Below are 55,383 nucleotides of genomic sequence, written 5' to 3' on the forward strand. Positions count from 1 at the left end.
CCGAACAGATCGTACTTGCCGGTGAAACTGCGCAGCCGGTGCGGCCCGAGGTGATCCTGCGCGGTCATCGCCGAGCCTTCGCGGCCGCGAAACGACAGCACAGCGATGTCCTGCTTGCGAAAGCCGAGTGACAGCGCCTGCGTGATCGCGCGCTTGGTGGCGTCGATGCTGCCTTCGGCGGCGTTCGCTTCGTCATAGACGGACAGCGAAATATCCGAGCCGTCGAACGGACTGCCCGACGCGAGACCCGCCGCGACCGGCACCGATGCGCCGACCACGTCGCGCACGTAGTCGAGAATGTCGCGCGGACTGCGATAGTTGGTGGTCTCTTGCAGCGTGGTCCAGCCGGGCAAGGCGACCGGCTCGCGCATATACAGATTCTGCAACGGGTCTTCCAGCCACCACCACGCGCCGCCGAGCCGCAACAGACGCTCGAGCGCGGCCACCCAGGGCTGCTGGAAATCCTGCCCTTCGTCGACGATCAGCACGTCGAACTGCCAGCGCGCGTCGATCGGCGTTTCGGCAAAAATCGTTTCAAGCTGATTGAACACGTCGCCGGACTGGAAATCCGGCTCGCGGCCCGCGCTGCGAGCGATCCAGTCGCACAGTTGGTGATAGTTCGCCACCTTCGCCTCGGGCGGCGCGACCCGCGCGATGTGATCCGCCAGCGGCCGGTTGAAGCACACGTAGAGCGGCCGCTGCCCGCGCGCCACCGCGTCCTTCATGACCTGCACCGCCAGTTGGGTCTTGCCGGAACCGGCCGTGCCGATCACGCGCAACCGGAACGGCGCGAACTCGAGCCGCCGCGCCCAGGTCGCGAGACCGCCGGCCAGCCGCGTGACGAGCGTGCCGGCCTGCCCGACCAGTGCGCTGGTGTCGGGCGTGAGGGCGAGTTCGTCGGCGAGAAAATGGTGGATCTTCGGCGCGCAGGCGAGGCGCGGCTCGTCCGCTGGCAACGCGTCCCGAATGATCGCCGCGAGCCGGTCGCGGCGCGGCGCGTCGACGATGCGCGCGGGGTTCACGCCGGCAATCGCCGCATCCTTGACGATGTGGTCCGGGCAATACAGCAACTCTTCGATGAAATAGGTCCCCGCGCCGAACGCCGCGGTAAAGCGCCGGTGCATCCCCTCGACGGTGTGCGCGAGCGCGATCGCCACGTTGCGTTCCGTCTGCAGGTAGACCTTGACGAGCCCCTTCGGCGTTTCGCGCAGGAAGCCGGTTTTCTGCTCGACGATCATCACGCGCCCCGACGGGCTGACGATCACGAAGTCGGCCTCGCCGAACACCGAGAAGTTCTGGTTCAGCCGGGTCCAGTGCACGCCGTGATAGACGGTGTAATCGTACGGTAAGGCTTCTTCCAGCAATGCGAGGGTTTCGCGTTCGCGTGCCGCCGCGCCGGTGGCGGCGAGGCTCTTCCAGTCGTCGGGGACAATGCGGGCCATGCGGTGCCTCGTCAGATTCAGGTGGGCTCATTGTACGCAACGCGCGCGCCTTGCCGGCACAGCGAATTACACCGGGCCCAGCAGGGCGGATTGCGGCCCGACGCGGCCCTAAGCGCCCCTAAGCGGCGCAAAGCCGTCCGCATCGTGTATCGTTACCGGTTGAACGCCGCGCGCCGTGCGTGGCTTGCGAACTGTAAGAAAAAAGGATTTACCGGATGATTACGATCTGGGGCCGCGCCAATTCGGTCAACGTTCAAAAAGTCTTGTGGTGTTGCGACGAACTGGTGCTGTCGTACGAGCGCATCGACGCAGGCCTGCAGTTCGGCCGCAACAACGAACCCGAGTATCTCGCGATGAACCCTACGGCCAAGATACCGACACTGGTCGACGACGACTTCGTGCTGTGGGAATCGAACTCGATTTTGCGTTATCTGGTGCAGCAATATGGGGAATCGAGCCCCCTGTACCCGTCCGAGCCGAAGCTGCGCGCGAGCATCGACCGCTGGCTCGACTGGTCGCTGACCACGCTGCAACCCGCCGAGCGCCCGGTGTTCTGGACCCTCGTGCGCACGCCGGCCGCCGAACGCGATGCCGTCAAACTCGCGGCCGATGCCGACGCGGTCGCCTTGCTTTGGCGACTGCTCGACACGCATCTGCAAGGCCGTTTCTTCCTCGAAGGCGAGAGGTTCACGCTGGCCGACATCGTGATCGGTGCGTACGCGAAACGCTGGTTCGGGCTGGACGGTATCGAACGCCCCGCGCTGCCGAATCTGGAGCGCTGGTATTCGCGGCTTGCAACGCGCCCGGGATTCAAGAAATACATCGACTTCCCGTTGACCTGAACCTAGCTGAGCCCGCGTGCGGGCGGCCGCCATCGCCATACTGCCGTGCTGTCACAGCCAGGCGCGATGGCCTTTATAATCGACGCATGAAGACCGCCAAGCCCGCCGCGACCGCCGACAAAGTCACACCCGCCACCGCCGCTCATCATGAGCATGGGCACACGCACGGCGATTCGCAGGAGGCCGCTCTGGTGCTGGCTGAAGAATATTGCCGCGAGCGCGGCGAGAAGCTCACGCCGATCCGCCGCAAGGTGCTGGAATTGCTGCTGAATTCCGGGCGCGCCACCAAGGCTTACTCGCTGCTCGACGACATGCGGCAGATTCATCCCGGCTCGGCGCCGCCCACGGTTTATCGGGCGCTCGATTTTCTGCTGTCGGCGGGGCTCGTGCATCGGATCGAATCGATCAACGCGTTCACCGTCTGCCACGATCTGACGCAATGCCAGCACGGCATTCTGGTGGTTTGCCAGCAATGCGGCAACGTCACTGAATTGCACCAGCCCAAGCTGCGTCAGGCGCTCGTCGCGCAAATCGAAGACGCCGGCTACCGCCTTGCCAGCGATGAAATCGAATTGAAGGGATTGTGTTCCGCCTGTCAGGCAGCGGAAGCCGCAGCCGCAGCGGCTGGTTCGGCGACGCCGGTGGCCGCCGCCAAATAAGCGGCGGTATTTCCGGCCGCGGTTTCCAGCGTCAGGGCACTGGAATTGGCCGCGAAGCTGATCAGCCCGCCGCGCGGGCGTCGATCGCGTCGTGCAGCAGCGTCACGAGGGCTTCCGGCAAAGCCGGTTTGGTCATGAAATGCTGGAACCCTTCGCCGATGCTGCGCAGACGGTAAGCGTCGTCAGTGTGGCCAGTGAGCGCCACGGCGACCGAGGGCGCGAGATCGCCGCGAATCTCGTGATCGCGCAGCCGCTGGATCAGATAGAACCCGTCCATGGCCGGCAATTCGAGGTCGCACACCACGGCGTCGGGCAACACCCGCAGCGCCGCTTCCACGCCCTCTTCCGCATCCGCCACCGCGACGACATGCGCGCCCTCTCCTTCGAGTAACAGCGTCAGCGATTCCCGGCTATCCGGGTCGTCTTCGACGAGCACGATCGTGGCCTGATCGAGTCTCAATGCTCCGTTCATTTTCCGTTGTTGCTCAAAAAAACCGGTTAGGCCGTCAGACGCGGCCAGGGTATTGCTCTGCTGTTGCTGCTTACCGCCGCATTGGGCGGCTGCCGTATTGCCGTTCATGATTCCGACTCGCTTTCACGCAGCGAGTTGCACGCAGTGGCCGCTATTGTAAAACATGGCCTGAGCGCAACACGGTGCGCACACTAACGCGCCAAAAAGGCACGTCGATGAAATCCACATTCACTCGTCAGCCAGCACATTGCGTGCCTCGCCGGTTTCACACCGGCGGCAGCTTGCCTATATGCCTGCAGGAAGCCGGTAACGCCACCTGCTAACTGCGGCGCTATCATCGCGTCTGCAAACCCGCATCGGCCGCGTCCAGCCGCTGCGGTGCAGCACGCAATGCAATTGCCACCTTTCCGCTCTCCCAGCCAAGGCCGCCCGACACCATGTCCGATCTCGATTCCGCGACGCTCGAAGCGCTCCGCCATGTCAGCACCGCCACATTGACCACCCAGCTATTCAAACGCGGCTTGCGCAATACCTTCATGCAAGGCGTCGCGCCACTCGCCGCGCATAACGGCGCGAATCTGGTGGGACCTGCGTTCACGTTGCGCAATATTCCGTCGCGTGAAGACATCGACGTGCTCGAACTGTTTGCCAATCCCGAGTACGCGCAGCGCAAATGCGTCGAGACGATTCCGGCCGGCCATGTGCTCGTGCAGGATTGCCGCGGCGAGCGCGGCAGCGCGTCGTTCGGCTCGATACTCACGCAACGATTGCAGGTACGCGGCGTGGCCGGCATGGTGTCCGACGGCCCGGTGCGCGACAGCACGACGATCGCCGCGCTCGGCATCCCTGTGTTCTGCGCGGGCGCCAGCGCGCCGCCGAATCTGATTCGCCACCATGCGGTCGATATCAATGTGCCGATCGGTTGCGGCGGCGTAGCCGTGTTTCCCGGCGATGTGATCGTCGGCGACGCGGACGGCGTGGTGGTGATCCCGCGTGAGATGGCCGCCGAAGTCGCGCAAGCCGCTGTCGAGCAGGAGCAACTCGAAGTATTTCTTACCGAACGTATTCGCGAAGGCGCGGCACTGCCCGGCACGTATCCGCCGAACGACACGACGAAAGCGGCTTACGAGGTGTGGAAAAAAAGTCGCGGCGCCTGAGTGCTACGGTTCACTTCTGCGGCGCCGCGCGCCGTGTGAATTGGCACGGCATGTAAAAAGTAAAAAAACCCCCCCGGCATTTACCGGGGTTCGCTGAGGCTCGCACACCCCGCTCCGAGCGCAAACGACTATCGCTGCGGCCTGATGCCGTACGTCAGCAATGCCACCGCATGCCGCGCGATTTCTTCGCCGCCGATATTGCGCCGCACCGGATCATCGCGCCACAGCTTGGAAGTGGCCAACGGCAAAATCGTCAGGCCGAGCAAGCTGACAAACACCAGCGACGGCTCCAGCCCAGCATTCAGCAGCCCTTCCTTTTGCCAGCGCGCGATAGATGACAACGCCGCCTTCTGATGCGCGTCGCCGAACCGTTCGTGCATGCGCTGCCGCAACAAGCCGCCGTCGCTGATCACTTCGCGCACCCACAGCGACGGAAACCACGGATGGTCGGCCGCCACCTGCACGAGCCGCTGCGCAAGCTGCGTGATTGCCGCTACCGGATCGTCGGGATTTTCCTGGAATGGAACGCCCAGTGCCGCGCGCAGCGGGACGAAACGCTCGTCGATCAGCACGTCGAGCAGTTGATCGCGCGTCTTGAAGTAGTAATGCACCATCGCCGGCGTGAAACCTGCCTCGCGGGCGATCGCCCCGAGCGTGGTGTCGACAATGCCCTGCCTCGCGAACAGCGCCAGCGCGGCGTCCAGCAAGCGGCTACGCTGCTCCGGACCGCGCGCCGCGCCTGAAGGCCGGCCGGGCCGGCGCGCGGGCGCGCTTTTCAACCCAAGCTCGTTGGACAGGTCTTCGGACGGCTCATTGTGCGGATTACTGGCCATTACTTTCGATTTGACGACTGAAGAGATGTCGCATATATTAATTTCCAAATTAATTAATTTCAACGCAGTGGTGCCCATGGATCAATCTACAACGACTCAACCTGCCGAACTGACGAGCGCGAGCGATCATCCGCCGATCCGTCTGCTGTTTCCGGCACTGCTGCTCGTCATGCTGCTCGCCGCGCTCGATCAGACCATCGTCTCGACCGCGCTGCCGACCATCGTCGGCGAGTTGGGCGGCCTGAACAATCTGTCATGGGTGGTGACCGCCTACCTGCTCAGCTCGACCATCGTCGTGCCGCTGTACGGCAAATTCGGCGATCTGTTCGGCCGCAAGATCGTGTTGCAAACGGCGATCGTGTTGTTCCTCGCCGGCTCGGCGCTGTGCGGCATCGCGCAGGACATGACCCAGCTGATCATACTGCGCGCGCTGCAAGGACTCGGCGGCGGCGGTCTGCTCGTGGTGACCATGGCCGCCATCGCCGACGTGATTCCGCCGGCCGAACGCGGCCGCTTTCAAGGCGTGTTCGGCGGCGTGTTCGGCCTCGCGACGGTGGTCGGACCGCTGCTCGGCGGCTTCCTCGTCGAGCATCTGAACTGGCGCTGGATTTTCTACATCAACCTGCCGCTCGGCGTGATCTCGCTGGTAGTGATCGGCGCGGTCTTCAAACCGCACGTCCGGCATGTGAAGCACACCATCGACTACATGGGTGCCGCCTTTCTCGCCGGCGCGCTGACCTGCATCATCCTGTTCACGAGCCAGGGCGGCACGATCTTGCCGTGGTCATCGCCGCAATTGTGGCTCATGCTCGGCATGGGACTGGTGGCGATCTGGGGCTTCATCCACGAAGAGCGAACCGCCGTCGAACCGATCATGCCGCTTGAACTCTTCAAACAGCGCACGTTTTTGCTGAGCAGCCTGATCGGCTTCATCGTCGGCGTGTCGATGTTCGGCGCGGTGACGTTCCTGCCGCTGTATTTGCAGGTGGTCAAAGGATCGACGCCGTCGCAAGCCGGCATGCAGATGCTGCCGATGATGGGCGGTTTGTTCGTGATGTCGATGGTGACCGGCCGCGTAATCAGCAAGATCGGCAGGTACCGCATGTTTCCGATCGCGGGCACGTTCCTCGTGGCAGTCGCGATGTTGCTGCTCGCCCGCTTGCAGATCGGCACGCCGATCCATGTGATGTATATCGACATGGGCATTCTCGGTTGCGGGCTCGGCATGGTGATGCAGGTGCTGATTCTCGCCGTGCAGAATAGTGTCGAGTTCAAGCATATGGGCGTGGCCACTTCGGGCGCCACGCTGTTCCGTTCGATCGGCGGCTCGATCGGTGTGGCCGGCTTTGGCGCGGTGTTTTCGAACGGCCTCGCCGCGCGCCTCGAAAAGCTGATTCCGCCCGACACCGAATTGCCGCACGCGCTTGGGCCAACTGCGATCCATCAACTGCCGCAAGCATTGCGCGACGATTATCTGCAGGCGTTTGCCGGCTCGTTGCACACGGTCTATCTGTCGGCGGCGTGCGTGGTGTTGCTCGCTTTCGCACTCGCGTGGTTCCTGAAGGATCATCCGTTGCGCAAGCACTGATCCGTTATCGCGCTATGCCGCCTGGCGCCTGAATCACGAGGTCGAACGCTCCCCGCGTCGACCTCGTTTCGTTTCATCGTCACGATTTCGTCCTACCAATCGCGCCGCCACACCGTCACGCCGCGACTTCACCAGCGCTGTGAAAAAAACCACCTGCCCATTCGTTCTGCCGACATATGCAGTGTTTCGTCGTACCGACAAATGTGTTTTTTCGTATAAAAGGTAGGTGAGAACGTCGATTGACGTTCTCACGGAAACGCCACATATTTAAAGCAGCGGCACCGCATAGCGAGCGCATGCGGCCCAACGCTCTCCAGCGCATGTAGATCGTGATTTACGCGGACATTGCTCCGGCCTCAGCACGATCTGGAACATGCCGTATGGGCATTGTTTCCCACAGGTGGGTCCACAGCATGTCCACCCAGACACTAATCGGCCATAGTTTTCCGACGCCTTGCAAACGCTGTGGCGGCGCGCTGTACCGGCAGGTCGATTACTGCCCATATTGCGGCGCGGCACATCCGCTCGAAGGGGGGCCGCACAAGCGCGTCGAGATTCCCGACAGCCGTGCCGGCGCGATGAACACATCGCCGCAAACGAGCGGCTTCGAATCCACACCGCCGACCGAAACCGGCCACGACGCAGACATCGGCGAGGCCGTTCGTGCCGAGGCCGCGATGCAAGCCCCCATCCTCACCTCGCCTGATGCGCCCATTCCGCCGCTCGCCAACCCGCCGCATTGGGGCAGCGGGCGCAGACCATCGGCGCGGATGATGCTTGTGGGAGGCGCGGCGATCGTCGTAATCGGACTAGCGTATGTCGGCTTTGCACTATTCAGCGACAACCACGAATGGCAGAACAGCACGAGCGACCAGGCCGCCGATACCAATCGGGACGCCACGACGGCGACCGGAACGATCGCGCTATATACACCGGCCACACCGGGTCAGCCGCCTAACCAGGCTAACCAGGCTAACCAGGCCAAGCAAATCAAGCCGGCCAATCCGCCAACGGCCGCTCCGCCGACTGCGGCAATTCCGGCAGCCCCTGTCGTCACTGTAAAACCGCCGGCAGCACCGCAGTTCCGCGATGCCGCGCAAGCCGTGCAAGCGGCGCGTACAGCCCTACGCGCCAACGATCTCTCCACGGCACAAGCGGCGTTGGGCGCGGCGCAAACGCTGCAACCGGACAACGCCGACGCGCAGAGCCTGTTGGGCGAATTGAAGCCATTGGCCGTGCGCCGCGATACCGCGTTGCAGACGGCAAAAGTGTGCGCCGCGCAGCAACTGTGGACGTGCGTGCGTCAACACGCAAACGATGCACTCACGATCGACACCGGCAACCCCACCGCGAAAAACCTTCTCGAGCGCGCGATTCGCGAAACCGGTTGGGCGCCGCTCACCCCGCACGCCTCGATAGGCAGCCCCACGCAAGCGAGGCATCAGCAGGCACAACAGCAAACCCAGCTGCAGTCGCAGCAAGTTCAATTACAAGTGCCGTTGCCCAAGGGCATGCCGGCGGACAGCAGCGCATTGGCGGCCGCGCCAGCTCGATGAAAAATCATACGGATAACGAATTGCATAGCTGTTTGCATGCCCGATTAAACGACTAATCGCACGGCCACTGAGCGGAAACAGACGGACTTTGCATGCGCAACGCACTGAACATGACCTGGCAAAGCGGCTCACCGACGCGTCACTCGCGACGACGCGCAAGCCTGTTCAAACCTGACCGATAGGTAGATAGACCATGCTAAAGAGACTTCTGGCGGGATGGCTGGGGCTGGTGCTGACGGTCATGTTTTCGTTTTCTTTCGCCGAGCCTACGCACTACAAGATCGTCACCGGTCCGGAGCGAGGCACCTATATCCAGATCGGCCAGGATCTGTCGAAATGGGTTGCCGGGCCCGCGGGCATCGATCTCGAAGTAATGGCCTCCAAGGGCTCGGCGGAAAACGTGCAGCGCATGCGCTTCGAGCAAGGTGTGAAACTCGCGCTGGTTCAATCCGACGTGTATCAGGCCTACATCGATATGGCCAACGCGGGCAACGCCGATGCGGGCACTGCAATCCGCCCGTTGCGGCTCATCATGCCGCTGTACGACGAGGAAATTAACGTCGTGGTGCGCGTGGATTCGCCATTGAAAACCTTCGCCGACATCAAGGACAAGTCCATCAGTATCGGCCTGATCGGCAGCGGCACCGCCCAAACAGCGACCACCTTGTATCACCTGATGTTCGGCCAGGCGATTCCGGAACAGAACGTTCAGCATATGAGTAACGAAGACGCGCTGGCAGCCTTGATCGCCAGGAAGGTGGACGTCGCGATCATCGTCGTCGGGCAGCCGGCCAAACTGTTCAACGACATGAACGCCGACCTGCTGCAACAGATCCGCCTTCTCAAGGTCGATCCCGCAGCGCCCGAAACCACCCGTGCAAAGCAGACGTATTTCCCAGCGACGATCCGCGCGAGCAGCTATCCGAACTGGCTGAAAGAAGACGTACCCACGCTCACCGTCAAGGCCTTTCTCGTCACCTATGACTACGGCCTGCGCGATACCGTCGGCAAGCTGAGTCGCTTCGCCGATTCGTTGTGCGCCAACTTCGACAATCTGCAGGAGCACGGGCATCCCAAGTGGAAGCAGGTGAAAATCGAATTGCCGACCCTCGTGCGCGGATGGAAATACTACGGACCGGTCGAAAAGCATTTGCGCGCGTGTCTCGCGAACAAGAGCGCGGTGATCAGCGCGACGGCGCGGGCCACGCAAGCCGCGCAGAAACCGCGCTCCCTCTGCACGGAACAGGAACGCCTGCTTCTGCTGTGCAAATGAGCGCTTCTGCGAGGGCGAGCGTTTTCGGACAACAGCCATTCTTCGCAGCGAACGGTGGCGGCGAAGACGAATCGACGATGATTCGTTTTGCGAAACGTCGATCTCCACCTGCTTCAGCCTGACGCAGCACCGGCGTTCAGATAGACCTCGAGGTCGCCGGATACCGTGGAAAAGCGCTCGACCAGGAAGTCGAGAAGCGCCCGCACACGCGGCGCCATGTAGCGGCTACGTTGATACAGCGCATGCACGGGAACATCCGGCGACCGCCACTCCGGCATCAGGATAGTCAATCGCCCCGCACGCAGATCCGCTCCGATGTCCCAGATCGATTTCATCGCGATGCCGTAACCCGTCACCGCCCACTCGCGCGCGAGCGCACCGTCGTTTGTCTCGCGAGCATTGGTCAGGGGCACGGTATAAGTCTCGACCTCGCCGCCGCGCGTGAAGCGCCATTCGTTCGCAAGCCCGGACGCCGACCCGAGGACGATGCAATCGAAACGCTCCAGATCCTGCGGGCGCTCGGGCACGCCGTGCGTCGCGACATAGTCGGGCGACGCACACAGCACGCGTCGATTGAGCGCGAGGCGTCGCGCGACGAACGAACTGTCCGGGGGCACGCCAAATCGGATGGCAAGGTCAATGTCGTCGTGCAACAGATTCAATAACGAGTCCGACAGCACCACCGCGAAAGTGACCTCCGGATATTGCGCATTGAACTCGTCGAGCCAGTCCTTGAGGACGTGGCGGCCGAAATCCGACGTCGCCGAAATCCGGATCTTTCCGCGCACCACGCTCCGGCCGGCCTGCAGTGCCGCATGAGCGTCGTCAAGGGACTGAAGCGCCTGCTGACAATGCAGCAGATACATCCTGCCCTCGTCCGTGAGCCGCAACTGGCGCGTCGTGCGCTCGAAGAGCCGCGTATGCAAGACCGCCTCCAGTTTGACCAGACGCGCACTCGCGGCCGCAGGTGAAAGTCCGAGCTTGCGCCCCGCCGCCGACAGTCCACCAAGGTTTGCCGCTTCAACAAAAAGCCGGATGTCGCCGAGGTTGTCCACGATACTTCCGCTTTTTTTGAAAATGATTCAAATGGTATCCCAATTATCAAATGGCACCGGGCTGCGCACAATACGTCACATCAGCCTTTTCCCGAAGTCAGATGTCGTGCGCAACACCAATGCAGGTTCATCCCGCAGCAAGGAGCAGAAAATGTTTGTTTATCGCGGCTCGACCGCTTTGATTACCGGAGCATCCAAAGGACTTGGAAAAGTCTTCGCGGAGACCCTTGCCGAACGCGGTATGAACCTGGTGTTAGTCGCCCGGTCAGGCGACGTCTTGCAGGCTCTGGCTGAAGACCTCACTGCCCGGTACGGCGTGCAATCCGTCGCGCTCAACGCCGATCTCGGCAATCCCGATGCAGCCATTCATATCGGTGACGAACTAGAGCGCCGCGGCATTCAGGTGGACCTGCTGGTGAACAATGCGGGGCTGGGTCTGACCGGCAGCTTCCTCTCGCACGATTTCAAGAAAAAACAATCGGAGATCCAGGTCAATGTTCAGGCAGTCGCCGCGCTTAGCCACGTGTTCGGCAGCGGCATGGCAAAACGCGGCAAGGGCGGCATCATCAACCTCGCGTCCAACGCGAGCTTTCAGCCGATCCCTTATATGGCCACCTACGCCGCGACCAAGGCTTTCGTTCTTCACTTCAGCGAGGCGCTGCAATTCGAACTTGCGGGTACCGGCGTTCATGTGATGGCAGCTTGCCCAGGGCCTACGGCAACGAGCTTCTTCGATGGCGTGTCGACCAATGTGTCACCCACAGATATGGACAGCTCGGAATCAGTGGTTCAAAAAACACTCGAGGCCTTCGACGGAAGGAAAGCGGTCGTCTACCCGGGGCGCACAAGCGTGCGAGTCGCTACCTGGTTGTCGCGCCTGCTTCCCAGGGCACTCGTTGTTCGCATCGCCGCGATGGCCAGCGGCAAAATGGGGCTTCACAGCTGAACGCATTGGCTTGCCTCCGAACGGACCTGCACATTTGCCGACAGCGGCCTTTCTGCGAACGCGGCGTGGGTAGCAGAGTACCTCAGCGTCGCTCGTCGTGGCCGGATGTTACGAGCCTCCGTCTGACGTGTTTCGCGAGCATTCGATTATCATTTGACAATCGCATCGCTTGAACGACCCATTAGTTAGATATGACGAATATAGGCAAGACGTTGATAACTGGGGTGCTCCTGGTCGAGTTGGGATTCGCCTCTTACTTACTGTTCCCTAAAGGCGATCAATCGACGACGGACGCCGACGCCGGGATAAGCAACTCCGCAGTCACTGCTGGGGTCGACTCCCGCTTCGCCACCGCTCACGTCACTGCGGGAAGTGTGATTAGCGCAGCGCCGCCTGCCAGAGGCACGGACCGCATCGCAGCGGCACCGCAGTCGCCTCCGGCGAGGAAGGTGGTGCCTGACCCCGTTCCCGGCGCAGCGCCGCCTGCCAAAGGCGCGGACGTAATCGCAGCGGCACCGCAGCCGTCTCCAGCCAGGAAGGTGGAGCCTGACCCCGTTCCGGCCACCAGCACCGTTGTGCAACGGCCGACTTCAGAAACACAGTCGCATCAACAACCGCCCCATACACTCGCATCGGCCGGCGCCAAGGCGTCCGTCAACCCGCAGGCAAACCCGGCGCCGCGAATCGAGCGTGGCCGCGATGGCCTGTATCGCCACGGCTTGAACCCGGTTGCATCGGCGATGACGGACCAACTGGTCAAGGAGTCGGCGAAACTCGATCCGGCGCTGCCACCACCGCCGAACCAACCCGCCAGTAACGACCTGCATCGCCGTGGCTCGAACCCGGTCGCGGCGGCGATGACGCAACAACTGGTCAGGGAGTCCGCCAAACTCGATCCGGCGCTGCCGCCGCCGAACCGGCCCGGCACGCAGTAAGCAAGTGACCTGCGAAGCGCCGGCTGTTGTGCACGGACTTTATGTAACGCCCGCCCCTGTTCCTGAGGCAAGGCGAGCGGCCAGAAAGTCAATCAGCGCGCGCACGCGACGCGGAACAGGACGGCCCTCCGCCCACAACAGATGCACCGGTACGGGCTCGGGCTCGAACGCGTCGAGCACCGTGACCACCTGACCCGCGTCGAGAAGTTTTTGCACCTGGAAGATCGGTGCCCGACCTATCCCCGCTCCAGCCGCAGCCGCCGTATTGCAGGCTAGCGCGCTCGCGGACCGGAAGCGCCCGGCGACCTCGACTGCACCGCCCGCCCGGTTGAATTTCCATGTTTCATGCACAGCGTGCTGGCGCAGGATGCAGTCGTGCGCGGCAAGCTCGGACGGATGGACCGGGTAGCCGTGCGAGACGAAATAGGCCGGCGAGCCGAACACAACACGCCGCAAGGTACCCACCTGCCTCGCCCGCAGATTCGAGTCCGGCAGATGACCAAGGCGGACCACAAGATCGATGTTGGCTTTGGCGAGGTCGAGATGCTGCTCGGCGAGCACCAACTCAGCCCTGACGTTTTCGTGAATCGCCAGAAACTGCGCGACCAGCGGCGAAACGAATTCAGCGCCGAATGCCGTCGGCGCGCCGACGCGAATACCGCCGCGCAACTGGGTGGCGTGCTCGACGATCTCATCCCGTGCTGCCTCGATTTCTCCGAGTGCGGGCCGCAGCCGCGCGGCGAACTTCAGGCATGCCGCGGTTGGCTGCACACGTCGCGTCGTTCGATGGAATAAGGTCGTGTTCAGATCGCGCTCGAGCGCTGCAATGGCGCGGCTCACCGACTGCAGCGTTCGTCCCAGCGATCGCGCCGCTGCTGTCAGACTCCCTTCGTCGATGATAGCCAACAGCACTTCATATTCGTCTCTGTTCATGCGCGTCATTCTCTCGTTTACTGGAAGAATGTGTGACGGCTCGCGCAGCTATGCACGATCAGGCCGCCGCCGTACATTCTAGCCATGTCGACAGCCGACCAGATCCGAAGGAGGCGATGAATGACTCAAGCAAACGAGAAGGAAATGCCCATGAGCTACAGCAACCGGTTCAACCTGGCCGATGCACGCCGCGTCGTGGATGCGGCCGAAGAGGAAGCAACGCGTTACGGTTGGCCCATGGTAATCGCTGTCGTGGACAGCGGCGGGTACCTGGTACTTCAGCAACGCCTTGATGGAGCACAACTCGGCAGTATCGACGTTGCAAGACAAAAAGCCGAAACAGCCGTGCTGTTCCGGCGCCCCACGCGCGTTTTCGAAGACGCGCTCGCGCAGGGAGGACTCCACCTACGCCTGCTCGGTATGAATAACCTGGTGCCGCTCGATGGGGGCATTCCATTGATACGCGACGGTGCCGTGGTCGGCGCCATCGGCGTGTCGGGCATGCGTTCCGACCAGGACGCGCAGGTTGCCCAAGCAGGCGCAGACGCGCTGCCAGGAGCGAAGCCATGAGGAAGGCACCGGCCTCAGGGGTGGATCGCGACACGCCCGATGTCAGCCGTTCTTGGCGCGTTTTGGAAAAGGCGTTTGCAAACACCATCAAGGCCATCGAATTGCGGAACGGCGCGGCGAGACAGGCAGGCGCATCACGAGCCAGCTAATCCTCACAGCGGTAGGCGGCAATCTCGACAGTACCGTCTCACTAGATCTCGGGCCTGAGCGCGCGTGTCTTAAGTATTGATAGCTGCGTGCCTGGTCGCTCAAGCGCCCTAAAGATGGGCGCTCGAGAACTTCAAATAACGAAGAAACGCCCCGTGGACACGGCCGGTCATCTGTCAGCGGGGCGAGGTCGAATTCGCTACCGCCCCTGCTGCTGAAGATACTGTCGGACGTCGCTCATTGTCACACTCCCCTTATGGGCCGTATCGATCTGATCGAAGTGCCTGGCGACATAGCCAAGCCCCTCGGTTTGGGCCTGCGCCTTCGTGACCGCTGCGCCATTGCTAAGCGCCGAGTTCGCGCCCAACCTCGCCTCGAGCCGCTGTTGGGCCTGCTGCTGCAGCGTCGTGCCAGTCGACGGCGCGATCGGCGCAGCACGATTCTGAGGGAAAAACGGGCCGTCGACGCCCCGGGCCCCGTTGGGCGGCGTCGCGGGTGCCACCGCTTGAGGTGGCAGCGCATACGCACTGCCGATCAGGCTGCCAAAGACGATCAACGGGGAGATACGCCGCAACATATCGATAAGAGACATGATTACTCGCATTTGTTGAGTGAACGGAGTTCCACGAACGAGGCATATCCATCAGAACAGTCAGGGCGCGGTTACCTGCGCCGTGGTGGTCGGCTGACTGGCTGGGCTTTCGTCGCGCCACGGCGGCGGCAGAGTCCACAGCGCGAGCGCGTCCGGAAGCGGCGTTCCCCGGTAGAAGCGCACCAGATCCCTTTTCATCAGCGGGCGCGCAACGTCATCCAGGTAAATCATATGTCCGCCCTGGAAGAAGTTGACCTGCAAGTCCGGATTCAACCAGCGTACCGTCTGAAGCCGTGCCAATTGTTTCTCGGTATTGAAGAACGGCGTGGCCAGATCATGGAAGCCGTTTTCCGCGAGCACCTTGAGTTGCGGATTCAGTGTCAGCGCGCCCAGCAGATCCGGAATCGTATCGGGCAGAGGCTGTCCGTCGTGCGAGAAGTCCCACACCTGAATGATATTGCCGTTCAACGGCAGATAGGTTGCGTTCGGCGCCGTATACCCGAGGTAGTCAGGCATCTGCGTAGCAAGCGCTGTCGTGAACGGCTGGGAGATCAGGATATCTGACGGATCGCCGTCGTTTTGCAGGCGCGGATCCGAATTCGGCAACGACACGCGCCCGTCGTACCGGCCTATCGTCGTGCCCGGCAAGAGAGTTGTCGAGAAAGGATTGGCGTTGAAATAGCCTTGCAGTGCCTGCACGGTCAGACCGGATGGCAATGTCCACGCCTGAAGCGTTCCGAAACTCGGGAACACCGGCGTACCCAGGGCGTCGGGTATGCCGAGCTGACTGAGCACCCACGACTGCGAGTACCGCCTGAACCGGCTGTACTCCGCCGTGACGAACAGGCTGGCCTGCAGCGCGAAAAGGTCCTGACTGATCGGCGCCGGCGATGCCTGGTTATAGTAGGCCGCGACTAGCGCGTAGCCGGGGAAATAACCGGCCAGGGTATCCGTATCCAATGCAAGCGCGCTCGTCGAGTTCGTAATGGCAACCGCCTCGATCGCATCCGCAAAATAGTTAAGGATTGCAGACTGCAGAACGATCCCCGTCAGGTGCACGCCGGCAGATTCCAGCGCCAATGCCAGCATATCGGTGCGAGGCGTGCCGTAAGACTCTCCATACAGATAGATCGGAGAACTGCTGCGATTATTGACCGTCAGATAGCGCTGGATGAAATCGCGCATGATGTTGACGTCCGCGTCGGTCGTCCAGAACTTCTGGTTCGTATTAGGCAGAATCGCCTCGGAAAGCCCCGTTCCGGGTGGGTCGATGAAGACCATGTCCGTGGTGTCGATCAGGCTCTCCTTATTGTCGACGAGCGGATAATTCGGCCAGTTGCTCCCGAACAGCGGGTCTGGCGTCGCGACCCGCGTCGGCGCAAACGATCCGAGCCGCAACCAGATCGAGGAGGAACCCGGACCGCCGTTGTAGACGAAGGTGACAGGGCGCGGCGCACCGTTCGTACCCGGCGCGGTATACGCGACGTAGGACATCGAGGCTTCGGGGTTGCCGCTCGAGTCAGCGGCCGTCAAATGCCCGGTGGTCGTTGTGTAATTGACCGGCGTCCGGCCTAACGTCCATTGGTAATGCATGACTGCCGCCTTCTCCGCAACCTGGGACGGCGCGAGACCGTCTGTAGCGTTGCCCGAGTAGGCGACCGGATCGATATAGGTTTGATTACCCGTCTGCGCTTGCGATTGTCCGGCAGCCTGCTGCGCGCCAGGCTGCTGGACCGCAGCAGTCTGCTGCATGCTGACAGCCGAACCTGAGGACGAACCGCCGCCCCCTCCGCCGCATCCTCCGAGAAGCATGATCGCGACCGCCAAAGTCCCTAAGGCCGGCAACCTGCGTGGACGACGATGGTTATTGCCGGTAAAACGCTCGTCTCGTTTCATCTCTATCCTTGGTGGTGGGTTGAGATACCGTTTCACAAAGGCCGCTACCGCCGATTAAAATGAATCGGAGTTCGAAATATCTGATACGCATCGTCGGCATGCAGCGGTGAAGAGCCAACTTACTTCAAAGAGCATGGCCGTGGTTTGTCCATGCAATACGATTAGAAAGCCTAAATATTTAGTTTGGATATTCAGACTCTTTTCAGGATATTTGTCCGCAAGCGAATTCGTATATTGGCGGCAGATAAAAAATAGGTGACGCTACGGGAGTTTGTCAAGGATGTGACGAATTCCCGTAATTCCAATGACAACGGGTTATCCGTGAACCCGCCATGAGTCGAGGAGTCTGGCGCGAGGTCGCCGGGCATTCATTACAAGCTAAAATATTTTCGCCTGCAAAACGTAATAACCAATCGGCGCCCTACGCGCTCGCTATTTATTTCAGCTGCGCGCCTTCACGGAACTCGAGACATCCATTGCCCGTTGCAGCGCCTCGTACACCTTCGGCCGGTTGCATTGCGATACGTTAAAGCGCAGGAAACCGGCCGCCGACTGCGACGCACTGAACACATTGCCCGGCGCGAACACCACGTTGTCAGCTAGCGCGTGACGCGCGACGTCCGCGGCGTCGAGCGCATCCGGCAGACGCGCCCACAAGAACATGCCGGCGCGTGGCCGCGTCCATATTTCGAGGCCCGCATATCCCAACCGTCTGACCGTCTCGCCCATTGCATCCGCGAGCTTGGCGCGCATCGCTTCCAGATGACGCCGGTAGGTACCGTCCATCAGCATCCGATGCACCACGCTCGCCGCGAGCTGGCCGTTGCCGAACGACGTCGCCAGCTTCAGGTCGATCAGCGGCTCGACCCATGCGGCACGCGCCGCGATATAACCGCAACGCACCGCCGCGGACAAGGTCTTCGAAAAACTGCCAATCGACACCACGCGCGCGAGGCCGTCGAAAGCGGCAAGACGTGGCGCGGGTTCGTCTTCGAAGTCGGCGAAGATATCGTCCTCGACGATCAGCAGATCGTGCTCGCCCGCCAGCTTCAACAGGCGATGCGCGATGGCCGGCGCAAGCGTGGCGCCGGTCGGATTGTGGATCGCCGAATTGGTCACATACAACCGCGGACGGTGTTCGATCAACGCCCGTTCGAATGCCACCAGATCAGGACCGGACGGCGTGTAAGGCACGCCGACAATGCGGGCGCGATGCGCGCGCAGCAGCGCCTGGAAGTTGAAGTAGCACGGATCGTCGATCAGAACGGTGTCGCCGGGTTCGAGCAGAAAGCGGCACACGAGATCAAGCGCGTGCGTGCCGCCGTCGGTCAGCACGATCTGCTCGGGTGGCGCCTCCACGCCGTGCTGCGCGAGCCGCCATGCCAGTTGCTGACGCAGCGCGGGCAGACCGCGCGGGATCGCGTATTCGGCGAGCGGCGACTGCGGATCGCGCGCCACCGCTCGCAACGCGCGGCGCACGCCGTCTTCCGGCAGCCATGAAGCCGGCATCCAGCCGCAGCCCGGCTTGAAAACCTTCGCGCCGGCCTCAAGCGACTGCCGCGCCAGCCACAGCGGATCGACCTCGCGATCCAGCCGCGGCCCAAGGTCGGCGAGCGCCAGCGGCGGCGCATGACCCGACACGAAAAACCCGGAACCGCGCCGCGCGACGATCGCGCCTTCCGCCACCAGCCGATCGTACGCTTCCACCACCGTCGACTTCGACACGCCCAGCGCCTCGGTCATCGCGCGGATCGACGGCACGCGCGCGCCCGGCATCAGCGAACGGCTGGCGATGCGCTCGCGCAAGCTATCCATCACCGCGCCGACGCGCGTGCCAGAAGCCGCCCGATTGGAATCACTGTCCACCATCTGTACTGCTCCATGTTCGGTACAGTTTGTACGAATCGTACTGATCCGTAGCTTACCCTTTATGGGTGCAAAGCGGATGCTATGAGTTCTCTCTGAATGGGCTCTCCCGATGGACAAGACAACCAATGGCTGGCTCAGCGGCCTCGCGGGCGTGCTGATTTTCAGCGGCTCGCTGCCGGCCACGCGTATCGCCGTGCAGGGCCTCGACCCGGTGTTTCTGACCGTCGCCCGAGCGACGATCGCGGGCATCCTCGGCCTTGTACTACTGCTCGCCTTTCGCGAGGCTCGCCCGGCGCGGCGCGACCTGCTGCCGCTGGTGGTCGTCGCGCTCGGTGTGGTGGTCGGCTTTCCGCTATTGACGGCGTTCGCGCTGCGACACGTGACGTCGGCTCATGCGGTGGTGTTTATCGGGCTATTGCCGCTCGCCACCGCGATCTTCGGCGTGCTGCGCGGCGGCGAGCGCCCGCAGCCGGCGTTCTGGCTGTTCTCGACGCTCGGCAGCGGCGCGGTGGTCGCCTTCGCATTGCGCCACGGCCTCGACGCGTCGCCGATCGGCGACGCGCTGATGCTGGCCGCGATCATCGTCTGCGGCCTGGGCTATGCCGAAGGCGCGCGGCTCTCGCGTCACCTCGGCGGCTGGCAGGTGATCTCGTGGGCGCTGGTGCTGTCGCTGCCGGTAATGCTGCCGCTCGCGTGGTGGGCGCGGCCCGCATCGCTTGAAGGCATCAGCCACGCGGCGCTGTGGGGCCTCGCCTACGTGTCGCTGTTCAGCATGCTGATCGGCTTCGTGTTCTGGTATCGCGGACTGGCGCTCGGCGGCATCGCGGGCGTCGGGCAATTGCAACTGCTGCAACCGTTCTTCGGCCTGCTGCTGGCCGCGCTGCTGCTGCACGAACAGGTGCCGCCCGTGATGATTCTGGTCACCATCGTGGTGGTGGCATGCGTGGCGGGGGCACGGCGCTTTTCCCGAAGTGCGCCGGCGCGACCGGCCTAGGGTCTGCCAGCCAAAACCTATCAAGCCTCGAGTTCCGATTGTTTTTTTAAGTTGGCGTTGAGCTTATTGGCCTTGTTATATACGTGTCATTACTATGATAAATGACAATAAACTAACCAAAACTCAGCGCCACGATGCCGACCGCCTTTGCCCAAACCGTCGAAGCCCGCTTCGCCGAACTCACGCCCACTGCCAAGCGGATCGCCAGCTATCTGCTCGCGAATCTCGACCGGCTGGGCCTCGAGACCGCCGATCAGATCGCGCAGCAAGCGGGCACCAGCGGCATTTCTGTCGGCCGGTTTTTGCGCAGCGTCGGCTACCGCAACCTCGACGATCTGAAGCGGGAACTGCGCGGCACGCAGGAACGCCCGTGGATGATCACAGACCGGCTCGACGCGTTTCGCCGCGCATCCGGCGAACTCGGCGAACTGGGCGTTGCCGCCCAGGCCGATAGCGCCACCGCACCCAACCCGGCCCTCGCCCGCTCGCTCGAACTCGAAATCGGCGCGATCCAGCACGTTTATCAACTCGCGCAATCGCCGATGTTCGCACGCGTGGCCGAGCGCATTTCAAACGCCGATGCCGTCTACATTCTTGGCATTCAGTCGACACGCGGCATCAGTAACGCGTTCTACAGCTACCTCGAATATATCCGCCCGCGGGTGTTTTATTCCGACGGCATGTCAGGCTCGTACGTCGATTCGCTGAACTCCGAGTTCGCGTCGCCGTACCTGATCGTCACCGACACCCGCGCCTACTCGATGATCGCCCGCCGCTACTGCGAGGCCGCCACACGCCGCGGCCTGCCCTTCGCGCTCGTCACCGATATCTATTGCCCATGGGCGCGGGATTTCTCGGGCGACCTTCTGCAGGTCAAAACCGACGTCGGCCAGTTCTGGGATTCGCTTAGCCCCCTCACGTGCCTGTTCAATCTGCTGATCACCGCCATCGTCGAACGGCTCGGACCGACGCTGGACGAACGCGTCGCCCGCAATCGCGAACTGCAAGGCGAACTCAACCAGTTCGATCTCTGAACCTTCTTCCACCTGTCATGGCCGACCACCGACTCATCGAGATCACACCCACGACCCACGGCGTCGAGATCGACCTCGTCTACGCGACGCCACGCAATCTCACCGGCAAGCCGATCTACAAGGCCGCGCACTGCCTGCTGCTGGAACCGGCCGAAGCGGCGCTGCGCCGCGCAGTGGCGCTCGCACGCAACGTCGGCACGACGCTGCGCATTTTCGACGCCTACCGTCCACCCCAGGCGCAGCAGGTGCTCTGGGACTTTCTGCCTGATCCGACCTACATCGCGGATCTCAGCCGCGGCTCGAACCATAGCCGCGGCACCGCGCTCGATGTGACGCTCGTCGATGCCAACGGCGACGAACTCGACATGGGCACTGGCTTCGACGCCATGACGATCGAATCCGAGCACTTCCATCCCGGCTTGCCCGAGCACGTGCAACGCAACCGCATGCTGCTGCTCGGCGTGATGCACGTCGCGGGCTTTACGCACATCAAGAGCGAATGGTGGCACTACGAGCTGCCTGGCTCGCACGCGTTGCCGCTGATCGACAACAGCGAAAGCGGCCCGTTGCGCTTGATGTAATCCATTGCATTGTGTTTGCAGGTCCGATCGTCCTCTCTGGCTTTTCACCAACGCAAGGCTGTCGAAGCGATCGGCGTGGATGCGGCGTTGTAGCACGCCCAGTGAACCGGCATTTCCGCAAGCGAACGCTTGAGCGCGTCGAAGCAGCCGCGCGCCACATTGCGGTATTCTCACCGGCTCGTTCAGAAGGAGGATTCATGAAGCTTTCGATTTGCCTGGCGGTTGCCGCCCTCGCGCTGTCCGCAACCGCGTACGCGCAAACCTCGCAGACCTATCGTTTCGGCGAAGGCCAAACCACGCTGCCCTCAGGCAATGCGCATCCAGCACCCGCGCCGGGCGCGCAGCCGCCCCAGCAGCAGCCGCAGCCCGCCGGACAGGCGCCGGCCAAGGCCAAGCCGAAGCACAAGGCAACACATCACCGGCATCATCGCGGGCATGTGACGCAGCCGGATAGGTACTCGCATAGCTGATCGGCGAAACGCCTGCCTCGTGCATGCGTTTGCCTTAACTGTTGACGAGCCCGGCAAAGCTGCACGGCCGGGCTCGCCGCGGGCCGAGTTGCTCCCGCCACTCACATAGGCATACGCTGATACCGCCTCTTCGTCGCGGCGATTTTTGACTTGCTTCAAATCCGCGCGCGCTGCGGGCATAGTGAAACGTATCCGCAGAGACACCGGCCACTACAGGAACACGTATGAGTACTGCCCGCCACGCGCCTTCTTCGACCGATCCGGTCCACACCCCGTCCGCCGCGCCGCTGATTCGCGACGCCACCGAAGCCGATCTGCCCGCGATTCATGCGATTTACGCGCACCACGTGCTGACCGGCGTCGCCTCGTTCGAAGAAACGCCGCCTTCCGTCGACGACCTGCGCGCGCGGCTCGCGTCGGTCCGCAGTCACGGGTTGCCGTACATGGTGGCCGAAATCGACGGCGAAGTTGCCGGCTATTGCTACGCGACGCTCTACCGGCCGCGCGCCGCGTATCGCAACACCATTGAAGATTCGATCTACGTCGGCGATGCGTATCGCGGCCGGGGCCTGGGGCGCGTGTTATTGCAGGCGTTGATCGAACGATGCGAAACCGGACCGTGGCGCCAGATGGTCGCCGTGATCGCCGACGGCGGCAGCGGTGGCTCGCTCTCGCTGCACGGGCAACTGGGCTTCGAGCTGATCGGCACGTTGAAGGCAGTCGGCTTCAAGCATGGCCGGTGGCTGGACACCACGTTGATGCAGCGAACGTTGGGCGCGGGCGACGCAACGGTACCGGACGATATTGCGTCGTCACGCCGTTGAAGCGCTTCAAGTCGCCACATGCGGCAAGGCGGACCACGTATTGCAAAGCGGCATCTAGCTGTCTCCCGCTACCGCGCTGGTGGCCGCACTTGCAGCCGCGTTAAAATCCCCCCATGCCCAATACGCCGCCCCCTGCTCCCCCCTTGTCCGCCACCCCGAACGAAGTCCCCGGTAGCGACACGCCGCGCAACGAATACACCGTCGACGAACTCGCGCGCGTCACGGATACCACCGTGCGCAACGTGCGCGCCTATCAGGACCGCGGTCTGCTCGCGCCGCCGGAAAAGCGCGGCCGGGTGGGCGTATACGACGACACGCATGTGTCGCGTCTGAAGCTGATCAATCATCTGCTCACGCGCGGCTACACCCTCGCGAACATCCAGGACCTGATCAAGGCGGTCGACGAAGGCCACGATCTGCGTTCGATCCTCGGCCTGGAAACCGCGATCGGCAGCCGCTGGTCGCGCGAGCGGCCGAAAAAATACTCGCTGATCGAACTGCTGCAAATGTTCGGCGACAAAGCCTCGCCGAGCGCGCTCGGCAAAGCTGTCGATCTGGGTTTGCTGGAACGCAATGGCCTCTCGTTCGTGTCGGGCAGCCCCACGGCGCTCGCCGCCGGCGCGACCATGGCGAAGGAAGGCATTCCACTGCCCGACCTGCTCGACGCCATCGGCATCGCCCGGCCGCATTTCAATGCGGTCGCCAAGGCGCTGGTCGATCTGGTGGTGCGTCAGCTCGACCGCTACGACCCGGACGCGCTGCCGCCGCCCGCCGACGTGCCCGCGCTGGTAGACGCGATCTGGCGTGTGCGGCCGTTGGCGATGGTGCTGGTGGAAAGCGAAATGAATCGCGCGCTCGAGGAAGCGTCCGGCGACTATCTCGGCGACCGCGTCGCGGCAATCATGGAAAAGAAGCTGGGCCATGCGCCTGAGGGCGCCACCGCGGAGCACGGCGCAATCAAAAAAACCAAACCCAAAAAGTAGCCGCGCACGCCGATACGCCTCGGCATTCAGGCGCGTCATATTCAAATCTCCATTGCTTCGTTTGATCGGCGGGACGTCCATGCGACGATCCTCCGATGTCGCCGCAACGCCTTTATAGCAGTGCCCACATGCACCGCGTCGCACCCCACCGCGGGACGTCGCGCGCCTGCACGGACCACGCTGAACGGGCGGCACAGAACCAATCGAACGTAATGGAGATTCGCTGGATGGCCCGTCACACCCCTATTTCGCTTCACCTCGCCGCTGCCTTGCTGGCTGCGTTCACGACCTTGAGCGCCGGCGCGCAGAGTGCCGGCGGCGAGCCGGCCAAGGTGCTGCGCATCGGTTATCAGAAAGCCGGGTTGCTCGCGGTGCTCAAGGCGCAAGGCTCGCTCGACGAAAAGCTCAAGCCGCTCGGCTACAGCGTCAAGTGGTTTGAATTCCCTGCCGGCCCCCAACTGCTCGAGGCGCTGAACGCGAACAGTGTCGATTTCGGCTACACCGGCGCGCCGCCGCCCGTGTTCGCGCAAGCCGGCGGCGTGCGCTTCGTGTATGTCGGCGCGGAGCCGTCGGGACGTCATAGCGAAGCGGTGCTGGTCAGAAACGATTCGGCGCTGCATAGCATGGCCGATCTGAAAGGCAAACGCGTCGCGCTGCAAAAAGGCTCGAGTGCGAACTATCTGCTCCTCGAAGCGCTGAAGAAAGCAGGTCTGCGTTACGAGGACATTCGCCCGGTGTATCTGCCCCCCGCCGATGCGCGCGCCGCCTTCGAAAGCGGCGACGTCGACGCGTGGGTGATCTGGGATCCGTACTATGCGTCCGCGCAACAGTCGTTGAAAGCGCGCACGCTGGCGGACTACTCGGAGCTCAACGGGCCGTACAACTTCTACGAAGCGACGCGCGACTTCGCGCAGCAGCATCCCGATGTGGTCAGCGCGATTCTTGGGCAGTTACGCACTGCCGGGTTGTGGGTCAATGACCATCCGGCCGAAACCGCCGCACTGATCGCGCCGAAGGTCGGTCTGGATCAGAAGCTGGTCGAAACCTGGGTGCGCCGCTTTCCATACGGCACCACGGCCGTCACCGAGGAGATCGTGCGCTCGCAGCAAGTGGTGGCCGATGCGTTCTACGGCGCGCATCTGATTCCGCAGAAGATCACGGTAAAGGACAACGTCTGGCAGAACCGCGACCTGGCCGCGGCGCTCGCGGCTAAGTAACCCGACAGCCGCGCACGCCTCCTTCGCGATGCCTGGCAGAGCAAAAGCGGACCCACGGGTCCGCTTTTTTACGACCTTCCGCCCTTAAACGTGTTCACACAACGAAAAATTGTGTCGTTTGTCTTAGAGCCGGCCATCTAAACAGCCGCTTGCGTCATCCGTTACCAGCCTCTATTGTTACATCAATCAATGTAACAGTTAAGAGTGAACAAAAAGGAGGCGGATCGGATGAACGCACGCACGATGCCCCACGACGCCGCGGCGCCCGACGCGTCCGCGTCCATCGAAACCGATATCGCGATTATCGGCTCCGGCTTCGCGGGCCTGGGCATGGCGATCCGGCTCCGGCAAGCCGGCATGACCGACTTCATCGTCGCCGAAAAAGCCGCATCGGTCGGCGGCACCTGGCGCGACAACCACTACCCCGGCTGCGCCTGCGACGTCCAATCGCACGTCTACTCGTTCTCGTTCGCCCCGAATCCGCACTGGACCCGCATGTTCGCGCGCCAGCCGGAAATTCGCGCTTATCTGGAAGACTGCACACAGCGCTTCGGCATCCAGCGTCATGTGCGCTTTGGTCATGAACTGGCGAGCGCGATCTATGACGAGACGCGTCGTCGCTGGCAATTGACCTTCGCCAACGGCCAGCACTGGTCGGCGCGTGTGCTGATCTCGGGCATGGGCGGACTGTCGCGCGCGGCCATCCCGAACATTCCCGGCATCGAAAAATTCAAGGGCAAGGCGTTCCACTCGCAACACTGGGACCACGCCTATCCGCTCGAAGGCAAACGCGTCGCCGTGATCGGCACCGGCGCGAGCGCGATCCAGTTCGTGCCGCAAATCGCGCCGCGCGTGTCCCATCTGAACCTGTTCCAGCGCACGCCGCCGTGGATCATGCCGAAGGCCGACCGCCCGGTGAAACCGCTCGAACAATGGCTGTTCCGGCATCTGCCGTTCACGCAGAAGATCATGCGTTCGGCGCTCTACTGCATGCTCGAATCGCGCGCCTTCGGCTTCGCGATCCACCCTTCGCTGATGAAGACAGCGCAGAAAGTCGCCGAGCGGCATCTGCGCCGCCAGGTGCCCGATCCGCAATTGCGCGCGACGCTCACACCCAACTACACGATGGGTTGCAAGCGCATTCTGATTTCGAACGACTACTTCCCCGCGCTGTCACGCCAGAACGTCTCGGTGACGACCATCGGTATCGCCCGCGTCGATGAAGACGCGGTGATCACGACCGACGGCGCGCGTCATCCGGTCGATTGCCTGATCTTCGGCACCGGCTTCCAGGTGGCCGATCCATTTCCGCCGGGTGTGGTGCGCGGGCGTGGCGGCGTCGATATCGTCGATACGTGGCGCGATGGCGCACATGCGTATCTCGGCACCACACTGCCCGGCTATCCGAACTTCTTCATGATCGTCGGTCCGAACACGGGGCTCGGTCACAACTCGATGGTGTTCATGATCGAGTCGCAGGTCGAGTACATCCTGCGCGCGCTGAAGACAATGGATGCCGAAAGCGCCGATGCGATCGAAGTGCGTCCGCATGTGGAGCGCGCGTACAACGAGCAGATCCAGCAGAAGCTCGGCCGCGCGATCTGGTCGACGGGCGGCTGCAAGAGTTGGTACCTCGATCCGCAGACCGGCAAGAACACCACCCTGTGGCCGGGATTTGCATACAAATTCCGTCAGGCTACCAGCACCTTCAGCATGGACGATTACCTCGCATATACGCCCGCGGTGCAGACGTTCGGCGCGCATCTGGCGCCGCAGGCGGCGCACGTGCACGGCAACGCAACCAGCAACACGGCAGCGGCGACATCTGTCGAAGCGACCTGACGCAGCAACGAGCATCCCCAAAAATATAACGACAGGCACCGTTCAGAGAGGACAGGAGATAAACCAATGAAGAACTTCACCGACAGAGTGGCCGCAATCACCGGCGCAGGCTCGGGCATGGGCCGTTCGCTCGCGATTCAGCTGGCGCGCGAAGGCTGCCACCTTGCGCTCGCCGATCGCAATGCCGCGAGCCTCGCCGAAACCGCGAAGCTCGCGCAGGCCGCCGCGCCGCATATCGTCGGTGCGCCGCTGCGGATCACCACGCGCGTGCTCGATGTCTCGGACCGCGCGGCGATGTTCGACTGGGCCGCCGAAACGGCCGCGCAGCATCAGCGCGTGAACCTCGTGTTCAACAACGCGGGCGTGGCGCTGTCGAGCACGATCGAAGGGATGGATTACGCCGATCTGGAGTGGATCGTCGGCATCAATTTCTGGGGCGTCGTACACGGCACCAAGGCATTTCTGCCGTATATCAAGGCGTCCGGCGCGGGGCACATCGTCAATACGTCGAGCGTATTCGGGCTGTTCTCGCAGCCCGGCATGAGCGGCTACAACGCGACCAAATTCGCGGTGCGCGGCTTTACCGAAGCCCTGCGCCAGGAACTCGACCTGATGAAGTGCGGCGTGTCGGCGACCTGCGTGCATCCGGGCGGCATCCGCACGAGCATCGCGCAATCGAGCCGGATCTCGTCGAACATGGTCGGCTTCATGCTGGAAAACGAGCAGCAAGGCAAGGACGACTTCGAGAAGTTCTTCATCACCACCGCCGACCAGGCCGCGCGCGTGATTCTCGACGGCGTGCGCAAAAACAGGCGGCGCGTGCTGATCGGCCGCGATGCCCGCGCCGCCGACTGGATGGCGCGCACGTTGCCGGCGGCCTATCAGGCGCTGGTGGTGATGCAGACGCGCCGCATGAAGCGCATCGCCGAAAAGCGCGCGCGCCGCGCCGCGCAAGTGGACGGCCGGCGCGCCTGACGCAGCCGTCCCGATCGAACCAATCAGTCAGATCAGCAGTACATAAAGGATCACAAGGAGAAAGGCCATGATTCCGGTTCGCCGCGACCTTCGCTTCAACTTACCGCAGGAACGTGCCTGCGATTGGCACGTGCAAGGCTCGCATGTGACACACTTCTTCAACGCGCTTTCGCTGCTATTTCCTGCCGGCGAGCGTTTCTTCATGGACAGCGTGCGCAACTACCGCGACCAGATTGACGACCCGGTGCTGAAGAAGCAGGTGCTCGGCTTCATCGGCCAGGAAGCGATGCATACGCGCGAGCACATCGAATACAACGATCTGCTGCAGGAGGCCGGCTTGCCCGCGCACAAGCTCGACAAGCGCCTGTGGGCGATTCTCAACTTCGGCCGCAAGGTCCTGCCGCATTCGTATCAACTTGCGGTGACGGTGTGCCTCGAGCACTACACAGCGATGCTCGCGGGCTTGCTGCTGGAAGACGCCACGCGCATCAGCGGTTCGGTTGAGGGCTATGCGCAGATGTGGACCTGGCATGCGCTCGAAGAAACCGAACACAAGTCGGTCTCGTACGACGTCTGGAACGCGGTGCTCAAGCGCGGCCTCGGCCGTTATCTGCTGCGCACCGGCACGATGCTCGCCAGCACGCTGACGTTCTGGCTGATCGTGTTCGATTACCACGTGCGCCTGATCATCGCCGATCGCAAGCGCGAGGGCCGTATTCGCGGCATGTGGCGCGTGGTGAAGTATCTGTACGGCCCGCGTCATGGCGTGTTTCCGCGCATCGCCGGTGAATGGCTGAGCTTTTTCCGGCCCGGCTTTCATCCGTGGGATCACGACAATCGCGCGCAACTCGCGCGTATCGACGGCCTCCTGGCCGCGGTCGACGCCGCCAATGCGGCGACGCCGAGCGCACGCAAGGCCGCACGGCGCGGCATGCAGGCGGCCGCGTGATTCGCGACACGCTGTCGGTCCAGGCCGGCGACGTGCGGCTCGCGGTCTACGTAAGCGGGCCGCGCGACGCGCCGCCGATCGTGCTGGTGCACGGCTATCCGGATTCGGCGGCGGTGTGGGAACCGGTGCGAGCGCAACTCGATACGCGCTTTCGCGTGATCAGCTATGACGTGCGCGGCGCGGGCGCGTCCGATGCGCCGCAGTCGCGCGCCGCTTACCGGCTCGAGCGGCTGGCCGCCGATCTCGCGGCCGTCGCCGATGCAACCTGCGGCGCGCGGCCGTTTCACCTGGTCGGTCACGACTGGGGTTCGATCCAAAGCTGGGAAGCGGTCACCGATCCGGCCTTCAAAGGCCGCATTGCGTCGTACACGTCGATCTCCGGGCCGTGCCTCGATCACGCGGCGATCGGCTTACGCGGCGGCGATGCGCATCCTGAACAGCCAACGCCAAAGCGCCCGTTCGGCAGCGGTTTGCGGCAGACGCTGAAATCCTGGTACATCTTCTTCTTTCACCTGCCGTGGCTGCCGGAACTGGTGTGGTACGCCGGCGGTGCACACGCGTGGCCACTATGGCTGCGTGTAACCGAACGCGTGCGCCCGGCGCGCGACCCGGAGCAGATGCGCAACGCGATCAACGGCCTGAACCTTTACCGCGCCAATTTCATCGACAAGCTGTTGCGCCCGCGTGCTCGCCATGCACATGCACCGGTGCAATTCATCGTGCCGCTGCGCGATCGATACGTCGGGCCAGCGCTCTCGCTCGGGCTTGAACCGTGGCTCGGCGCTTATGGCCGCCATGAGATCGATGCGGGCCATTGGGTCGTTTTGCGCGAACCCGAACGGATTGCCGCCGCCATCGAGCGCTTTGTCGAGCAGCACCGACCGGGCAACAGCGCGGGCCACGGCGGACCTGACAGCGCCGTCAACGCGCGCGCGGCAGGCGTGTGAACAACGTCGGATAGTCGATCACCAGGCCGTCTTCATCGACCTTCATGTTCGCCGTGAAATTGCGGAAGATGCCCTCGTAACGATACTCGCGATTCAGTTCGATACACGAATAGGCCTGCTCGACACGCGTGACCTGCAAATCAGGCGTCGAAATGTAAGCCACGGAGATCGGCTGGCGCTCGCCCACGGCAAGTTGCAAGCGGCGGATCGGCAACGTGTTGGTGAACGGCGTGGCGGCGATATCGATGTCGATGCATCCCTCGATCGAACTCAGCACGAGGCCGTGGCCGTCGCGCCAATGGCCCGCGCCGTCGCCGTGCAGTTCCAGTTCGCCACCGCCGACGATCTTCAGCCACGCATACGTGGTGCGCCACTGCGAATCGCAATGCACCTTGTAGTGCAAGCCGTAGGCCTTGCCGTAGCGCTGTCCGACCACGGCGCTTTCGACCGCAAAACCGTCGCCGCGGGCATCGAACGCCAGATGCTCGACGCCGTCGCCCTCTTCCGATGCCCATCGTATTTCACGCATCAGCACGTCTCCTTGTGAAACGGCGTGGCGAAGCTGTGGGTCCGCGTGCCGAACTCCTATCGTAGCGCGAACGTAGCGCGAAAGCTTTCGGTTCGCCGACGTTTTCCATGGCGACGCGCGGGTTTCGCGCCAATGCCGCGCCAATGTCGCAAATAGCCACTATCAACGCGCGGGAATGCCCGGCGCGGCGCCGGTGGCCTATGCTCGCGGTTCAAACCAAACCTGACCTGCCGCGTGTGTTTGTCTGCGCGCGTCGCGCTCGCTCATAGAAGTTAAGCCTCCCTTTAGTCATGCACGCCGCCGCTACCGAAGCACAACCCGCCGCCTTGCGCACGCTGTTGCGCAGTCTTGGCCAGATCGTGCTGCAATCGAACGCTTTCACCGGTGCGTGCCTGCTCGCCGCGTGGCTATTGTGCGATCCGCGCCTCGCGTGCGCGGCGCTGATGGGCGCGGTCGCGGCAAACGTCAGCGCTGTGCTGGCCGGCTATCGCGAGGACGACACGCGTGCCGGCCTGCATGGCTTTAACGGCGCGCTGGCCGGCCTCGCCGCTTTCAGCTTCGTCGCCGACAATGCGACCGCCGCCGCGGTGGCGATTTTCGCCGCAACCGGCACGGCATGGCTGCTGAAGCCGTGGTCGCGCCGGTTGCGCGCGCGTGGAGTCGGCGTTTTTTCGAGCCCCTGTCTGATCGTGACGTGGTTCTGGCTGCCGCTGGTCCATAGCAGCAATCAGCAAGCGAGCCTCGCCAACGCGCACACGCTCAGCGGCGCGCAATTGACCAGCGGCCTATTTGCCGGCTTCGCGCAGATCGGCTTTGCGTCCGGCGCGCTGCCGGGTTTGCTCGTGTTGCTCGGGATTGCGGCGGCGTCATGGCGGCACGCGCTGTGGGCGCTGGCCGGCGCGGCCCTCGCAAGCGCCGCGCACCTGCTGCTCGGCGCCAGCGCAAGCTCGTTCGATGCGGGCCTGTTAGGATTCAACGGCGCGCTGACCGCAATTGCGCTCGCCGATTGCTGCGTCGCGGCGACGCTCGGCGGTGTGGTACTTTCGGTCGCGCTGCAAATGGCTGCCGCTTTCCATGGATTGCCGGCCATGACTGCGCCATTCGTGCTTGCGACGTGGAGCGTGCAGTGGCTTACGCGACGCTTCACACGTAACGTGGCGGCGCCCGAGTCAGCGGAACGAGCCGAAGCAGCGCTGCCCGTCGCGCCACCGGCATCGGCCACACGCATAGGTTAGCCGCGCTATAGCAAAGCAACATCAGGAGACAGACATGTCGTTCACCCACACGCCCGCCGGCCGCATCGTCGAGACCGGCCCCATGTCCGCAGCGGAGCAACAGACCCGCGTCGATCTCGCCGCCGCGTATCGCCTCGCGGCGCTCAACGGCTGGGACGATATGATCTACACGCATATCTCCGCGAGCGTTCCCGGCGAACCCGGCCACTTCCTGATCAACCCGTTCGGCCTCGCGTTCGACGAAGTCCGCGCGTCGAACCTGGTGAAGATCGATATCGAAGGGAACATCGTCGGTGCGAGCGAGCATCCGGTCAACGCCACCGGCTTCGCGCTGCACGCCGCCGTGCATGCGGCGCGCGCCGATGCCTTCTGTGTGATGCACTTGCACAATACGGCAGGCGTCGCGGTTTCCGCGCAGCCGGCCGGTTTGCTGCCGGCGTCGCAGCACGCGCTGCGCTTTTACGGCCGGCTCGCGTATCACGACTACGAAGGCCTCGCCTTCACGCCGGCCGAGGGCGAGCGCCTCGTCGCGCATCTGGCCGACAAACCGGCGATGCTGTTGCGCAATCACGGCACGCTGACCGCCGGCCGCACCGTCGCGGAGGCCTACGTGCTGATGGCGACGCTGATCAAGGCATGCGAGATCCAGTTGCAGGCGCAAGCCTGCGGCGCAGAACTGGTCGTGCCTCCTGACGCGGTAGCGGCACGCACCGCCGAACAACTGTACGACGGCGGCGCGGTGGAAGGCACACTGGAATGGCCCGCCTTGCTGCGCAAACTCGACAGGATCGATCGCGCCTATCGCGACTGAATTCGCACTTTCACTTCCTTAATCACGGAGACACGCAATGCCCACGTTTCATATCGAACTCTTCGAAGGCCGCTCGCTGGAACAGAAACGCGAGTTTGTCGAAGCCATTACCAAAGCGACTTGCGAATCGCTTGGCGTCGAGCCGAACTCGGTGGATATCATTCTCACTGACGTAAAACGCGAAAACTGGGCGACGGGTGGACGCTTGTGGTCTGACGCTAAAGCGTGAGCATCCACCGGCGTCGCCAAACGTCGATCCGTCCGCCAGGAACATAAGCGAGGAAAGTAAAAAATGAATCTCAGGGCGCTACAGTGCTTCGTGATTCTTGCGGAGGAACTCAATTTCAGTCGCGCAGCCGAGCGCTTGCATATCGCGCAACCGGCCCTGAGTCAGCAGATTCGCTTGCTGGAAGAGCGGCTTGGCACACAACTCGTGGACCGGACACGACGGCCGCTTCACCTGACGGAGGCCGGACACTATCTCTGCACGGAGGCGCGTCAAATACTCGCGTCCTGGGAGCAGGCGACGCTCGGCACTCAGGAAATCAGCATCGGCAGGCGCGGATGGCTGAGCATCGGTTTCACGCGATCCGCGATGTACAGCATCCTGCCGCCCGCGCTCAAAGCGTTCCACCAGGCTTACCCGCAGGTCGAACTCAAGCTCTTCGAAATGCTGACCGAAGAACAGACTGATGCGCTGCGCGACATGCGCATTCACATCGGTATCGGGCGACAGCCGCTGCCGATTGCGGGCTGCACTTCTTATCCGCTTCTGCGTGAGCGCGTGATGGTCGCGCTTTCGCCGGATCATCCCCTTGCCGGACAAAAAAAAGTGCGTATCGCCGATCTCGCGGATACGCCGCTGATCCTCTATCCGAAACATCAGAACGCGCAATTCAAGCATTCAGTGCAATCGCTCTACCGCGATGCCGGCATCACGCCGTTCGTCGCGCATCAGGCCTATGAAATCCAGACCGCTATTGCACTGGTTGCGGCAGGATTGGGCGTGACCTTCGTGGGCGAGTCGGTTGCAAGGCATGGACGTGCGGACGTGGTGTTCCGCCACCTCGAGGGCCCCGGCTCGTCGCAACGCACAACGCTAGCCGCCACCTTTCGCACCGACGACACCTCTTCCCATCTGCGCGCCTTCCTGACCTGCCTCCCCAAGCCGCTTGCCGACGCCACACTATAAGAAAAAATCTATACAAGAATAAGCAAGCTGTCTTGGACTCACCGTCCACGCGTTCTTATTATTGACGTCACGCTTGAGCCGGACGCCATAGCCACTCGCGAACGGCCTGAAAGCGCGGCCTGCATGGCCGTGAGGAACTGCCGGCAACGATCCGGCGGTCAGACGATAAGCACGCGGCAACGGCCACAGCCGTCGCCTGCAAGGCAGGAGACAGCATGACCCATTTCGACGAAGCGACGACCATGCGAAAAGTGTACGGGCGGCTCATGCCCCTGCTTTTCGCCATGATGTTTTTCAACTATCTGGACCGGATCAACATCGGCTTCGCAGCGCTCGACATGAACCGGCAACTGGGCTTTAGTCCGGCGGTGTTCGGTTTTGCCGGCAGCATCTTTTTCGTCGGCTACATGCTGCTGGAGGTGCCGAGCAACCTGCTGCTGCATCGCGTCGGCGCGCGTCGCTGGATCGCCCGCATCCTGCTCACCTGGGGCGCGGTGGCGGCGGCGACCGCCTTCGTCTTCAACGATTCGAGCTTCTACGTTTTGCGCTTCCTGCTGGGCGTGATGGAAGCCGGCTTTCTGCCGGGGGTGGCGGTCTATCTGACCAAGTGGTTTCCCGTGCGGTATCGGGCCCGGGCTGTGGGCGGCTACATCATCGCCGGCTCGTTTTCGGCCGTACTGGGCGGTCCGATCTCGACGGCCTTGATGACCTACGCGAACGGCATCCTCGGTTTGCAGGGGTGGCAGTGGATGTTCATCCTCGAAGGCGTACCGGCGATGCTGTTGGGCCTGCTCACGCTGCGCATCATGACCGAGCGCCCCGCCGATGCAAGCTGGCTCGCCGACGACGAGAAACGCTGGCTCGAGTCAACCCTCGATTCCGAGCGCAAAGCGCTTGGCGGACAGGCTCATTTCTCGCTGCTGCGGGTGGCGAACGACATCCGCGTATGGAGCCTCGCGTGTCTGTTCGGCTGTGCGCTGGTCGGCATTTATGGCCTGTTCCTGTGGCTGCCGCAGATCGTCAAAAGCCTCGGCCACCTGAGCAACCTCGAAGTCGGCTTTCTATCGGCCGCGCCGCCGCTGCTGGGCGTGCTGGGAACGTTCGTGATCAGCCGCAGTTCCGATCGCAGCGGTGACCGCAAGAAACATCTTGCGTTCGTGTACGGCATGAGCGCACTGGCAATAGCGGGTAGCGCCTACGCGCCAAACCCGGTGATCGCCTACGTGCTGCTGTGCCTGACCGGGCTTTTCATCTACGCCGGCAACCCGTTGTTCTGGAGCCTCGCGTCGTCGTTCAGAACCGGTGCAGCGGGCGCGGCGACGATCGCGCTCATCAATACCGTCGCGCAGTTCGGCGGCCTGATCGGACCATGGAGTATCGGGCTCGTGCGCAATGCGACGGGCAACTTCAAGCTGGCGCTGCTGACGATCGCGGCTTTTCTGGTGGTCGCGACGATCATCGCGCTGGTCATGCGCGTCACGCCGGCCGAGGACGAGGCAGCCTCGCTCGCGGCCGCCGACCCCGCGCCGCGGACCTGACTTCAATCGCAACACTGACAGACAACGCCGACAGACAACGGATATCCAAGCATGATCATCGATTGCCACGGTCACTACACGACCTCACCGCCGCAGCACGAGGTCTGGCGCGCGAAGCAGGTTGCCGCCCTGCAAGACGGCGTGCCGCCGCCACCGCGGCCGGTCATCAGCGACAACGAGATTCGCGAGAGCATCGAAACCGGCCAGCTTCGAATCCAGCGCGAACGCGGCACCGACCTGACGATTTTCTCGCCGCGCGCGGCCGGCATGGGCCATCACCTCGCCACCGCCGATGCCAACGCATCCTGGTCGAGCGCATGCAATGACCTCGTGCATCGCGTGTGCACCCTCTTCCCGCGCAATTTCGCCGCCGTCTGCCAATTGCCGCAAGCGCCGGGCGTGCCGGCCGCCAACTGCATCGCCGAGTTGCGGCGCTGCGTGGAGGAACTGGGTTTCATCGGCTGCAATCTGAACCCCGATCCGTCCGGCGGCCATTGGGCGGGACCGCCGCTCACCGACCGCTCGTGGTATCCGCTCTACGAAGCGATGGTGGAGCTCGACGTGCCAGCGATGATTCACGTCTCATCGTCGTGCAATCCGAATTTCCACGCGACGGGCGCGCACTACATCAACGGCGACACGTCAGCGTTCATGCAACTGTTGGCGGCAGATCTGTTCGCCGACTTCCCGACGCTGCGCTTCATCATCCCGCACGGCGGCGGCGCGGTGCCGTATCACTGGGGACGCTATCGCGGGCTTGCTCAGGACATGAAGCGGCCGCTGCTCAACGAGTACCTGTTGAAGAACGTGTTCTTCGACACCTGCGTCTATCACCAGCCGGGCGCCGAGCTGCTCGCCAAGGTCATACCGGTCGGGAACATCCTGTTTGCGTCCGAGACGATCGGCGCGGTCCAGGGCATCGATCCCGAGACCGGGCACTACTACGACGACACGCGGCGCTATATCGACGCCATCGCCTGGCTCAGCCCCGCGGACCGGCAACGTATCTACGAGGACAACGCCCGCGCGGTGTACGGGCGTTTGTCGCGTCAACTCGAACTGCAATTTTCAGTGGAAGGTGCAGCAATATGAATCCGATCGGATGGCGTGAATACGAGTCCGCGCCGCAAACGAGCGCCGCAACGCTCGACGCCCTGCGTGAGCTGGCGGTCTCGCTTCTAAGCGACAACATGGCCCGCTCGAGCGGCATGGTCGGCCTGCATCCCTTTCATCAACCGAAGCCGATGGCCGGAACCGCGGTCACGGTGCGCACGCGGGCCGGCGACAATCTGGCGATTCATCGCGCTTTCGACTTTTGCCGGCCGGGAGATGTGCTGGTGATCGACGGCGCCGGGGAACTCACGCAGGCGCTGATGGGCGACATCATGGCCAGCTTCGCGGAGAGCCTGGGCGTGCAGGGTCTGGTGATCGACGGCGCTATCCGCGACGTGGGCGCGATACGGAAACGCGATTTTCCGGTGTACGCGCGTGCTGTCACGCATCGTGGCCCCTACAAGAACGGCCCGGGGGAGATCAACGTGCCGGTGACCGTCGGCGGGATGGTGGTGCATCCTGGCGACGTTATCGTCGGCGATGAAGACGGCTTGCTCGCGATTCCGATCGGCGACGTGGAAACGGTGATCGAAGGCGCGCGGCGGCAAGCTGCAAAGGAAGCCACGGCGCTGAGTTCGATCGGCGACGGTTGCTTCGATCGTTCATGGGTGATTCCGCACCGCGACCGGATGATGAATGGCTGACGTGCAGGCGAGCGCCTGTTATTCTGCGTCGCGTCGGCGTCATCCACTCAACCCTGAACAGAATCGGTCCGTCATGCCGGAACATCTAGATGCTTCAGCCCTCATCGAACTCGCGAAGCGTGCTGAAAGTGTCGCCAGTGCGCCATGCAGCTGTACGCGAACTTCGTTGGACGGCTGGCAATCCCAACCGCTTTCTCTAGACGAAACACAGTTTCAGGAGATCGGCACGCTCGTATCGGATGATGAAGCCGAACCCACGTTCAGCGAGTTCCTGCCGGGAAAAACGAGTTATTGGTCTTCCGATGCGCCCATCGCGCCGCGTTACTTTCCCTACAACCGTTGTGGCGTGTGGGAATGTTCACACTGCAGCCGTCTCTATTTGCGTTATACCGAAGGCGGCGGATACTTCGTCGATCGCAGGATCCGCGCCGTGCAATCAGCCTTGATTCAAGACGTTCCTCTATGACTGGTCGAGCGATCGATCGTGGGCAAATGTGTCTGTGAAAACCGATCTATAAAAATCAATGACCTGCGCATGTTGCCGGGCGCTGCCAGGTTTGTGAAAACCAAACTCGCTATGCTTGCTGCGGCTAAATATGTTTGTGAAAAGTCCGACCCGGATGAATGTGCGCAGATACATTACCGTGGCCCCCAACCCTTGCAAGCAGGAATCGAAACACGCATAGCGCCCGTGCGATCACCGCCCGGCTGGGCTCGCCCCATAGCGCGCGCTCGGAACGCCCAGCAGACCGCCGAATAACGGACGCTCAACGTTTGACATGAGAGGCGGCCTAGCCTCGCGAGTCCGCTCGATGGAAGGGTTAGGCCTCAGGTTGGTGGCAAACCACTTCGATGTTGTGCCCGTCCGGACCAATGACAAAAGCTGCATAGTAGTTCGCGTGGTAGTGCGGGCGCGGACCAGGCGCACCATTGTCTTTGCCACCCGCCTCCAGAGCCGCGCGATAGAAAGCTTCGACTTGCTGGCGATTCTCGGCCGTGAACGCCAAGTGAAGATGCGCCGGCTTCTCCTCGGTTTGGTACAGGCACAATGAAGCCTTACCCTGTGGGCTTAGCTCGACACCGTACGTCGGCGGCCCCTCCGAGACAACAGCTACGCCGAGCGGTTCGAGTGCCTTGAGGAAGAACGCTTTGCTCGCTGCATAGTCGCTGACTCCGAATTTGACGTGGTCGAACATGAGTTCTCCTGAAGTGTGTGGGCCTGCGCGAGGCCTAACGTGATTTAGAGATCACCGCGATGTTGCCACACGTAGCCACAAGTAGCCACCGGTGGCAGTCGGGGTATGACATCCGCACGGTGCAGGAGTTGCCCGGTCACGCAGACGTAACCGCCACGATGATCTACACGCACGTGCTGAAGGTTGGCGGTGGAGGCGTGCCGAGCCCACTGGACTCGTTGCCTTGAAGGCGGGCAACCGCAAAGCAGACCGTGGCGAATGACCGAAAGTGGCCGAACCCGGAAATTCGATGTCGATCCGGCTCGGTCGAGCCTGGGCCGACATCGAATTTCCGTAGCCAACCCGTTGCAGTCCTTCAGCATTGCCGGCTGAAGGTCACATATCTGCCGGAAAGCAGGCTTTCACATGTCGTCTGCCCTGGCGCCACGTAGCTCGCGCACCCCGCGCCCAAGGCGCCGGCGCAACAGTGTGCGCAACGTCGCGCCATCGACATAACCGACCGCCGTGGCAATCGCCTCAATGTCGAGGCGGCTCGTGCGAAGGAGATGAACGGCTCGCTCGACGCGAAGGTCCTGGAAGTAAGACAGCGGAGATTTTCCAAGCACAGCCTCGATGCGGCGCTGCAGTGTTCGCGTACTGGTTGCCAGGGCGCTCGCTGCTGCATCAAGCGAAAAGCCCTCAGCGAGCCGGCCTCTTGCCCAGCGCTCGAAGCGCTCGACGAGCGGATCTGCGCGCGCGAGATGATCCGGGATCATGTAGGGCGCTTGCGAAGGTCGTGCGTCCACCAGCAGATAGCGGGCTACAACCGATGCCAGATCGGGACTCGCCTGATTCAGCAGCCAAAGAGCGAGATCGAGGTGCCCCATCGCGGCGCCCGCAGTGGTGAAGTCGCCCGACGGCACCACCATGCGAGCGCTGTCCAGGCGAACCTCCGGGTAACGCTGGCGAAACAGAGGCGCGAGCCACCACGTTGTGGTGGCTTCCTGGCCATTCAGCAAGCCAGATTCCGCCAGCACGAAAGTGCCAATGCAAGCGGTCGCGATCTTCACGCCTTCCGCGTGACTTTGACGGAGCAATGCCATTGCATCGACCACGTCGCGCCGCGCGAGCGCCGACACCAGTTGCTCCGGCATTTTTGTGGCGAGTGCCGGCACGACCAGCCAGTCCGGCCGGTCCATTGCGCTCACCGGCTTGACCGGCACGCGCATGCCCAAAGCAGTCCGCACATCGCGCCGCATACCGATCACATCGATTTCAAAGTGCGGGCCGACGCCGGGCTGCTGGACGGCGGCCAGATCGTTTGCGGTGGTGCAAGCGTCGAGCACCGCGGAAAGCCCCGTGTCGAACACGCCGTCGAGAGCGAGAATCGTCAACTTCATGTCGTAAATGACCTCAAAAATGTCATTTACGACAATAGTACGCATGCGCGTTCCTGTCTACAGTGGTCCTCAATCCGAACGCAACCTGTCCGCGTTGCCCGGACGACATCCTGATCAACCTTTGTAACTGGAGCAGACGATGAAAGTGATGGCGATTGGGACACTCAAGCCGCTTACCCCCGAGCAACAGCAGATCTATATGCCGAAGGAAGTCCCGGCAACGCTGAAGCTGTACCTTGATGGGAAGATGGAGCAATTCTGGTTACGGGACCAGATGAAGGGCGTTATTTTCCTGATGAACGTAGATTCGGTCGACGAGGCCGACAAGCTTCTGAAGGCGTTGCCGCTCGGCCGGGATAACCTCCTGACGTTCGACTTGATGCAAGTCGGACCGCTTGCACCGCTCGGCATCCTGATGAACGCCGTTTGATGGCGCAGCACGAAGTAGAGCGGTCAAAAGGAACCGGTATGAACCATTCAACACAATCCAGCCTCGATCACCCCATCTGGGCAGCCCTGACAACCAGACAGGCGCATCTGCGCCAAGGCGATCTGCTTGCCCGTCGCTACCACCCCGACGTGGCTCCGTTTGCAGCTGTGGCGTGCGAGACCCCTGCGGCCTACCAGGCGCTCCACCAGCTCCTGCTGCCTCATGAGCAGGTAGCGTTGCTGTCCTTCGATCCTGTCGTTCCAATCGATGCTCTGCGAGCAGAACGTATGGGTGTGCTCCATCAGATGGTAGCCACTCGCCACGAAGCCAGACGCATGGACGATCCGGAAGTGATCTCCCTGAGTAACGCCGATGCGAAAGACATGCGCAATCTGGTCCAGAAGACCAAACCCGGTCCTTTCGGTAAGCGAACCCACGAGATGGGCAACTACATCGGAATTCGCGACCGGGGGCGTCTCATTGCGATGGCAGGAGAACGAATGCGCCTCGACGGATACGTTGAGATAAGCGCGGTTTGCGTGGATGACGACTGGCGTGGCAGAGGCCTTGCTGGTCGGCTTGTGAATCTCCTGTGCAGGGAAATCGAGCGTCGTGGGGAGACTCCATTCCTGCACGTATTCAGTGACAATCAATCCGCGATCGGGCTGTATGAACGTCTTGGATTCGAGTTGCGGCGCACGTTCCTCCTTGCCCTGATCAGACATGCTGATCCAGGATCGGCGTGATGCGATTTTCCTGTTGGTGCATCGAGGACGTACGCCCGCTCGCTTGCGCCGGCACGAATACCCGGGGTCGGCGGAGGTCTGATGTGTGCCTGCGAGCCCCAGTATGAAGGCGCCGTCGGCGCTGCGACTTGCGCTGGTTTTCGGCCTTCTCCGCTTTTGCGCCCCCTTGTCGCGCCGGGTTTCCCGGCGCATCAGAACCGGAGCGATTCCTCCGAGGATGCCTACCGAGGCCAGTAAGATTTGGAGCGTCAGGCTCTCTCTCCGAGCTCCTGCCGGCATAGCGGTGCAATCTTCCGTGCCGACGCGCGGTATCCAGCCCTGACGAACCGGCGATCGTCCCACGCACGCCGGCCACATCGGGTAATCAAGCGCCCCGCGCTTCCGCCTCGACCGCATCAGCAAGCGCCGCCATTGTCGCGAACTTGAACGTCGGCGTCGCGACCTCAGAAGGCGTCGGCGTCGCGCCGAAACCCTTCATACCCTGCCGGCGTTCGATCCAGCACGTCGAATAACCCAGCCCGGTTGCCACGCCGATGTCGTGGTACTGGCTCTGCGCCGTATGCAGGATCTCGCCGAACTTGTAGCCGAACGCCGCTTGGCGCCCACGGTTGTACGCAAAGAATTGCGGATCGGGTTTGGCGACACCGGTCTCGTCGCACGTCACCGTGTCGTCGAACGGATCGCCGAGCGTATAGGCATAGGACGAAAGCGCCACGCGGTCGGCGTTCGTCATGGCCACCAGGCGAAAGTGTTTGCGCAGGCGTTTGAGCGCGTCGACGGAATCGCTGAATGCGGGCCAATCGAGCACATCGCGCTGGAACGCCGCGGCGGTTTGTGCATCGCCGGGCAGGGCCAACTCTTTTGCGAGCGACAAATAAACATTCGCCATCTCCTTACTCGAACGGCCCGGATGTTTTTCGCGGCCACGCATGTAGGGCTGAAAGATCTGGTCATCGGTCAGATCCTTTGCCGCGTTGCCGCCAAGCCGGCGCACCGAGGCGAGAACCCCGGTTTCAAAGTCGATCAGCGTACCGACGACGTCGAAAGTCAGAACCTTGAATTGAGTCAGTTTCATTTCGTAATCCTTTGAAGTCCGTAAGTCATGTTCAGTGAATGACGCACCGCACTACCGCGCGTTTCACAAAAATATACGGGGCGATCTTATTGACAGCAATTCCCTAATTGTTGGACCTGGCATAACATGAAGTTATGCCCAGTCTCCGCAGAAAACTACCCAGCGCGAACGCATTGTTCGTCTTCGAAGCCGCCGCCCGTTGTGGCAATTTCACGCGCGCCGCGCAGGAGTTGTACGTCAGTCAACCGGCTGTCAGCAGAATGCTCGCGCGCATGGAGGATCATCTCGGCGTGCAGTTGTTCGAGCGCGTGCGCGGCGGGATTGAACTGACGGAAAACGGCAAGATCCTCTACCGCAAGATCAGTGACGGATTTGGAGGAATAGAAGACGCGATCCGCGAAATCGAAGCGCGCGCCACCGGTGTGGAAACCGTCACGCTATCGGTATCCACAGCGTTCACCACGCACTGGCTGATGCCGCGGCTGAACCGCCTCAATCAGGCGTTCCCGTCGATCGATCTGCGCTTCCAGCTGATTTCAGGGCGTATCGGCGGCCCGCTCGTCGACGTCGATCTCGGCATGCGCTTCCTGAAGGACGAGGAATTCGACGCCAACAGCGCGCTCGTGATGCCCGAGACGCTGCTGCCCGTATGCAACCCTCGCTATTACGTACAGATGCAGCAGGATGCCGGCCGCGAAAAAGGCGACACGGTGATCGTCATGGACGACGAAGAACGCGGCTGGCACGAGCGCTTTACGGCGTTCGCGGAACATCGGCGGCGTGCGGCGCACATGCTGAGTTTCAACGACTACGCAATCGTCGTACAGGCCGCCTTGCTCGGCCAGGGCGTCGCGCTCGGCTGGCTCAACGTGGTGGCGCACTGGTTGTGCGAAGGCGCGCTGTTGCCGGCCGAAAACGAAATCATCGTGACGAACCGGCGCTTCTGTGTCGTGTCGCCACCCAATCGGCCGATGCGGCCGATCGTGGCAAGCTTGCGCGACTGGATCATCGAAGAAACGCGGGCGGATATGCACAAGGTCGATCGCACGCACCCGGCGCTCGGCATCCGCGCCGCGCTAAAAAAAGCCGGACTGGTGCTCGACTGAGCGCTCGGCATTCATCGGCGCAACTGGCGCCGCTGCTCTCGTCCCCCGTTTTGTGCTGGGCACGGACTGCATGCCGCCATGCGTCGCCGTGTTCGCCGCCGCGCGCTCGATAAACATGCTGGGCGTCATTCCGCAGCATCGTTTGAAATGGCGGCCGAAGTGGCTCTGATCGAAGAAGCCGACCTCGGTCGCGACGACGGATCCGGGCACGCCTTCGAGCAACAACGTCTGCGCGCGTTGAATCCGCAGGCCGCACAGATACCGGTACGGCGACGATCCGTACTGCTGGCGGAACACGGTCGCAAACCGCGAAACGCTGAGGGCGGACAGCTCGGCAAGCTGCGCGAGCGTCACCGGCTCCGCGAAATGAGCTTCGATAAATGCCCGGGCAGCATTGAGCGTGATGGACTGTTTCATGACGTCGCGATTTCGGAATGGGCGGCCGGGCGCTTCGCAAAACGCGCGATGGAAAACGCGTCGAGCGGAATCGGCGTGCTGCCTGTGTCGGCCAGTTCGGCCAGCGTCTCGCCTACCCCCGGGCCGATCTGGAAACCCGAGCCGCAGAAGCCGAACGCGTAGTACAGGCCGTCCACCTTGCTGCTCGGTCCGATCACCGGCTCGCCGTCGGGCAGATAACTCTCCACGCCGCTCCAGACGCGAATCACATGCAGCGGCGCCATCGCGGGCACGAGGCGGCGCAGCTGCGCCAGTTGACGCACGGTGTTGCGCGGCACGACCGAAGCGCGAGACGTGGCGGCATCCGCCGGGCCACCGGGACCGCCGCCGAGAATGATGTTGCCGCGCGGAATCTGGCGGAAATAGATGCTCTCTTCCTTCACCGACGTGAAGACCCCCATCGACGACCTGAACACATACGGCACAGGCTCCGTGACGGCCATTTGCGGCCCGCTGGCGGTCAGCGGCACGGATTCGCCGAACTGCTCGCTAAGCCGGTTCGCCCAGGCGCCTGCGCAGATCACCAGTTGCGCCGCGCGATAGACGTCGCCGCGCGCGCTCTCCACGCGAAACCGGTCACCGTCCTTTTCGACCCGGACGATCTCCGTGTTCTCCACGATCCGCGCGCCCAGACGTGCAGCCGCCCGGCCGAACGCCGGCGCGGCGAGACGCGGGTTCGCGTGGCCGTCGAGCGGCGAAATCGACGCCGCCAGCACCTCGCGCCCGAGGAACGGAAAGCGCCGGAACATCGCTTCGCCGTGCAGCACTTCGAGCTCGAGACCATACGCGCGCGCGTCGATCGCGTACTGGTCGAAATTCTCCACGTCCTTCTGGTGGTAGCACACGCGCGTATGGCCCGACGGCAGGAACTCGATGTCCTCGCCGAGCAGCGCCGCGGAGCGGTGCCAGGTCCGCAGCGCGCGGTTCGCCATCGCCAGTTGCGGCAGCGCGCGGCCTTGCCGGCGAATCCCGCCGAAGTTCACACCGCTCGCCTGTTGCCCGGTGAGTCCACGTTCGAGCAGAATCACCGAACGGTTGCGCTGACGCAGGAAGAATGCGGTGCTCGTCCCCATGATGCCGCCGCCGATCACGATCACATCGGCCTCGGTTGCGTTCGTTGCGTTCGTCGCGCTCATTCGCTCACCTCCTCGACAAGCGCCACGGGCAACGGCTTGACAGGCGCCTGCCCGCGCAGCCGTCCCACCGAGGACAACGGCACCGACGCCGCCGCCGCGATAACCTCAGCGCCCGCGTGGCCGCAATAGCGTCCCTGGCAGCGCCCCATGCCGACGCGCGAAAACGCCTTCGCGCGATTGGCCTCCTGCGCGCCGGTCTCACGCACAACGCGGCGCAATTCGCCCGCGGTAATCGCCTCGCAGCGGCAGACGATCGTGTCGTCCGGGATCGACGCGGCGAATTTCGCCGGCCACGGAAAGGCTTCCCGCAAACCCGCGGCAAAGCGCGTGAAGCGGGCGAGTTCCGCGCGCAAGCGCTCGACACCCTCGACTCGCATGCCGTGGTCGTGCATCGCCGCGAGCGCTGCAAGACGGCCCGAACGTTCAGCGGCATCCGCGCCGCGAACCCGTGCGCCATCGCCCGCCAGGTAGATGCCCTTCAGGCTGCTGCGGCCGTCCGTGTCGATTTGCGGCAGCCATTGCTGAGTGCTGTCGTCGAACAGAAACCGGCAACCCGCGAGGTCCGCAAGCTGTGTTTCGGGACGCAGGTGATAACCGAGCGCGACGGCCTCGCACGCGACCTCGAAGCGCTCGCCGCTGCGCAACGCGACTTCGACGCCGCTCACGCCGTCTTGCGGCGAACCCTTGATTTCGATCGGCTGCACCCCGCGATGAACCGGCACACGCGCCTGCGCCAGTACGCGTGTCAACGCAATACCCTTTCGGAGCGCGGAAGGAATCGCCAGCAGGCGGGGCAACGCGGCAACGCGCTGGATGAACGTCGACGTATCGAGCACCGCGGCTACCTGCGCGCCTGCCTTCACGTATTGCGCGGCGACGAGATACAGCAGCGGGCCGCTGCCCATCATCACGGTGCGTGCGCCGATCGCACAGCCCTGCGATTTCAGCGCGACCTGCGCGCCGCCCAGGCTGTAAGTGCCGGCGAGATGCCAGCCCTTGACCGGCATCAGCCGATCCGTCGCGCCGCTGCAAACGATAAGAGAATCGAACGCGAGCGTCCGGTACTGCGTCCCGCTCACCAGATGCACGGTGTTCGGCGTGATGTTCCAGACCAATGTCTCCGGCAGATAGTCGAGCTTGCCCTTGAGCGCATCGAAGCTCTGATGCAATGCAGCGGCACGCGCGGCCTCGGTGCCGTATAGCGTCTCGTAGCTGCGCGAAAACCCTTCCGGTTGCCGCCGGTAGATCTGGCCGCCGTCGCGCCGCCCTTCGTCGATGACCGTGGGCCGCAGCCCCGCTTCGACCAGCGCCTGCGCCGCGCGCACACCCGCCGGCCCGGTGCCGATGATGACTACACGCGGGGCCATACACCCTCCCCGGCAGCGGCCAGTTTCGTGACGATCGACATCCCCGGCACGGCGGGCGTACTGCAAGCGCGAATACGCTCGCCTGCCGTCGTCCAGACCCAGCAGTCCTGGCATGCGCCCATCAGACAAAAACCGGCACGGCGGCCGTCGCCGAATTCGGAATCGCGCAACGTCGTCACGCCGGTCAGCAGCGCGACCATCAGCGTGTCGCCCTCGGCGGCCTGCTGCACGACGCCGTCCACCGTGATCGGAAAGGTCTTGCGGCCCGTCTCCGCGACCCGTACAAATCGTCCGTTCATGCCGGGGTCGCCTCTGCGGTTTGCAAGCGGTTCAATTCGGCCACCGGATGATGGCAAAGAATCTCCGCGCCCGAAGGCAGCTTCTTCAGCGACGGCGGCGTCAGATTGCACATTCCGTCGATTCGCACCGGACAGCGCGCGCTGAACGAGCACAACTCGGGAATGTCGGCATTCGGCCCCAGCGGCGGCAAAGCGGCCGCGCCAATCTCGCGGCGCGCGTCGAGCCAGCCGGGCTTAAGCGCAGGAACGGAATCGACCAGCAGCTCCGTGTACGGGTGATACGGCGGCGCCGCGAGCACGTCGCGCTGCCCGGCTTCCACGCGACGCCCCGCGTACAGCACGATCACTTCGTCGCAGATCGCGCGCACGGTCGAGATATCGTGGCTGATGAACATGTACGACACGCCGATCTCGCGCCGCAGTTCACCCAGCAAGTCGAGGATCGCCGCGCCGACCACGGTATCGAGCGCGGAGGTCACCTCGTCGCACAGGATCAACGCCGGATCGGCGGCGAGTGCGCGCGCCAGATTCACGCGCTGCTTCTGACCGCCGGACAGACCGGCAGGCGTGCGCGTCGCGATCGATGCCGGCAGCTTGACGAGATCGAGCAGTTCCAGCATGCGTTTCTTTGCGGCCGAGCCACTCAGGTGGTGATAAAACGCGAGCGGCCGGCCGAGGATATCGGCGATCGAATGGCTCGGGTTCAGCGCGGTGTCGGCGTTCTGAAACACGATCTGGATCTGCCGGTACTGTTCCGGCGTGCGCTGCGACAGTTGCGCGGGCAGCGGCTTGCCGTTGAACAGAACCTCGCCGCGAGCGCGATCGACGAGGCCCGCCACCACCCGCGCCAGCGTCGTCTTGCCGGAGCCGGATTCGCCGATCACACCGAGCGTGCGGCCGCGCGGGATCGACAGACTGACGTCGTCGAGCACCCGCACCGCGGGTACGCCCTCGCTGTCCAGCCTTCCGTAACCCGCCGCGAGGCCGCGAATTTCGAGCAGCGGCGGCAGCACGCGGCCGGTTTTATCGGCCAGCGTGTCGAACTCCATTTCCGGGCGGCGCGTTGCGGCGAGCAGTTGGCGCGTGTAGGCATCGACGGGCGCGTCGAGCACTTGCGCGACCGCGCCGTTCTCCTTCACCGCGCCGCCGTTCAACACGACAATGCGGTCGGCCATTTGCGCGACCACCGCGAGATCGTGCGAGACATACACGGCGGTCGTGCCGAGTTCGCGCACCACTTTCTTGAACGCCGCGAGCACTTCGATCTGCGTGGTGACGTCGAGCGCGGTGGTCGGCTCGTCGAACACGACGACGGCCGGATCGGTAATCAGCGCCATCGCGGCCATCAGCCGCTGTAACTGGCCGCCCGACACCTGGTGCGGATAGCGATCACCGATCGTCTGCGGCGCGGGTAGCGTCAGCGTGCGGAACAGGTCGATCGCCTTGGCGCGCGCGGCGTCTTTTGTCATCAGGTGATGCAGCAAGGCCGGCTCGGTGACCTGATCCATGATCGTGCGCGCCGGGTTGAAACCGGCCGACGCGCTCTGCGCGACATACGCCACCGTCCGCGCCCGCAACGCGCGACGGCCGTTCGCGTCGAGCGACAGCACCTCCACGTCGCCGACTCGCACCGAACCGCCGCTGATCGAACAACCGGCTCGCGCATAGCCGAGCAGCGACAACGCGACGGTCGTCTTGCCCGAACCGGACTCGCCGATCAGCGCGAGCACCTCACCCTTCTTCACCGAAAAATCGACACCCTTGACGATCTCGGTCACGGGACCCGGCGCCGCACCCGCGACGACTCGCAGGCCCTTCACTTCAATCATGTCGTGAGCCGCCATCACGCACCTCCTTGACCACGGCCACGGCGCCGCAGGTTGTCGATCAGCAGATTCATGCCGATGGTCAGCGTCGCGATCGCGACGGCCGGCATCAATACGGCAGGTGCGCCCTCGGACAAGCCGCCGATGTTTTCGCGCACCAGCGAACCCCAGTCGGCGTTCGGCGGTTGCACGCCGAGGCCGAGGAAACTCAGCCCGCTGAGCAGCAGGACGATGAACACGAAGCGCAGGCCGAAATCGGTGAGCATCGGATGGATCATGTTCGGCAGCACTTCGACACGCGCGATGTAGAAGATCCCCTCGCCGCGCGCTCGCGCCACCTGCACGTATTCGAGGCCCATCAGGTTCACCGCCAGCGAGCGCGAAATACGGAAGGCGCCGGGAATATAGGCCAGCGCGGCGACGGTCGTCAGCATCGGGATCGACGAACCGAACGCGGCAATCACGACAAGCGCGAGTATCTTGCTCGGAATCGAAATGAGCGCGTCGAACAGGCGGCTCAGGATCTCGTCGACCCAGCGTCCGGACACGGCCGCCAGCAGACCGAAAAACGTGCCGATCACGCTGGCAAGCACGGCCGCCGCCAGCGCGAGGCCGACTGTGTAGCGCGCGCCGTAGAGAATCCGGCTCAGCATGTCGCGGCCGAGATAGTCGGTGCCGAGCGGATAGGCCGCGCTGTAGGTGCCGAAAATCTCCGTCGACGTGAGCGCACCGCCTTTGTACGGCGCGACCAGCGGCCCGATGAACGCAACGATCAGCCAGAAGGCCACCAGCGCGAGGCCGATCAGGCCCAGCACGGAGAAGCGGTGAACCAGCCGTTTGAACACGCCTTGTTGCAGCGCTGCCGCGTCTGCTACCGGCGGCTCGACGACGAGCTCGTCGCGGCTCACGTCGTACAGTTCCGTGCCGGCGTGAGGCACGTGGGGGTTGGTAGGTCGGCTCATCATTGACGCAGCCTCGGGTTGGATACGATTTGACACAGGTCCGCGATCAGCACGAGCGCGAGATACGCCGCGCAGAACACCATCACGCATCCCTGAACGAGCGGCAGGTCGCGGTTCGTGACGGCATCGACCATCAGGCTCGCGAGACCGGGATAGTTGAAAATCGACTCGACGATCACCACGCCGCCGAACAGATACGACAGGCTCATGGCCACCGCGTTGGCGATCGGACCGATGGTGTTGGGCAGCACATGCCGCAGCACCACGCGCACCGGCGAGGCACCCTTGAGCACGGCCATTTCCACGTACGACGAATTGAGCTGATCGAGCATCGCGGCACGCGTCATACGCGCCATCTGCGCGACGATCACGCAGCACAGCGTCATCACAGGCATCGCGTAGATCCGCAGCAAGGCGCCGAACGAATGCACTTCCGAGAGATAGGACAGCGCGGGCAGCCATCGCAGCTTGACGGCGAAGATCAGCACGGCGATCGTCGCGACCAGGAATTCCGGCACGGCGACCGTCGACAAAGTCAGCACATTGAGTGCGCGGTCGAGCAGCGAGCCGCGGAACATCGCCGACGAAATGCCGATCAGCAACGCGACCGGCACCGAGACCAGCGACGTCAGCCCGGCGAGCACCAGCGAGTTGGGCAGGCGCGTGGCGATCAGCTGGCTGACCGGCAGGTTGTTCGACAACGAGGTGCCGAAATTGCCGCTGACAATATGAACGAGCCACTCGAAGTAGCGTTGCAACGCCGGCTGGTCGAGTCCGAACTGATGCCGCAATGCCGCCACGGCTTCGGGCGTCGCCGCCTGGCCGAGCGCCTGTTGAGCGGCATCGCCGGGAAGCAGGCCGGTGATGGCGAACACGATCGCCGAGACCAGCAGCAGCGTCAGCAGCGCGAGGCCGAGGCGCGCGGCGATGAGTCGTTGCGCGTGTGCTTTCATCGAGAGTCGCCTCCTATGTCGACCAGAGTTGGCGCTTTAGCTGTCGGCCAGAGTTCGCGCTTTAGCGCGTTACTCTGGTCCCATGCAAAGCACTTACTCTGGTCCCATGCAAGATATTTGCGGTTAAAACCGCACGCCAACAAAGTTGGCGTGCGTACTGCCGGGTTTGACTTTCCAGTTCGTCAGACTGGAAACCCTTCCTTCATGCAGCTCAGGTGTCAAAACTCATGCCTCGAGCCAGACGTTTTCCGCGAACATGAAACCCATCAGACCCGCGAGCGGAATCGAGCCGAGGCCCTTGAGTTTCGTCGTGTACGCATCGAGCGAGCTCTGGAAAATCGGAATGCCGATGCCGCCCGTTTCATGCACCAGCACCTGCATGTCGCCGTAGATCTTCTTGCGCTTGGCGTCGTCCGGTTCGCCGCGGGCCGCGACCAGCATCTGGTCGAACTTCGGGCTCTTCCAGTTCGCTTCGTTCCACGGCGCGTCGGACTTGAAGAACTGCGTGAACAGCACGTCGGCGCTAGGACGCGCATTGACCGAGCCGAAGCCCAGCGGATGCTTCATCCAGTGGTTCGACCAGTAGCCGTCGGCCGGCACGCGCGACACCTGCAGATTCAGGCCCGCTTGCGGCGCCACCTGCTGCAGGAACATCGCCATTTCAACCGAGCCTTCCGCCGCCGGCGACGCGAAAATCTGGATCGGCGTGCTGCCGACCTTGGCCTTCTGGAAATGGAACTTCGCCTTGTCCAGATCGAAGGTGCGCTGCGGCAATCCGGCCAGGTAGTACTTGTTGGTCGGGTCGATTGGCTGGTCGTTGCCGATCGCGCCGTAACCCTGGAAGATCGCGCGGCGCATCTGCTCGCGATCCTGCAGGTACATCATGCCTCGACGAAAATCGTCGTTGCCGGTAATGCCGCCTTCGTCGCGAACAACCAGGTCGGTGTACTGGCCCGTCTTCGTCTCCAGCACGGCGAAACCGCCGGCGCCCTTGATCTGGGTAGTCGAGCGCGGGCTCACCGCGTTGATCAGCTGCACGTCGCCCGAGAGCAGCGCGTTCACACGCGCGGATTCGTCGCCGATGCCGATCAACTCGACTTCGTCGAGATGCGGCATGCCCGGCTTCCAGTACTTCTCGTTCTTCACGCCGACCGTGCGCACGCCCGGCGAGAATTCCTTGACCTTGAACGGGCCGGTGCCGACCGCCGTTTTGAAGTCCGTGGTGCCGTCCTTGATGATGAGGAAATGCGAAGTGGCGAGAATCACCGGCAGATCGGCGTTCGGACCTTCGAGCGTGATCGTCACTTCGTTCGGGCCTGTCACCTTCACTTCCTTGATCTGATCGGCCAGCGTCTTCGCTTTCGATGCGGTCGCCGGATCCTTGTGCCGCATGATCGAATACACCACGTCAGCGGGCGTGAGCGCCTTGCCGTCGTGGAACTGCACGCCGGTGCGCAGCTTGGCGACCCACACCGTCGCATCTTTCGTTTCCAGCGATTGCGCGAGCGCCATCTTTGCGCCGAGATGCGAATCGAGCTCGGTCAGGCCGTTGTAGAACATGTTGCAACGGACGTAGTCGGTGCCGAGCGCGCCCTTCGCGGGATCGACCGTATCGGCTGCGGACGCGGACTGCGTCGCCACCCGGATCTTGCCGCCCTGCTTCGGCTTGGCTTGAGCAAACGCCGCGCCACTCGCGGTGAGCAAGCCGGCGCCCGTCATCGACATCATGCCGGCGGCGGCCATCGCGCGCAGCACGTCGCGCCGCGAGGCGCCTTTGGCCGTCAACTGCTCCAACCCGGTGTCGAGTTGGACAGCGCCATGTTGCGAGTTTTCCTTATTCATCGAACGATTCTCCGCGAGGGTTGGCAGGGATGTGTGCTTGGTTTTGACTGACTAATAAAACAACGAGGACTCAATAAAAAATGTCTTTGATGCGGTAATACGTCCCAACGAGCGGCAGGAACCAGGGTTTGCCGGTGTGGCCCGGAATGGCCGGCCACTCGGAGGCGCGCCACGGATTGCGCTCTTCGTGGCCGTCCATCACGTCGGCCATCACCTGGCCCATGTGCGTCGACATCTGCGTGCCGTGGCCGCTATAGCCCATCGAGAAGTAAATGCCGTCATGCTGGCCGGCATGCGGCAGACGATCGGCGGTCATATCCACCAGACCGCCCCAGCAGTAGTCGATGCGGGCGTTCGCCAGCATCGGGAACATCCCGGCGAGACCTTGCTGCAGAATCCGGCCGCTCTTCGCGTCGGACGGCCGCTCGGACGCCGTGAAGCGCGCACGGCCGCCGAACAGCAGGCGTGAATCGGGCGTCACGCGGAAGTAGTTGTGCATCAGGCGCGTGGTGGTGTACGCGCGCCGGTTCGGAAACACCTGCGCCAGCAGTTCCGGCGGCAGCGGCTCGGTCACGACGATAAACGAACCGACCGGTGCGAGACGGCGCCGGTACCAGCCGAACGGCCCATGCCGCGACGGTCCGGTGGCGATCAGCACCTGCTTCGCGCGCACTTCGCCGCGCGCCGAGGCAACTCGGAATCCGCCGCTGCCCTCTTTCACGATCGCCGAGACCGCGGCGTTCTCGTAGAGCTTCGCGCCGCGGCGGACCGCGGCATCGGCAAGACCGACCGTGAATTTGCCCATATGCATCTGCCCGCCATGCCGTTGCAGCAGCCCGCCGTGGAAACTGTCCGACTGGATTTCGCTGCGAATCCGCTCACGGCCGATCAGTTCGATATCCGTATCGACTTCGCGCCGGATCAGCTCCGCGGTTTTCTCCAGATGCGCCAGGTGATGCGGCTTCGACGCCAGTTTCAGCTTGCCGGTGGCCACATAATTGCAATCGATGTTTTCTTCGCGAATCAGACGCTCGACAGTGTCGACCGCATCCGAATACGCGCGATAACATGCGCTCGCCCGCTCCACCCCGAGTTGCGCGACCAGCGCGACGAAATCCTGCGCGACGCCGGTATTGACCTGCCCGCCGTTACGGCCGGATGCGCCGCCGCCGATGCGCCCGGCGTCGAGCACCGTCACCGATGCGCCGCGCCGCCCGAGCGCCTGGGCCGCCGACAGCCCGGTGAAGCCGCCGCCGATCACGACCACATCGGTCTGGCCGTCGACCGGACCTTCACACGCCGAGAGCAGCGGCGGCGCAGTGTCGAGCCAATAGGAGTCGAGCTTCATCCGGTCTGTCCTTGATCAGGCAATGAGCGAGGCGGTGGAAGTACAAACAGCACTTACAGGCCGAGTTCCGCGGCGAGATGCGGAATGTCGTTGACTTCGTAGTATTGGTAGTACGGCGTTGACGGTTCGTGGCCGCGATTGACGAAGGCCTTGTGCTTGACTCCCATGTCATGCACGGTCATCAGGTCGTAGCGCAGGCTCGACGACACGTGCAGCACGTCTTCCGGATTGCAGTTGAGCTGGTCGAACATGTATTCGAAGCCTTGCATGCGCGGCTTGTACGACTGCGCCTGCTCGGCCGTGAAGACCGCGTGAAACGGTGCGCCGAGCTTGTCGACGTTGCTCTGGATCTGGTTGTTCGAAGCGTTCGACAGGATCACCAGCTTGTACTTTTTCGCCAGACGCGAGAGACCTTCCGGCACGTCCGGGTGCGGACCCCAGGTCGGCACGGCCGTGTAGATCTTCTCTGCTTCCACTTCATCGAACTCGACGTTCATGCGCTTGCAGGCACGGCGCAACGCGTTGACGACCACGTCGCGATACGGCTTCCATGCGCCGAGCACTTCGTCGCGGCGATAGCCTGCGTAGAACGCGACGAGTTTCTCCAGATCTTCGGCGTTCAGCACGTGGCCGAACATCGCGCGGGTCATGTCGGCCATGCGGAACTTCGTGAGGGTGCCATAGCAGTCGAAGGTGATGTATTTCGGTTCGAATTCGATCATGGTGTCAGTCCTATCGTTGAGATGAACTCGCTGCGAGTTCAGTGGCGAAAACAGCTAAAGCTCATTCCTGTGAAAGATTTAATCAGCGCAAAAACATAGATGTTCCTGATTCGAACGCCGCCGGTGACACAAAACATTCGTTTTGAGGCCGTCGCGCAGCAGAGTCTGCGGCGGCCGGGCGGAAAGGTCCGTCCGTGCTGGCCTGGTGGCTCGCCCAGGGAAACCCCTCGGGGCAACCGTCAGGGCCGCAGATCGATCAGCACGCTCTTGAAGCGCAGATTCGCCTCGTAAGCCTGGCGGCCGAGGTCCTTGCCGATGCCGGAGCGCTTGTAGCCGCCCGTGGGGATCATGAAGTCGGAGGTGCGGCCGTAGCGGTTGACCCACACGGTGCCGGCCTCGAGGCCGCGCACGAAGCGCAGCGCGCGGCCGAGGTCGGCGGTGTGCACGCCCGCGGCGAGACCGTACTCGGGATGCTGGGCGAGCGCGAGCGCTTCTTCTTCAGAGTCGAAGGTTTGCAGTGTCAGCACCGGGCCGAACACTTCCTCGCGCACGGCCTCGGAGTGGGCCGTGACGTCCGTGAGCAGCGTCGGCGTGTAGAACGCGCCGGCTAACGCACCAGCGGCCCCGCCGTCGGCCCGCACACCGCCATAGCGCAGCGTCGCGCCCGCGTCCAGCGTGCGCCCGACAATGCCTTCGATACGCGCCGCCTGCGGCGCGGAAATAATCGGCGACAGCGTAGTGCCCGCCGTCCACGTCGCACCGGGCTTCAGTTCGGCGAAAATCTTGCCGATGCGCTCGGCCAGCGGTTCCGCCAGGCTTCGCTCCACCAGCAGCCGCGAGCCCGCCACGCAGACCTGTCCGGCATTGCCGGTGATCGCGCCGGCAATGCGGCGCGCCACGTCGTCGAGGCGCGGGGCGTCGGCGAAAACGATTTGCGGACTCTTGCCGCCCAGTTCCAGCGTGACCGGCTTCGTGCCGCTGCCGGCACAGGCCGCCATGATCGCGGCGCCCGTGCGCGTGGAGCCGGTGAAGGTGACCTTGCTGATCTTCGGATGACGCACCAGCTCGTCGCCGGTCACGCGCCCGTCGCCCTGCACCACGTTGAAGATGCCGGCCGGCACGCCCGCCTTCACGGCCAGTTCAGCAAGCCGCAGAGCCGAAAACGGCGTCATTTCGGACGGCTTGAGCACAACCGCGTTGCCCGCCGCCAGCGCGGGTGCGATCTTCCACGACGCCATCACGAGCGGGAAATTCCACGGCGCAATCGCGCCGATCACACCGTACGGCTCGGCGATCGTCATGCCGAGATGATCGTGATCGGTCGCGGCCACGTCGCCGCCCAGCTTGTCGGCGAACTCCGCGTAGAAACGGATGCCCTCGGCCGTGAACGGCACGTCCCAGCCGATCGCCTGGCTGATCGGGCGGGTCGAGCCGAGCGCTTCCAGGCGGCCCAGCGTCGTCGCGTCGACTTCGACCAGATCGGCGAAACGGCGCAGGATTTTGGCGCGCTCGCGCGGCGCCATCCGCGCCCAGCCGCTGGTTCGGAACGCCTGCCACGCATTCTCGACCGCGCGATCCACCATTTCAGCGCCGGCGAGCGGCACGGATGCGTAGATCACGCCGTCCGAGGGGCGCGCCACCTTGATGCGACGATCACCGCTGCGCGCGCCTTCGTCTTCGTCGACATATTGGCCGCCGATGAAATGCCCGCTGCGAATCGCGACGTCGTCCGGATTGAAACTGTCCATGAGAAAGGTTTCCTGAGTGGCTTGCTGATGGGCCCGGGCATCGCATGTGAACCACGCCGCCGGCATAACGAAATCGTAGGGCCGCGAGCGCGGCATATGTCGCCGACAAAAATCCCCGTTCAGCAGAACACGCCTGTTATGAACGCCCG

55 protein-coding genes and 1 pseudogene (1 of these 56 running past the window's edge) are annotated in these 55,383 nt (G+C 63.2%); 33 read left to right on the forward strand and 23 right to left on the reverse strand.

The genetic code is table 11. The features are described 5' to 3' along the window. Positions 1-1,442 carry the 5' portion of an ATP-binding domain-containing protein gene (locus WN982_RS31395; RefSeq protein ID WP_341315929.1) on the reverse strand. The gene continues 226 nt to the left of window position 1, outside the view, so the window shows 1,442 of its 1,668 coding nt (coding positions 1-1,442); the start codon lies at positions 1,440-1,442; its stop codon lies off the left edge, out of view. Positions 1,443-1,657: 215 nt separating this feature from the next. Here WN982_RS31395 and WN982_RS31400 point away from each other — a divergent pair, with 215 nt between their 5' ends. Then, entirely contained in the window at positions 1,658-2,284 is a 627-nt protein-coding gene (locus tag WN982_RS31400) for a glutathione S-transferase (RefSeq protein ID WP_341315930.1), read from the forward strand. 86 nt (positions 2,285-2,370) lie between these two features. Continuing rightward, positions 2,371-2,943, forward strand: a complete 573-nt coding sequence (locus tag WN982_RS31405; RefSeq protein ID WP_341315931.1) for a Fur family transcriptional regulator — start codon at positions 2,371-2,373, stop codon at positions 2,941-2,943. Between the two features lie 61 nt (positions 2,944-3,004). Here the strand turns inward: WN982_RS31405 and WN982_RS31410 are convergent, their stop codons facing one another. After that, positions 3,005-3,523, reverse strand: coding sequence for a response regulator (locus tag WN982_RS31410; RefSeq protein WP_341315932.1), 519 nt, complete (start codon positions 3,521-3,523; stop codon positions 3,005-3,007). A 329-nt stretch (positions 3,524-3,852) separates the two neighbouring features. On the opposite strand from WN982_RS31410, the gene WN982_RS31415 reads away from it, so the two are divergent. After that, the gene (locus WN982_RS31415; RefSeq protein WP_341315933.1) at positions 3,853-4,572 is read left to right on the forward strand and encodes a ribonuclease activity regulator RraA; all 720 of its coding nucleotides are present in this window, start codon (positions 3,853-3,855) and stop codon (positions 4,570-4,572) included. A gap of 128 nt (positions 4,573-4,700) precedes the next feature. Here the strand turns inward: WN982_RS31415 and WN982_RS31420 are convergent, their stop codons facing one another. Then, positions 4,701-5,405 carry a TetR/AcrR family transcriptional regulator gene (locus WN982_RS31420; protein WP_341315934.1) on the reverse strand — a complete coding sequence of 235 codons (705 nt, stop codon included), beginning with the start codon at positions 5,403-5,405 and terminating at the stop codon, positions 4,701-4,703. Positions 5,406-5,481: 76 nt separating this feature from the next. Here WN982_RS31420 and WN982_RS31425 point away from each other — a divergent pair, with 76 nt between their 5' ends. The 3 genes from WN982_RS31425 to WN982_RS31435 all read left to right on the forward strand — a co-directional run bounded on the left by WN982_RS31425 (position 5,482) and on the right by WN982_RS31435 (position 9,822). Next, the gene (locus WN982_RS31425; protein WP_341315935.1) at positions 5,482-6,993 is read left to right on the forward strand and encodes an MDR family MFS transporter; all 1,512 of its coding nucleotides are present in this window, start codon (positions 5,482-5,484) and stop codon (positions 6,991-6,993) included. 413 nt (positions 6,994-7,406) lie between these two features. After that, positions 7,407-8,549 carry a hypothetical protein gene (locus WN982_RS31430; RefSeq protein ID WP_341315936.1) on the forward strand — a complete coding sequence of 381 codons (1,143 nt, stop codon included), beginning with the start codon at positions 7,407-7,409 and terminating at the stop codon, positions 8,547-8,549. A 193-nt stretch (positions 8,550-8,742) separates the two neighbouring features. After that, the gene (locus WN982_RS31435) at positions 8,743-9,822 is read left to right on the forward strand and encodes a TAXI family TRAP transporter solute-binding subunit (protein WP_341315937.1); all 1,080 of its coding nucleotides are present in this window, start codon (positions 8,743-8,745) and stop codon (positions 9,820-9,822) included. Between the two features lie 113 nt (positions 9,823-9,935). Here WN982_RS31435 and WN982_RS31440 read toward each other — a convergent pair whose 3' ends face one another. Then, a complete protein-coding gene (locus tag WN982_RS31440) occupies positions 9,936-10,877 on the reverse strand; it encodes a LysR family transcriptional regulator (RefSeq protein ID WP_341315938.1) in 942 nt (313 codons plus the stop codon). 31 nt (positions 10,878-10,908) lie between these two features. On the opposite strand from WN982_RS31440, the gene WN982_RS31445 reads away from it, so the two are divergent. Then, complete coding sequence (locus WN982_RS31445) at positions 10,909-11,823, forward strand: SDR family oxidoreductase (protein ID WP_341315939.1); 915 nt, start codon at positions 10,909-10,911, stop codon at positions 11,821-11,823. Between the two features lie 452 nt (positions 11,824-12,275). Then, the gene (locus WN982_RS31450) at positions 12,276-12,758 is read left to right on the forward strand and encodes a hypothetical protein (protein ID WP_341315940.1); all 483 of its coding nucleotides are present in this window, start codon (positions 12,276-12,278) and stop codon (positions 12,756-12,758) included. A 39-nt stretch (positions 12,759-12,797) separates the two neighbouring features. Here WN982_RS31450 and WN982_RS31455 read toward each other — a convergent pair whose 3' ends face one another. Then, positions 12,798-13,691 carry a LysR substrate-binding domain-containing protein gene (locus tag WN982_RS31455; protein WP_341315941.1) on the reverse strand — a complete coding sequence of 298 codons (894 nt, stop codon included), beginning with the start codon at positions 13,689-13,691 and terminating at the stop codon, positions 12,798-12,800. 120 nt (positions 13,692-13,811) lie between these two features. On the opposite strand from WN982_RS31455, the gene WN982_RS31460 reads away from it, so the two are divergent. Together WN982_RS31460 and WN982_RS31465 are read left to right on the forward strand one after the other, a co-directional pair. Continuing rightward, positions 13,812-14,261, forward strand: coding sequence for a heme-binding protein (locus tag WN982_RS31460; protein ID WP_341315942.1), 450 nt, complete (start codon positions 13,812-13,814; stop codon positions 14,259-14,261). Further along, on the forward strand, positions 14,258-14,410 hold the full coding sequence (locus tag WN982_RS31465) for a hypothetical protein (protein ID WP_341315943.1): 153 nt from the start codon (positions 14,258-14,260) through the stop codon (positions 14,408-14,410). Before WN982_RS31460 ends, WN982_RS31465 begins: the two co-directional genes overlap by 4 nt. Positions 14,411-14,607: 197 nt before the next feature. Here WN982_RS31465 and WN982_RS31470 read toward each other — a convergent pair whose 3' ends face one another. The 3 genes from WN982_RS31470 to WN982_RS31480 all read right to left on the reverse strand — a co-directional run bounded on the left by WN982_RS31470 (position 14,608) and on the right by WN982_RS31480 (position 18,765). Continuing rightward, positions 14,608-15,000: a 2-oxoglutarate dehydrogenase gene (locus tag WN982_RS31470; RefSeq protein WP_341315944.1), complete on the reverse strand. Its 393-nt coding sequence runs from the start codon at positions 14,998-15,000 to the stop codon at positions 14,608-14,610. 60 nt (positions 15,001-15,060) lie between these two features. Next, positions 15,061-16,896 (reverse strand): peptidase S10, encoded by a 1,836-nt coding sequence (locus tag WN982_RS31475; RefSeq protein ID WP_341315945.1) that lies wholly within the window; start codon positions 16,894-16,896, stop codon positions 15,061-15,063. Positions 16,897-17,337: 441 nt separating this feature from the next. Next, a complete protein-coding gene (locus WN982_RS31480) occupies positions 17,338-18,765 on the reverse strand; it encodes a PLP-dependent aminotransferase family protein (RefSeq protein ID WP_341315946.1) in 1,428 nt (475 codons plus the stop codon). A 109-nt stretch (positions 18,766-18,874) separates the two neighbouring features. Here WN982_RS31480 and WN982_RS31485 point away from each other — a divergent pair, with 109 nt between their 5' ends. From WN982_RS31485 to WN982_RS31535, 11 genes are all read left to right on the forward strand, one after another. Continuing rightward, complete coding sequence (locus tag WN982_RS31485) at positions 18,875-19,759, forward strand: DMT family transporter (RefSeq protein WP_341315947.1); 885 nt, start codon at positions 18,875-18,877, stop codon at positions 19,757-19,759. A gap of 134 nt (positions 19,760-19,893) precedes the next feature. After that, positions 19,894-20,793 (forward strand): MurR/RpiR family transcriptional regulator, encoded by a 900-nt coding sequence (locus tag WN982_RS31490; RefSeq protein WP_341315948.1) that lies wholly within the window; start codon positions 19,894-19,896, stop codon positions 20,791-20,793. A gap of 17 nt (positions 20,794-20,810) precedes the next feature. Continuing rightward, positions 20,811-21,374: a D-alanyl-D-alanine dipeptidase gene (gene ddpX / locus WN982_RS31495; RefSeq protein WP_341315949.1), complete on the forward strand. Its 564-nt coding sequence runs from the start codon at positions 20,811-20,813 to the stop codon at positions 21,372-21,374. Between the two features lie 197 nt (positions 21,375-21,571). After that, positions 21,572-21,844, forward strand: a complete 273-nt coding sequence (locus WN982_RS31500; RefSeq protein ID WP_341315950.1) for a hypothetical protein — start codon at positions 21,572-21,574, stop codon at positions 21,842-21,844. Positions 21,845-22,068: 224 nt separating this feature from the next. Further along, on the forward strand, positions 22,069-22,668 hold the full coding sequence (locus WN982_RS31505) for an N-acetyltransferase family protein (RefSeq protein WP_341315951.1): 600 nt from the start codon (positions 22,069-22,071) through the stop codon (positions 22,666-22,668). A 113-nt stretch (positions 22,669-22,781) separates the two neighbouring features. Next, positions 22,782-23,651, forward strand: coding sequence for a MerR family transcriptional regulator (locus WN982_RS31510; protein WP_341315952.1), 870 nt, complete (start codon positions 22,782-22,784; stop codon positions 23,649-23,651). A 227-nt stretch (positions 23,652-23,878) separates the two neighbouring features. Continuing rightward, on the forward strand, positions 23,879-24,868 hold the full coding sequence (locus tag WN982_RS31515) for a sulfonate ABC transporter substrate-binding protein (protein ID WP_341315953.1): 990 nt from the start codon (positions 23,879-23,881) through the stop codon (positions 24,866-24,868). A 228-nt stretch (positions 24,869-25,096) separates the two neighbouring features. Further along, positions 25,097-26,710 (forward strand): NAD(P)/FAD-dependent oxidoreductase, encoded by a 1,614-nt coding sequence (locus tag WN982_RS31520; protein ID WP_341315954.1) that lies wholly within the window; start codon positions 25,097-25,099, stop codon positions 26,708-26,710. A gap of 66 nt (positions 26,711-26,776) precedes the next feature. Next, positions 26,777-27,685, forward strand: coding sequence for an SDR family NAD(P)-dependent oxidoreductase (locus tag WN982_RS31525; RefSeq protein WP_341315955.1), 909 nt, complete (start codon positions 26,777-26,779; stop codon positions 27,683-27,685). 67 nt (positions 27,686-27,752) lie between these two features. Further along, a complete protein-coding gene (locus WN982_RS31530; RefSeq protein WP_341315956.1) occupies positions 27,753-28,634 on the forward strand; it encodes a metal-dependent hydrolase in 882 nt (293 codons plus the stop codon). Beyond that, positions 28,631-29,581 carry an alpha/beta fold hydrolase gene (locus WN982_RS31535; RefSeq protein ID WP_341315957.1) on the forward strand — a complete coding sequence of 317 codons (951 nt, stop codon included), beginning with the start codon at positions 28,631-28,633 and terminating at the stop codon, positions 29,579-29,581. The genes WN982_RS31530 and WN982_RS31535 overlap by 4 nt, the downstream gene beginning before the upstream one ends. On the opposite strand, the gene WN982_RS31540 is transcribed toward WN982_RS31535, so the two are convergent. Then, positions 29,556-30,110, reverse strand: a complete 555-nt coding sequence (locus WN982_RS31540) for a putative glycolipid-binding domain-containing protein (RefSeq protein ID WP_341315958.1) — start codon at positions 30,108-30,110, stop codon at positions 29,556-29,558. The genes WN982_RS31535 and WN982_RS31540 overlap by 26 nt on opposite strands. A gap of 290 nt (positions 30,111-30,400) precedes the next feature. Here WN982_RS31540 and WN982_RS31545 point away from each other — a divergent pair, with 290 nt between their 5' ends. The 8 genes from WN982_RS31545 to WN982_RS31580 all read left to right on the forward strand — a co-directional run bounded on the left by WN982_RS31545 (position 30,401) and on the right by WN982_RS31580 (position 37,109). Further along, complete coding sequence (locus WN982_RS31545) at positions 30,401-31,345, forward strand: urea transporter (protein ID WP_341315959.1); 945 nt, start codon at positions 30,401-30,403, stop codon at positions 31,343-31,345. Positions 31,346-31,379: 34 nt separating this feature from the next. Next, positions 31,380-32,156, forward strand: coding sequence for a class II aldolase/adducin family protein (locus WN982_RS31550; RefSeq protein WP_341315960.1), 777 nt, complete (start codon positions 31,380-31,382; stop codon positions 32,154-32,156). Between the two features lie 37 nt (positions 32,157-32,193). After that, a complete protein-coding gene (locus WN982_RS31555; RefSeq protein ID WP_341315961.1) occupies positions 32,194-32,385 on the forward strand; it encodes a 4-oxalocrotonate tautomerase in 192 nt (63 codons plus the stop codon). Between the two features lie 63 nt (positions 32,386-32,448). Next, complete coding sequence (locus WN982_RS31560; protein WP_341315962.1) at positions 32,449-33,348, forward strand: LysR family transcriptional regulator; 900 nt, start codon at positions 32,449-32,451, stop codon at positions 33,346-33,348. 215 nt (positions 33,349-33,563) lie between these two features. Continuing rightward, positions 33,564-34,886: an MFS transporter gene (locus WN982_RS31565; RefSeq protein WP_341315963.1), complete on the forward strand. Its 1,323-nt coding sequence runs from the start codon at positions 33,564-33,566 to the stop codon at positions 34,884-34,886. A gap of 51 nt (positions 34,887-34,937) precedes the next feature. After that, positions 34,938-35,978, forward strand: coding sequence for an amidohydrolase family protein (locus WN982_RS31570; RefSeq protein ID WP_341315964.1), 1,041 nt, complete (start codon positions 34,938-34,940; stop codon positions 35,976-35,978). Next, entirely contained in the window at positions 35,975-36,643 is a 669-nt protein-coding gene (locus WN982_RS31575) for an RraA family protein (protein WP_341315965.1), read from the forward strand. Before WN982_RS31570 ends, WN982_RS31575 begins: the two co-directional genes overlap by 4 nt. Before the next feature lie 73 nt (positions 36,644-36,716). Then, positions 36,717-37,109 carry a hypothetical protein gene (locus tag WN982_RS31580; protein ID WP_341319479.1) on the forward strand — a complete coding sequence of 131 codons (393 nt, stop codon included), beginning with the start codon at positions 36,717-36,719 and terminating at the stop codon, positions 37,107-37,109. A 355-nt stretch (positions 37,110-37,464) separates the two neighbouring features. Here WN982_RS31580 and WN982_RS31585 read toward each other — a convergent pair whose 3' ends face one another. Then, positions 37,465-37,839, reverse strand: a complete 375-nt coding sequence (locus tag WN982_RS31585; RefSeq protein ID WP_172160753.1) for a VOC family protein — start codon at positions 37,837-37,839, stop codon at positions 37,465-37,467. Between the two features lie 95 nt (positions 37,840-37,934). On the opposite strand from WN982_RS31585, the pseudogene WN982_RS31590 reads away from it, so the two are divergent. Then, a pseudogene (locus WN982_RS31590) lies at positions 37,935-38,066 on the forward strand (tyrosine-type recombinase/integrase); the annotation flags it as partial. 174 nt (positions 38,067-38,240) lie between these two features. Here the strand turns inward: WN982_RS31590 and WN982_RS31595 are convergent. Beyond that, on the reverse strand, positions 38,241-39,218 hold the full coding sequence (locus WN982_RS31595; RefSeq protein ID WP_341319480.1) for a helix-turn-helix domain-containing protein: 978 nt from the start codon (positions 39,216-39,218) through the stop codon (positions 38,241-38,243). Positions 39,219-39,357: 139 nt separating this feature from the next. On the opposite strand from WN982_RS31595, the gene WN982_RS31600 reads away from it, so the two are divergent. Beyond that, positions 39,358-39,648, forward strand: coding sequence for a hypothetical protein (locus WN982_RS31600; RefSeq protein WP_341315966.1), 291 nt, complete (start codon positions 39,358-39,360; stop codon positions 39,646-39,648). A 485-nt stretch (positions 39,649-40,133) separates the two neighbouring features. Next, positions 40,134-40,394: a GNAT family N-acetyltransferase gene (locus tag WN982_RS31605; protein ID WP_341319481.1), complete on the forward strand. Its 261-nt coding sequence runs from the start codon at positions 40,134-40,136 to the stop codon at positions 40,392-40,394. Positions 40,395-40,758: 364 nt separating this feature from the next. Here WN982_RS31605 and WN982_RS31610 read toward each other — a convergent pair whose 3' ends face one another. Beyond that, on the reverse strand, positions 40,759-41,469 hold the full coding sequence (locus WN982_RS31610; protein WP_341315967.1) for an HAD-IA family hydrolase: 711 nt from the start codon (positions 41,467-41,469) through the stop codon (positions 40,759-40,761). A gap of 134 nt (positions 41,470-41,603) precedes the next feature. On the opposite strand from WN982_RS31610, the gene WN982_RS31615 reads away from it, so the two are divergent. After that, positions 41,604-42,575 carry a LysR family transcriptional regulator gene (locus WN982_RS31615; RefSeq protein ID WP_341315968.1) on the forward strand — a complete coding sequence of 324 codons (972 nt, stop codon included), beginning with the start codon at positions 41,604-41,606 and terminating at the stop codon, positions 42,573-42,575. Here the strand turns inward: WN982_RS31615 and WN982_RS31620 are convergent. The 11 genes from WN982_RS31620 to WN982_RS31670 all read right to left on the reverse strand — a co-directional run bounded on the left by WN982_RS31620 (position 42,546) and on the right by WN982_RS31670 (position 55,234). Then, positions 42,546-42,992, reverse strand: coding sequence for an AraC family transcriptional regulator (locus tag WN982_RS31620; RefSeq protein ID WP_341315969.1), 447 nt, complete (start codon positions 42,990-42,992; stop codon positions 42,546-42,548). The genes WN982_RS31615 and WN982_RS31620 overlap by 30 nt on opposite strands. Further along, positions 42,989-44,167: an FAD-binding oxidoreductase gene (locus tag WN982_RS31625; protein WP_341315970.1), complete on the reverse strand. Its 1,179-nt coding sequence runs from the start codon at positions 44,165-44,167 to the stop codon at positions 42,989-42,991. Before WN982_RS31625 ends, WN982_RS31620 begins: the two co-directional genes overlap by 4 nt. Continuing rightward, entirely contained in the window at positions 44,164-45,534 is a 1,371-nt protein-coding gene (locus WN982_RS31630; RefSeq protein WP_341315971.1) for an NAD(P)/FAD-dependent oxidoreductase, read from the reverse strand. The genes WN982_RS31625 and WN982_RS31630 overlap by 4 nt, the downstream gene beginning before the upstream one ends. Further along, positions 45,519-45,833, reverse strand: coding sequence for a (2Fe-2S)-binding protein (locus WN982_RS31635; RefSeq protein ID WP_341315972.1), 315 nt, complete (start codon positions 45,831-45,833; stop codon positions 45,519-45,521). The genes WN982_RS31630 and WN982_RS31635 overlap by 16 nt, the downstream gene beginning before the upstream one ends. Further along, the gene (locus tag WN982_RS31640; RefSeq protein ID WP_341315973.1) at positions 45,830-47,677 is read right to left on the reverse strand and encodes an ABC transporter ATP-binding protein; all 1,848 of its coding nucleotides are present in this window, start codon (positions 47,675-47,677) and stop codon (positions 45,830-45,832) included. The genes WN982_RS31635 and WN982_RS31640 overlap by 4 nt, the downstream gene beginning before the upstream one ends. Further along, positions 47,677-48,624, reverse strand: a complete 948-nt coding sequence (locus tag WN982_RS31645; protein WP_341315974.1) for an ABC transporter permease — start codon at positions 48,622-48,624, stop codon at positions 47,677-47,679. The genes WN982_RS31640 and WN982_RS31645 overlap by 1 nt, the downstream gene beginning before the upstream one ends. Continuing rightward, complete coding sequence (locus WN982_RS31650; RefSeq protein WP_341315975.1) at positions 48,621-49,574, reverse strand: ABC transporter permease; 954 nt, start codon at positions 49,572-49,574, stop codon at positions 48,621-48,623. Before WN982_RS31650 ends, WN982_RS31645 begins: the two co-directional genes overlap by 4 nt. A 225-nt stretch (positions 49,575-49,799) precedes the next feature. Further along, on the reverse strand, positions 49,800-51,416 hold the full coding sequence (locus tag WN982_RS31655) for an ABC transporter substrate-binding protein (protein WP_341315976.1): 1,617 nt from the start codon (positions 51,414-51,416) through the stop codon (positions 49,800-49,802). A gap of 70 nt (positions 51,417-51,486) precedes the next feature. Beyond that, positions 51,487-52,764, reverse strand: coding sequence for an FAD-binding oxidoreductase (locus WN982_RS31660; RefSeq protein WP_341315977.1), 1,278 nt, complete (start codon positions 52,762-52,764; stop codon positions 51,487-51,489). Between the two features lie 53 nt (positions 52,765-52,817). Next, positions 52,818-53,486, reverse strand: coding sequence for a haloacid dehalogenase type II (locus WN982_RS31665; RefSeq protein ID WP_341315978.1), 669 nt, complete (start codon positions 53,484-53,486; stop codon positions 52,818-52,820). Positions 53,487-53,725: 239 nt separating this feature from the next. Continuing rightward, positions 53,726-55,234 (reverse strand): aldehyde dehydrogenase family protein, encoded by a 1,509-nt coding sequence (locus WN982_RS31670; protein ID WP_341315979.1) that lies wholly within the window; start codon positions 55,232-55,234, stop codon positions 53,726-53,728. Positions 55,235-55,383 lie beyond the last annotated feature (149 nt).

It is taken from the genome of Paraburkholderia sp. IMGN_8 (assembly GCF_038050405.1).
Classification (GTDB): Bacteria; Pseudomonadota; Gammaproteobacteria; order Burkholderiales; family Burkholderiaceae; genus Paraburkholderia.

What these genes read in the sequence shown, in the direction of transcription:
- WN982_RS31500 (WP_341315950.1), top strand. Translation starts at nt 21,572, where the DNA reads ATGAAGCTTTCGATTTGCCTGGCGGTTGCCGCCCTCGCGCTGTCCGCA.
- WN982_RS31585 (WP_172160753.1), bottom strand. Translation starts at nt 37,839, where the DNA reads ATGTTCGACCACGTCAAATTCGGAGTCAGCGACTATGCAGCGAGCAAA.
- WN982_RS31400 (WP_341315930.1), top strand. Translation starts at nt 1,658, where the DNA reads ATGATTACGATCTGGGGCCGCGCCAATTCGGTCAACGTTCAAAAAGTC.
- WN982_RS31530 (WP_341315956.1), top strand. Translation starts at nt 27,753, where the DNA reads ATGATTCCGGTTCGCCGCGACCTTCGCTTCAACTTACCGCAGGAACGT.
- WN982_RS31665 (WP_341315978.1), bottom strand. Translation starts at nt 53,486, where the DNA reads ATGATCGAATTCGAACCGAAATACATCACCTTCGACTGCTATGGCACC.
- WN982_RS31610 (WP_341315967.1), bottom strand. Translation starts at nt 41,469, where the DNA reads ATGAAACTGACTCAATTCAAGGTTCTGACTTTCGACGTCGTCGGTACG.
- WN982_RS31435 (WP_341315937.1), top strand. Translation starts at nt 8,743, where the DNA reads ATGCTAAAGAGACTTCTGGCGGGATGGCTGGGGCTGGTGCTGACGGTC.
- WN982_RS31480 (WP_341315946.1), bottom strand. Translation starts at nt 18,765, where the DNA reads ATGGTGGACAGTGATTCCAATCGGGCGGCTTCTGGCACGCGCGTCGGC.
- WN982_RS31580 (WP_341319479.1), top strand. Translation starts at nt 36,717, where the DNA reads ATGCCGGAACATCTAGATGCTTCAGCCCTCATCGAACTCGCGAAGCGT.
- WN982_RS31475 (WP_341315945.1), bottom strand. Translation starts at nt 16,896, where the DNA reads ATGAAACGAGACGAGCGTTTTACCGGCAATAACCATCGTCGTCCACGC.
- ddpX (WP_341315949.1), top strand. Translation starts at nt 20,811, where the DNA reads ATGGCCGACCACCGACTCATCGAGATCACACCCACGACCCACGGCGTC.
- WN982_RS31425 (WP_341315935.1), top strand. Translation starts at nt 5,482, where the DNA reads ATGGATCAATCTACAACGACTCAACCTGCCGAACTGACGAGCGCGAGC.
- WN982_RS31595 (WP_341319480.1), bottom strand. Translation starts at nt 39,218, where the DNA reads ATGAAGTTGACGATTCTCGCTCTCGACGGCGTGTTCGACACGGGGCTT.
- WN982_RS31640 (WP_341315973.1), bottom strand. Translation starts at nt 47,677, where the DNA reads ATGGCGGCTCACGACATGATTGAAGTGAAGGGCCTGCGAGTCGTCGCG.
- WN982_RS31560 (WP_341315962.1), top strand. Translation starts at nt 32,449, where the DNA reads ATGAATCTCAGGGCGCTACAGTGCTTCGTGATTCTTGCGGAGGAACTC.
- WN982_RS31490 (WP_341315948.1), top strand. Translation starts at nt 19,894, where the DNA reads ATGCCGACCGCCTTTGCCCAAACCGTCGAAGCCCGCTTCGCCGAACTC.
- WN982_RS31615 (WP_341315968.1), top strand. Translation starts at nt 41,604, where the DNA reads ATGCCCAGTCTCCGCAGAAAACTACCCAGCGCGAACGCATTGTTCGTC.
- WN982_RS31460 (WP_341315942.1), top strand. Translation starts at nt 13,812, where the DNA reads ATGACTCAAGCAAACGAGAAGGAAATGCCCATGAGCTACAGCAACCGG.
- WN982_RS31565 (WP_341315963.1), top strand. Translation starts at nt 33,564, where the DNA reads ATGACCCATTTCGACGAAGCGACGACCATGCGAAAAGTGTACGGGCGG.
- WN982_RS31605 (WP_341319481.1), top strand. Translation starts at nt 40,134, where the DNA reads ATGGCAGGAGAACGAATGCGCCTCGACGGATACGTTGAGATAAGCGCG.
- WN982_RS31470 (WP_341315944.1), bottom strand. Translation starts at nt 15,000, where the DNA reads ATGTCTCTTATCGATATGTTGCGGCGTATCTCCCCGTTGATCGTCTTT.
- WN982_RS31540 (WP_341315958.1), bottom strand. Translation starts at nt 30,110, where the DNA reads ATGCGTGAAATACGATGGGCATCGGAAGAGGGCGACGGCGTCGAGCAT.
- WN982_RS31630 (WP_341315971.1), bottom strand. Translation starts at nt 45,534, where the DNA reads ATGGCCCCGCGTGTAGTCATCATCGGCACCGGGCCGGCGGGTGTGCGC.
- WN982_RS31545 (WP_341315959.1), top strand. Translation starts at nt 30,401, where the DNA reads ATGCACGCCGCCGCTACCGAAGCACAACCCGCCGCCTTGCGCACGCTG.
- WN982_RS31405 (WP_341315931.1), top strand. Translation starts at nt 2,371, where the DNA reads ATGAAGACCGCCAAGCCCGCCGCGACCGCCGACAAAGTCACACCCGCC.
- WN982_RS31505 (WP_341315951.1), top strand. Translation starts at nt 22,069, where the DNA reads ATGAGTACTGCCCGCCACGCGCCTTCTTCGACCGATCCGGTCCACACC.
- WN982_RS31555 (WP_341315961.1), top strand. Translation starts at nt 32,194, where the DNA reads ATGCCCACGTTTCATATCGAACTCTTCGAAGGCCGCTCGCTGGAACAG.
- WN982_RS31510 (WP_341315952.1), top strand. Translation starts at nt 22,782, where the DNA reads ATGCCCAATACGCCGCCCCCTGCTCCCCCCTTGTCCGCCACCCCGAAC.
- WN982_RS31465 (WP_341315943.1), top strand. Translation starts at nt 14,258, where the DNA reads ATGAGGAAGGCACCGGCCTCAGGGGTGGATCGCGACACGCCCGATGTC.
- WN982_RS31670 (WP_341315979.1), bottom strand. Translation starts at nt 55,234, where the DNA reads ATGGACAGTTTCAATCCGGACGACGTCGCGATTCGCAGCGGGCATTTC.
- WN982_RS31455 (WP_341315941.1), bottom strand. Translation starts at nt 13,691, where the DNA reads ATGAACAGAGACGAATATGAAGTGCTGTTGGCTATCATCGACGAAGGG.
- WN982_RS31635 (WP_341315972.1), bottom strand. Translation starts at nt 45,833, where the DNA reads ATGAACGGACGATTTGTACGGGTCGCGGAGACGGGCCGCAAGACCTTT.
- WN982_RS31625 (WP_341315970.1), bottom strand. Translation starts at nt 44,167, where the DNA reads ATGAGCGCGACGAACGCAACGAACGCAACCGAGGCCGATGTGATCGTG.
- WN982_RS31600 (WP_341315966.1), top strand. Translation starts at nt 39,358, where the DNA reads ATGAAAGTGATGGCGATTGGGACACTCAAGCCGCTTACCCCCGAGCAA.
- WN982_RS31430 (WP_341315936.1), top strand. Translation starts at nt 7,407, where the DNA reads ATGTCCACCCAGACACTAATCGGCCATAGTTTTCCGACGCCTTGCAAA.
- WN982_RS31570 (WP_341315964.1), top strand. Translation starts at nt 34,938, where the DNA reads ATGATCATCGATTGCCACGGTCACTACACGACCTCACCGCCGCAGCAC.
- WN982_RS31525 (WP_341315955.1), top strand. Translation starts at nt 26,777, where the DNA reads ATGAAGAACTTCACCGACAGAGTGGCCGCAATCACCGGCGCAGGCTCG.
- WN982_RS31660 (WP_341315977.1), bottom strand. Translation starts at nt 52,764, where the DNA reads ATGAAGCTCGACTCCTATTGGCTCGACACTGCGCCGCCGCTGCTCTCG.
- WN982_RS31650 (WP_341315975.1), bottom strand. Translation starts at nt 49,574, where the DNA reads ATGAAAGCACACGCGCAACGACTCATCGCCGCGCGCCTCGGCCTCGCG.
- WN982_RS31620 (WP_341315969.1), bottom strand. Translation starts at nt 42,992, where the DNA reads ATGAAACAGTCCATCACGCTCAATGCTGCCCGGGCATTTATCGAAGCT.
- WN982_RS31410 (WP_341315932.1), bottom strand. Translation starts at nt 3,523, where the DNA reads ATGAACGGCAATACGGCAGCCGCCCAATGCGGCGGTAAGCAGCAACAG.
- WN982_RS31445 (WP_341315939.1), top strand. Translation starts at nt 10,909, where the DNA reads ATGGTATCCCAATTATCAAATGGCACCGGGCTGCGCACAATACGTCAC.
- WN982_RS31485 (WP_341315947.1), top strand. Translation starts at nt 18,875, where the DNA reads ATGGACAAGACAACCAATGGCTGGCTCAGCGGCCTCGCGGGCGTGCTG.
- WN982_RS31420 (WP_341315934.1), bottom strand. Translation starts at nt 5,405, where the DNA reads ATGGCCAGTAATCCGCACAATGAGCCGTCCGAAGACCTGTCCAACGAG.
- WN982_RS31655 (WP_341315976.1), bottom strand. Translation starts at nt 51,416, where the DNA reads ATGAATAAGGAAAACTCGCAACATGGCGCTGTCCAACTCGACACCGGG.
- WN982_RS31575 (WP_341315965.1), top strand. Translation starts at nt 35,975, where the DNA reads ATGAATCCGATCGGATGGCGTGAATACGAGTCCGCGCCGCAAACGAGC.
- WN982_RS31415 (WP_341315933.1), top strand. Translation starts at nt 3,853, where the DNA reads ATGTCCGATCTCGATTCCGCGACGCTCGAAGCGCTCCGCCATGTCAGC.
- WN982_RS31645 (WP_341315974.1), bottom strand. Translation starts at nt 48,624, where the DNA reads ATGATGAGCCGACCTACCAACCCCCACGTGCCTCACGCCGGCACGGAA.
- WN982_RS31520 (WP_341315954.1), top strand. Translation starts at nt 25,097, where the DNA reads ATGAACGCACGCACGATGCCCCACGACGCCGCGGCGCCCGACGCGTCC.
- WN982_RS31550 (WP_341315960.1), top strand. Translation starts at nt 31,380, where the DNA reads ATGTCGTTCACCCACACGCCCGCCGGCCGCATCGTCGAGACCGGCCCC.
- WN982_RS31515 (WP_341315953.1), top strand. Translation starts at nt 23,879, where the DNA reads ATGGCCCGTCACACCCCTATTTCGCTTCACCTCGCCGCTGCCTTGCTG.